The organism is Cobetia sp. UIB-001, assembly GCF_044789135.1.
Classification (GTDB): Bacteria; Pseudomonadota; Gammaproteobacteria; order Pseudomonadales; family Halomonadaceae; genus Cobetia; species Cobetia amphilecti.
Window position 1 is genome coordinate 400,592 of record NZ_CP058244.1, and the last position, 57,671, is coordinate 458,262.

The window sequence follows — 57,671 nt, forward strand, 5'->3', positions numbered from 1 at the left end:
AGTTCCTGGAGGAATTCGGCAACCCGTTCAGCGTCAATCTGTTCGACCCCGAGGGCACGCTGGGCTTTGATCTCGGCGTCTATGGGGCACCGGAAACCTTCCTGGTCGATGCCGAGGGCGTGATCCGCTATCACCACACCGGCTACATCCGGCCCGAAGATGTCCGCGACGTCATCCTGCCGACGCTGGAGCGCATCGCGGAGCCCGCGACTGATTCCGCCAGCATGCCCGATGAGGAGGCCAGCTCATGAAATCCGTGCTCAGGAGTTTCGCCATCCCGCTGGTGCAGGCGCTGGTGGTGCTGATGTTTCTTGCCTGGCTGTCTGCCGGCAAGGCGCATGCCGCCATCGAGATGCATCAGTTCGACAATCCGGTGCTGCAGAAGCGCTACGACAGCCTGACCGCCGCGCTGCGCTGCCCCAAGTGTCAGAACCAGGCGATCGGTGACTCGGACTCTCCCATCGCCGGTGACATGCGCCAGAACGTGGCGGACCTGCTCAAGGATGGCCGCAGCGACAGCGAGATCCAGAATTTCATGGTCGCGCGCTTCGGCGAGTATGTGCTCTACAACCCGCGCCTCGATGGGCGCACCTGGCTGCTGTGGGGCGGTCCCGCTGTCCTGATTCTGCTCGGCTTGCTGGTCGTGACCCTGATCGTGCGCGCTCGGCGGCGTGCGCGTGTGCGTGCGCTGGATGATGATGAGCAGGCGCGCCTGTCGGCATTGCTCGCCACGCACCGCCAGTCCAGCGATGAGCAGCCCGGCGCTGGGCAACACACTGCCAAGGAGCGCTCATGATCCTGTTATGGCTGGCGATTGCCGTGCTGTTGATTCCCGCCGGCTGGCTGCTGTTGCTGCCGTTGCGGCACGCGCGTCGCGTGCATGCCGATCAGCAGGCCTTCGAGGACAACGACAGCCTCGGCGCCGAGAACGTGCGTGTCTATCGGCGTCGACTGGCCTCGCTGGAGCGCGGCCATGCGCGCGGCGAGCTGGATGACACGGCGCTGGCGGAAGGGCGGGTCGAGCTGGAACGCAGCCTGCTGGAAGATGCCGAATCCCTCAAGCGCTCCCCGCTCAAGGCGGCCAGCAGCGGGCGCGTGCTGGTGCCCGTGTTGCTGGTGGCGATGGTGGCGGGCTCGCTCTATTGGTATCAGCGCGAAGGCGCGAGCGGGGACCTGGCGCTGGCGCAGGCGATTGCCGCCACGCCGATCCACGATGCTGCCAGCTTCGAGGCGCGTATCGCCCGGCTGCGCGCCGAGGCCGAGGCCCAGCCCGACAACGCCAAGGTGTGGATGGCGCTGTTCCCGCTCTACCGCGATGCCGGACGTCTCGATGAGGCCATGCAGTCGCTCGAGGCGTTGATCGCGCTCGAGGGCCGCGTGCCTGCGCTGATCGCGCAGCTGGCGCAGCTCAAGTTCTTCGCCGCCCAGCGCACCCTGACCGATGAGGTCCAGACGCTGGTCGATGAAGTGCTGGCGGCCGATCCGCGTCAGCCGACGGTACTCGGCCTGCTCGGGATCGAGGCCTTCGACCATGCCCGCTATCCCGAGGCCATCGATTACTGGCGCAAGGCGATTGCCGGCTTCGAGAATCCCGATGCCGCCAAGGCGCTGCGCGAAGGCATCAAGGCCGCACGCCAGCGCATGGCCAGTGCCGGTGATGTCGATGCCTCGGTCGCCCTGGCCAACTCGGTCGCGCCAGAGCAAGGCGCGGCGACTGATCAGGACAGCAAGGAGGGCGCCGCACGTCTGACGCTCAAGGTGTCACTGGACCCGGCGCTCGAGGCGCAGCTGGCGGCGCTGCCGGTGAGTGCCGAAGCGGCGACCCTGTTCATCGTGGCGCGCGATGGCGAAGGCAAGCTGCCGCCGCTGGCAGTGGTGCGCACCACCGCGGACAAGCTGCCGCTGACGCTCACTCTGTCGGATGACAATGCCATGGCCCCGATGGCGCGGCTCTCGATGGCCGAGCGCGTCACGCTCGTGGCGCGCATCTCCGCCTCCGGGCAGCCGACGGCCCAGCCGGGAGATCTCGAAGGCAAGCTCGAGAATGTCATCGTCACGCGCAGTGCTGACGCCGATGACGAGAAAGGCGCTGATGCGACACAGGCGCCGCTGGCACTGCGCATCGATCACCGCGTCACTCAGTAAGCCGCAATTGGCCCCTGGCCCGCGCGATGACGGCTTCGTTTGTCATTGCGCCGGTTGGGGCCATCGCCGCTTTTGGGTAGACTGCGCGCTGGTTTTTCGAAAATACCCTCGATGACCGGCTGTCTCGTCGTAAGGACATGTTTACCTTGCGGTGGTGCGGGCTCTTATCGAAAGGCCTGCGACGCCGCGGTATTTCAGGTTTTCCTGCGTCAGAGCTTCTTTCTCCAAAAGTTGTTTCTTCAGACCTTCTTTCTCCAGACTCAAGGACGCGCCAGGCGCAATGCGGCTCAAATCGATCAAGCTGGTCGGCTTCAAATCCTTCGTCGATCCGGTCACCGTGCCCTTCGACAGCAACATGACGGCGATTCTCGGCCCCAACGGCTGCGGGAAATCGAACGTCATCGATGCTGTGCGCTGGGTGATGGGCGAGTCCAGCGCCAAGAATCTGCGTGGCGAGTCGATGACGGATGTCATCTTCAATGGCTCCACCGGACGCAAGCCGGTGGGGCAGGCTTCCATCGAGCTGACCTTCGACAATGCCGACGGTAGCCTCGGTGGCGCCTGGTCCGAGTACGCCGAGATAGCGGTCAAGCGTCTGGTGACGCGCGATGGCCAGTCCGGCTACTTCCTCAATGGCCAGAAGTGCCGCCGGCGTGATATCGCCGACGTCTTCCTCGGCACCGGCCTCGGGCCGCGCTCCTACTCCATCATCGGTCAGGGCATGATCTCGCAGCTGATCGAGGCGCGCCCGGATGACCTGCGCAGCACCCTCGAGGAAGCCGCAGGCATCTCCAAGTACAAGGAGCGCCGCCGCGAGACCGAGAACCGCATGAAGCGCACCCAGGAAAACATGGAGCGCCTGGATGACCTGCGTGAGGAGCTCGACAAGCAGCTCGAGCGCCTCAAGCGTCAGTCCGAGGCCGCCAAGCGCTATCAGACCCTCAAGCAGGACGAATACCGCCTCAAGGGCGAACTGGCCGTGCTGCGCCGGCGGGGCCTGCGTGCGCAGCAGCGCGAGCAGCAGTCACGCGTCGCGGAGCTGGAAACCGGCGTCGAGCGCGAGATTCTCGGTCAGCGTCAGTGCGAGAGCCAGCTGGAAGAGCAGCGCTATCAGCACGACGAGCTGGCCGGTGAGCTGGAAACCCATCAGGCCGCCTTCTATGAGACCGGCGCCCAGATCGCGCGTCTCGAGCAGAGCCTCGAGCACGCCCGCACCCGTGAGCAGCAGCTGGCGGCGGATCTCGAGATGGCCAGGCGTGAGCTGAGCGACATCCAGCGCGTCGAGGGTGAGGACGGCGAGCGCCTCGAGATGATCGATGCGCGTCTGGAAGACATCGCCCCGGAACTCGAGCTGGCCCGCGAGACCCTCGAAGGGCTCGAGCTGTCATTGGAGGAGGCCGAGGAGCGCCGCCAGGACAGCCAGAGCGAGTGGGAGCGCTTCAGTCAGGCCGACAACGAAGCCCAGCGTGGCGCCGAGCGCGCCCAGAGCGAGATCCAGCAGCTCGAGAATGCCATCGCCGACGCCGAGCGCCAGCGCGAGCGCCGCCGCCAGCAGCTGGCGGAGCTGCCGGATGTCGCCGAGCTGCGTGAAGCCCGCGAGGAGCTGCGCGAGCAGCTCGATGAATTGTCGCTCAGCGGCGAATCGCTGGAGTCGCGCCGCGAGCAGGCCAGTGAAGCCCGTGAGCAGGCCCAGGCCGATCGTCTGGCGCTGGATGGAGAGCGCGATCAGCTGCGCCAGCGTCGCAACGTCTTGCAGGGCGAGAAGGCCTCGCTTGAGGCACTGATCGACGCGGCGCTGCGTGACGACGATGATAGCCTGGCGAGCCACCTGGAGCAGCATGGGCTCGCCGAGACCCCGGCGCTGGCCGAGGGGCTCGAGGTCGCCGAGGGCTGGGAATCGGCCAGCGCCTGGGTGCTGGGCCCCTTCCTCAAGGCGCGTCTGGCGGCGAGCGAGCCGTCGCGTCTGGCCACGCTGATGGATGAGCTGCCCGGCGGCGAACTGTTGCTGGTCGATGGCACGCCGGCGTCCAGCGCGGCAACCCGCCCCGCCGGCACTCTGGCGGCGCAGGTGAGCGGCGCGGATGCCTTGGCCGGTTGGCTGGCCAGCATCCACTGTGTCGAGTCGCAGGCAGCCGCCTGGGCCAGGCGTGATTCGCTGGCCGCGCACGAGAGCGTGCTGACGCCGGATGGTCTGTGGTTGGGGCAGGGCTGGAGCCGCCGTCAGGTGGCAGGTGAACGTGCCGATAGCGTCATCGCCCAGCGGGCGCGCCTCGAGCAGGTGGTGCTGGAGCTCGAGTCACTGGATGAGCGTCTCGAGGAGATCGAGACGCGTCTGGCCGCAGCCGCCGAACAGATTGCCGGCGCCGAGCAGCAGCTCGAGCATCTGCGCGTCGAAGAGCGTGAGCTGGGCGAGCGCCAGCGTGAACTCAGTCTCAAGGAGGCCGGCATCGCCAGCCGCCTGGAGCATGTCGATGGTCGCGCCCGAGAGCTGGATGAGGAGCTCGAGCAGCTGGCGGAAACGCGCGAGACTCAGGCCCTGACGCTGGAGGAGGCGCGCGAGCGCTGGCAGCAGGCATTGGAGGCGGTCGAGAACAACGCCCAGTCGCGTGAGTCGCTGGAGCGTTCACGGCGCGAACATCAGGAGGCGCTGGCCGGGCTGCGTGCCCAGCTGGCGCCCGCGCGTGAGCAGGTCAACCGCCTCGACATGGAGCGTCAGCGCCTGACCACCGAGCGTGACGGCATGCAGGGCCAGCGCATGCGAGCCGTCGAGCAGCGCGAGAAGCTCGCCGAGCGCATCGAGATGCTCGAGGCCAGCCGCGAAGAAGCCTCACTGCCGCAGGAAGAAGAGCGCGAAAAGCTCGAGATGCTGCTCGAGACACGTCTGTATCAGGAAACCAAGCTCAACGCCTGTCGTGACAAGACTCATGAATTGGTCGAACAGATGCGTCAGGCGGAACAGGCGCGTCAGACTCATGAGCGCAATCTCGAGGGGATTCGTCAGCGCCTCGAGGAAGGCCGCATGCAGGTGCAGGCGCTGACCCTCAAGGGCGATGCGCAGGACGAGCAACTGGTGGAACTGGGCTATGACGAGGCGGCGATCACGCAGCTCGAGGACGAGCTGGACCCCAATGCCACCGAATCGGCCTGGAGCCACAACCTCGAGCAGATCGGCGAGCGCATCAAGCGGCTGGGGGCCATCAACCTGGCGGCCATCGAGGAATACGACCAGCAGGCCGAGCGTCGCAACTACCTGGAAGCCCAGCATGCCGAGCTGAGCGAAGCGCTGGAGACCCTCGAGCGCGCCATCCGCAAGATTGACCAGGAAACACGGGTGCGCTTCAAGGACACCTTCGACAAGGTCAATGCCGGAATCCAGGCGCTTTTCCCCAAGATCTTCGGGGGCGGAACCGCATGGTTGACGCTGACTGGTGATGATTTGCTGGAGACGGGAGTCGCGATCATGGCGCGGCCACCGGGCAAGAAAAACTCCACCATTCACCTGCTGTCAGGCGGCGAGAAGGCACTGACGGCACTGGCGCTGGTCTTCGCCATCTTCCAGCTCAATCCGGCCCCGTTCTGCATGCTCGATGAGGTGGATGCACCGCTGGATGATGCCAACGTCGGACGCTATGCGAGGCTGGTGAAGGAGATGTCGGAAAGCGTACAGTTCATCTATATCACCCATAACAAGATCGCCATGGAAGCGGCAGATCGGCTGATGGGTGTCACCATGCAGGAACCCGGCGTCTCGCGCCTTGTCTCTGTAGGGATAGAAGAAGCTGCCGTGCTTGCCGAAGCGTGAGGGAAAAGCCGTTCAGGAGGGCAAGGTCATCCTCCGGCGCGGTAGCCAGTGGCCGCCTTGGCGGCCTAGTTGGCAAGATCGTGTTGCATCTAGACATCGAAAGCACTACGAGTTTGCGTCATAGTGTCAGTCAGGGATAATTGAAGGGCGATTGCGCAGGTCACCACCACAGGATTGACATTCGAAAAAATGTCCCCTTTTTCTGCAATCGCGCTATGCTGTTCACGTGCATGGTGCCCAAGCAAACAGGCTAATGACCCATGGAATTGAGAGAGTGGCTCATCTTGTTGGGGTTGGTGCTGGTCGCAATCATCGTCGTTGACGGTGTGCGCAGGCTCCAACGTCAACGTCGAGTACCCCGACTGGATCGAGCGGGTACAGAGGATTCCACCGACGATGCGGGCAATCCCGCGGTGGAAGAAGAGGAAGAACGTGACAACTGGGAGCTGCCGAACGGCGGCTACCGGGTGGTTGGCGATTCCGAGACGCATGCCGAAGCCGAGGAAGATGTCGTGCTCGACAATGCGCACGGCATCAAGGCCTCGCGGGTGACTCAACCGAGTCGTCCGGCGCAGCCCATGGAGCGTCGTGAAGCGCCGGAGCGCAAGGGCTTCGGCGAGCGTGCGGCTGCCTTCGGTGCACGTGCCAGCCAGTCGATGCGCGACGTGACGGCCAGTCTGGGCGCACGGCGTGATGACGAGCATGAGCACGACGATGCGCATCGTGAGCCCGTGCTCGGCAGCGCCTCCAGCGAGCAGGCCGAGACGGCGCGCGAAGACGACTTCCATGAGAAGCCGGTGATCACCGCCGAGGACGACAGCATCAGCGTCTCCTCCACCCAGGCCGATGATCTCGAGCCGATGGCCGAGATCGAGGAAGGTCAGGATGCGAGGACTGAGGCGTCGTACGCTGGCAAGCCGGCCGATGTCGCCGACAGTGCTTCCCAGCGCCAGGAGCCTTCGCTGGAAGCGGCCACAGCGCCTGCTGCCGATGCCACAGCGCCCGAGGATGATCGTCATCCGCTGGTGCTGCGTGCCGAACGCAATCAGGTCGATGACCAGCTCGCACGTGACACCCTGGCCGATGCCAGTGAAGTCATCATCATCTCGGTGATGGCGCGCGGCGATGAAGGCTTCAGCGGTGAAGACGTGCTGGGCATCTCGCTGGCCTGTGGTCTGCGTCATTCCGAGATGGGGCTGTTCCTGCGCCACGAGGAAGATGACGATGACAGCCCGCTGCAGTTCGCGATGGCCAACGTGGTCAAGCCGGGCATCTTCAAGCCGGCCGAGATGGTGGACAGTCAGCTGGATGGCGTCACCTTCCTGATGCCGCTGCCGGGCGCGGACGACACCTCCGCCGCCTTCGAGACCATGGTCGAGATCGCCATGCTGCTGGTGCGTCGTCTGGGCGGTGAGCTGAAAGACGAGAACCACAGCGTGATGACGGCCCAGACCATCGAGTTCAAGCGCCAGCAGGTGCATGAGTTCGAGCGTCGCAATCGTCTGCATCGCTACCAGGCCAACTGATCGACTCCCCAGCCATTCTCTGAGTCGACCAGTCATGCCAGAACGCCAACGGCGACCTTCGGGTCGCCGTTGGCGTTTGCGTGTCCTGCCGACCTCTTGCAGCCTCTGACAGCCTTTTGCAGCCTCTAACGTTCCGGGCCAGCCCCTGACTGTCGCCCTGAGTGCTTGAATGTGTGGCCTGTCGATCACATTGAGTACAATGGCAGCATCAAGGCGACCCCTCTGCCTGCAAGTCTTTGCAAGCTCTTGCAAGTGCGTCAGGTCGGAGGGGTCGCCACCCGTTTTCAGGTCGCTCAGCGCTGCCTTCTGGCAGTGCTGGCGAGCCACTGTTTCGAGTGAGTGTCATGTCAGCCCAGGATGATCTGTTTTCGGCGCCCGCCGATGATTCCAACGCCGCGAGCGCTTCCCGCTCCGCTGCACCGGCCGCGGTGGAAGGCGTGCCTGCCAAGGTGATGGAGGAGGTCGCGCAGCTGCATCGCGAGCTGCTTGAGGCCAGCCACCGCTATTACGTGCTGGATGATCCGACGCTGACCGATGCCGACTACGACACGCGCCTGCGTCGCCTCGAGGCGCTGGAAGCCGAATATCCCCAGCTGATCAGCTCGGAATCACCCACCCAGCGTGTCGGAGCCGCGCCGGCCAGCGGCTTTGAAGAAGTGCAGCATGCGGTACCGATGCTGTCGCTCAACAACGCCTTCGATGACGATGAGCTGCGCGCCTTCGTGCAACGTGCGGCGAAAATGCTGGAGCTGGGAGACGCTCAGGACGCGGGTGACGAGCTGAGCTTCTGCTGCGAGCCCAAGCTCGATGGCCTGGCCGTGTCGCTCATCTACGAGAATGGCGTGCTGGTGCAGGGCGTGACGCGCGGCGATGGCCGCACCGGCGAAGGCATTACCACCAATCTGCGCACCATCCGCTCGATCCCCCTCAAGCTGCGGGGTGATGATCTGCCGGAGCTGCTGGAAGTGCGCGGCGAGGTCTACATGAGCCACGCTGGCTTCGAGGCGCTGAACGCGCGCGGCCGCGACGAGGATGGCAAGGTGTTCGCCAACCCGCGCAATGCCGCCGCCGGTAGCCTACGCCAGCTGGATTCCAATATCGCCGCCTCGCGTCCGCTGGAATTCTGCGCCTATCAGGTCGCGCGGGTGGATGATGCGCTGCTCGCCAGCGAGGCTGGCCAGAATCATTCCGGTCTGATGGCGCTGCTCAACGACTATGGCTTCCGCACCAGCCCGCAGCTTGAGGTGGTGCGCGGTGCCCAGGGCATCATCGACTACACCCGCCGCCTCGGCGAGCAGCGGGATGGCCTCGATCACGACATCGATGGCGCGGTCATCAAGCTCGATGCACTGCGTCTGCAGCGTGAACTGGGCTTCGTGGCGCGCGCACCGCGCTGGGCCATCGCCTACAAGTACCCGGCGCAGGAGCAGGAAACCACCCTGGAAGGCGTCGATTTTCAGGTCGGACGCACTGGCGCGCTGACACCGGTCGCCCGGCTGGCACCGGTGCAGGTTGCCGGCGTGGTGGTGTCCAATGCCACACTGCACAACATGGACGAGGTGGAACGTCTCGGCGTGCAGATCGGTGACAGCGTCATCATTCGGCGCGCCGGCGACGTCATCCCGCAGGTGGTGCGGGTCGCCAGTGAAGGTGCCAGCCGTGAAGCCATCGTGCTGCCGGACGGCTGCCCGGTGTGCGGCTCCGAGATCGAGCGCCTCGAAGGCGAGGTGGTGGCACGCTGCGCGGGTGGTTTGATCTGCGCCGCGCAGCGCAAGGAAGCCCTCAAGCACTTCTCCAGCCGCAAGGCGCTGGATGTCGATGGCCTCGGTGAGAAGCTGATCGAGCAGCTGATCGAGCGTGAGCTGGTCAAGACGCCGGCGGACCTGTTCCACCTGGAAGTTGCCACGCTCGCCGAGCTGCCGCGCATGGGCGAGAAGTCCGCCGCCAATCTGGTCGCTTCGCTGGACAAGAGCCGCAACACCACCCTGGCGCGCTTCATCTATGCCCTCGGCATCCGGGAAGTCGGTGAAGCCACCGCCGCGAATCTGGCCACGCACTTCGGCACCCTGGAAGCGCTGCGCGCAGCGGATCAGGCCGCGCTGGAGGCAGTGGAGGACGTCGGCCCCATCGTCGCCGCGCATATCCATACCTTCTTCCAGCAGCCGACCAACAACGAGACGCTGGAAGCGTTGCTCGCCTGTGGACTGAGCTGGGAAGAGGTCGAGATCGGTGAGCGCCCCCAGCCGCTGGCAGGCCAGACCTGGGTGCTGACCGGCAGCCTCGACAGCATGACGCGTGATGAAGGCAAGGCACGTCTGCAGGCGCTGGGCGCCAAGGTGGCGGGCAGTGTCTCGAAGAAGACCGCCGGTGTGGTCGCCGGCGAGGCGGCGGGCAGCAAGCTCGAGAAAGCCATGCAGCTGGGCCTCACGGTGCTGGACGAAGAGACCTTCGTGCAGCGCCTGGCCGAATGGGAATCCGGTGCTGATGCACAGCAGGACAATCCGCAAGACAGTGCGCAAGCCAATGTGCAGGACAGCGCGCAAGACAGCGCGGGAGAGGATGCATGAGTACGGATACGCTGAACGATGCACCGCAGGCGGCGCCACGCCACCCTGATGATGGACAGGAGTTACCCATGAGCCAGATGCCACTTGATCAGATGGACCCGCGGGACCGCTTCATCGAGGTGCCGCAGACCATGCTGCCCGCCGATACACGGCGCGCCCTGCTGGAAGCCTTCGTCACCCGTCAGGGCTACGACACCACCGATGTCGGTGAAGGCATGGCCGGCTGGGTCGCGGAGCTGGAAGGCCAGCTGTCACGCGGCAAGCTGTTGATCGTCCATGACATCGGCACCGAATCCACCGAGGTGATGACGCTGGAGCAATGGCAGTCCTTCGGTCGCCAGCTGGCGGACGATGAGGAAGAGGGCGACTGAGCCCGGCCAGCGGTCATGCTGTGTTGAGCATGCCCTGACCCTGCCCCTGACCCCGGGGCTGGAAGCGACAACGCCCCTGGCACAGGCCAGGGGCGTTGTCGTTCATGATGCACCAGTTGTTGCACCAGTTGGTGCGGTTAGTGGCGTCTGGCGATGCGCCGGATCATGCGAACCACATCGGCATGACCAGGCTCGAGATCAGCAGGATCAAGGCCCCGCCCAGGCGCGAGGAAATCTGCGCGAAGGGCATCAGCTGCATGCGATTGGCCGCCGAGAGTACGGCGACGTCACCCGTGCCGCCCATGTTGGCCATGCACAGACCAGCGGTGATGGCGGACTCGATGGGATAGAAGCCAACCAGCTTGCCCACCAGCCCCGCACCGAAGGCGGCGCCCGCGACGACACCGAACACGATCACCACGTAGGTGATGGTGATGGCATCGATCACCTGGCCCAGATCGGTATAGGCCACGCCGATGCCGAACAGCAGCGCGAAGGTCCAGTTGCCTGCCACGAACCGGAACCATTGGGCGGCGGCCTGATTGATGTTCTCCGGTACCAGGTTGGCGCACTTGAGCACGGCGACCGCGATGATCATCAGCGCGTAGGGGTGCAGCGGAATGACCTTGCCGAGAATCTGGCTGGCGACGAAGAAGCTCAGGGCAATCACCATGCCGATGCCCAGCTGGGACAGGTCAGGCGTGCTCTTCTCTTCGCGGACATTGACGCCCGGCATCATCTGGCCGCCACCGGTCAGTGACGGGAAGCGCTTGCCAAGCCCGTTGAGCAGCCCGGCAATGATGATGGCGAAGACATTGCCCAGGGCCAGTGCCGGCACCAGGATCGAGATATAGTAGCTGGCCGGTTGCCCCAGCAGTTGCTCGTAGATCTGGCTCATCGGCACGGCACCTGCGCCCATGCCGCCGCCCATGATGGGCAGGGCGATGACCATGACGGCATCCTTGGGCGAGAAGCCCATGACCCAGCCGACCAGCATCGCGAAGAGCGCCGCGAACAGCACCGAGCACAGCAGTGGCAGCGCGAAGCGGGCCCCGACCTTGACCAGCACGCGGGAGTCCATGCCGAGAATGCTGCCGGTGATCAGCGCCGCGATGTAGAAGTTCAGAAAGCCACCGGCCTTCATGAACTCACTGACATTCGCCGTGACCTCCTGCGGCAGCCAGCCGCTGTAGACCAGCGCTGCGGCACCGAAGATGGCGAGAATGGCGCCGCCACCCAGATAGCTGTTGATGATCGGCAGGCGGTCGCCCAGAAAGCCCAGCAGCTCCCCGAGAATCATCATGACCAGCAGCGCGCCGATCATGCCGGCAGGCAGGGTGTCGGTGGCGATGGCGGCGACAAGGACCAGAAAGGACAGGGTGAAGATCGGCAGCGACATGCCGAAGATGCGCGTCTTGTGCCAGGGGGACTCTGCGGCAGGCGTGGCCGTGGCGGTCTGCGAGGAATGTGTCATGCATGCTCCTTGTCCTGCACTCTGTCGTTGCAGGACCTGTTGTCATGCCCGGACGCGTTGGCGTGGCATCGCGGGATCGTTTGGGACGGGGAAGGGACATCATGTTCGCGCACTGGATGCGCGTCACAGGGAGCTTACGGTGTGGCTCCCGAGGGCCAAGTTTTGCGAATTAAAGAAAGCCTTTTGAAACTTATGAAAGCGCCGGCTGCCGCTCGCCCATGCGCGGGGCCGAATGGCCATGCCACCAAGGGGGCACATGGCTTGTCCGGCGTGTTGCGGCATTCTCAACCCGGGCTGAGCGCGCTGACCTCATTGCTCGCCGCCGGCATGGTGATCGTCAGCCTGCTGGTCGCGGCCTGGCTCTTCAGTGCCCAGCTGGAGCGGACCCAGCGCGAGATTCAGGGCCAGCGCATTGCCGCTCTTGCCCAGCGCATCGCGCGTCTGCCCGAGGTGCGTTCTGCCCTGAGCGAGGCCAGCTCACCGCAGGCTGCGCCTCCTGTCGCGGACAGCCGGCTGGCGGCACGCATCGAGCGACTGCGTCGGGAGAATGCCGTCGACTTCATCGTGGTGATGCGCCCGGATGGCCTGCGGCTCAGTCACCCGGACCCCGCACGCATCGGGCAGCCCTTCCAGGGTGGCGACGAACAGCGTGCGCTTGCCGGTGCCTCCTACCTCTCCGAATCCCGCGGCACGCTCGGCGAAAGCCTGCGCAGCTTCGTTCCGGTCATGGCGAATGCGTCCAGGGGCGGTGAGCGCGCCGTCGTCGGTGCGGTGGCCATCGGTATCACGCTGGATTCCCTGGGGCGGCGTCTGGCCGATGAGAAGCGCCAGCTGCTGCTCGGACTGGGTGTGTTGATGCTGTTCGGCACGCTGGGCGCACTGGGACTTGCGCGCTATCTGCGCAGACAGCTCAAGGGACTGGAGCCGGCGGCCATCGCGCGCCTGGTGGAGGAGCATCAGGCGGTGCTGGCCAGCCTGGAAGAGGGCATCATCGTGGTCGATCCCGAGGGGCGGATCACGCTGGTGAATGCCGCGGCGCGCGAGTTGTTGGGGGCCTTGCCGACGCTGGGAGAGCACCTTGATGGCTGGCTGCCCGACACCGGCATGCGTGAGTGCCTCGTCGCGCGCCAGCCGGTGAGCGAACAGGAAGAGACCCGCCTGCGCCAGGTGACTCACGGCGGGCGGCGATTGCTGGTGCGTTGCCAGCGGGTGCATGATGGCGAGCTGCTGATGGGCGGCGTGCTGGTACTGCGCGAGCACGACCGCATGCAGCGCCTCGCCGAGGAGCTGACCGGCGTCCGCCGTCAGGCAGAGTCACTGCGCGCCGCGCGCCATGAGTTTCGCAACCGGCTGCATGTGCTGTCGGGCCTGACGCAGATGCAGGACCTCGCCGGTCTGCGCGATTATCTGGCGTTGCTGGTGGAGCGGGAGTTGCCGGCGGATGCCGCGGCCGCCGAGCGCATCGCGGACCCTCTGCTGGCAGGTCTTCTGATCGGCAAGCACAGCGAGGCTCGCGAGCGTGGCATCACGCTGGCGGTCGAGCTGGAGATCGAATGCCATCATGGCCGCTGCGCTGAGTGGGGAATGTCACAGGACGAGGGCGCTCAGGCCGAGTTTCCGGTGCTGGAGCGTAGCCTGAGTCATGATCTGGTCAGCGTGATCGGCAATCTGCTCGACAATGCCTTCGAAGCGCTGGAGGAGGTGGGCGCTGACGCTCACTCCCCGTCTGTGACCTTGGGGTTGATGCTGGAATCACTGGACCCGTCGGCAGAGGCGCAGTTGTCGATCAGCGTGGCGGACAACGGCCCCGGCATGCCGACGGAGCTGAGACAGACGGCACGCATGGCGGGGGTGAGCAGTCATGGAGAAGGCCGCGGGCTGGGCCTGTCGCTGGTGCAGGAGATCGTGACCGCGCGCGAGGGAGAATGGCACCTCTATGCGCCCTCGGGCGGCGGTACCCTGGTCGAGCTGACCCTGCCTTGCCGACTGCTGACTGGCGCGGCGCCCTGATAGGGGGCCGCGCATCACGGGATGGCGTTGCGGCCGGAACTTGCACAACGAAGGAGCCAGAGCGCATGCGTGTGCTGATAGTCGAAGACGACCCCATGGTCATGCGTCTCAATGTCGAATACCTCAGTCGCATCGACGGCATGCGCCTGGTGGCCCAGTGCGAGGATGTCGCGACGGCACTCGACGTGCTGGCGCAGCAAGCGGTGGACCTGGTGCTTCTGGATGTCTATCTGCGCAGTCGCAGCGGGCTGGAAGTGTTGCGATGGCTGAGGCGCCACGCCGCCCCCGATATCCAGGTGATCCTGATCACCGCTGCCAGTGAGGCGGACACGGTGCGCAGCGCACATGCGCTCGGGGTGTGCGATTACCTGGTCAAACCCTTCAGCTTCGCCCGTTTTCAGCAGGCGTTGGCACTGGCGCGTCGCGGGCGCCAGCAGCTGGAGAGCCTAGAGGGTGAAGTCAGCCAGCAACAACTGGACCAGCTCTTCGGCGTGCAAGGGCTGGTCAGCGGCGCTGCGGGCGCGGTACCCGAGGGGCGCCTGCCCAAGGGCGTGACGGCGGCGTCACTTGCCTTGGTGGCCAGTGCCATCCAGGCGCTGCCGCGTGAGGAAGGCAGCTTCACCAGTGAGGCGTTGCTGCCTGCCACCGGCATGTCGCGAGTGACCATCCGCAAGTACCTGCGCCATCTCGCGGCCTGCGGCATGCTCAGCGAGGCCTTCCACTACGGTCAGATCGGCCGGCCATCCTTCACCTATCAGGTCATCGACCGTCAGGCCCTGTCCAGACAGTGCCGTCAGGCCTGAGTGATACCGACCTCTCAGCGCCGCTGGACAATATCGCGGATCAGGCGGCGTCCCGGGTGCAGGTGCTCGGCCAGTTCGCGTTCCAGCGGCAGCGGCTCGCCACACAGTTGCGAGGCGATCAGTTCGGCGCACAGCGGGGCGGTGGTGAAGCCGCGTGAGCCGTGTGCGGTGGAGAGCCACAGGCCGGGCAGGTGGGTGCCGCTCGACTGCGGCACGCGCTTTTTCGCATCGAAGGCCATGGCGGCGTAATCCTCACGCCATTGCGCGGCGTCCGGTGCCGGGCCGGCCAGCGGGCTCTTGTCCGGGCTGGCGGCGCGCCAGGCGACGCGTCCCTGCCAGTCATCGTCTTCCAGTCTGATACCACGCGCCTGCTCCCAGGCGGCGACGAAGGCGGGCAGGGCACTGCGCAGCTCCGCGACATTGGCGGCGTGGTCTGCCTCGCGGACCGCCTCATCCTCATCGCGCGGGGCGAAGGTCGCGCCGAAGCTGAGGGTCACGCTGCCATCGGCGTGGCGCTGATAGGGCGAGACATAGCCACCGGCGCAGACCACGCTGTCGAGCGCGGGCAGGTGCGCGGCGTGTTCCGGCGCTACCGTGATCTCGCTGACCTGGCCGCGAATCGGCAGCAGCGGCAGGTGCGCGAGTGGTTCGGGCAGGTGAGTCTGCTCCCCCAGCGCGACGATCAGCTGATCCACTTCCATGCTGGTGCCGTCGCTGGTCTGCAGCTGCCAGCGTGATGTTGGCGCGCCGTTGCCTGTCTCTGCGTCTTCCTCTCTGCCTTCCCCAGCCCCCAGCGACTGAATGGCCTCGATGCGCGCCTGCAGGAAGCGGATGCCCGGGGTGGTGGCGAGATGCTGGCAGAGCGCGTTGGGGCGCACCCAGCCGGCGACCGGATAGAAGAGGCCGTCGAAGATGATCTCGCTGCCGGCGATCCGGCTGGCCTCGCTGGCGCTGACGGGCTTGAGTAGCGCCTCGGGCAGCGGGTGATTGTCGAGGAAGCGCTGCTGGCGCTTGCGCTCACGTTCACTGGTGGCCAGCTGCAGCACGCCGCTGGCGGACCACAGGGTCTGCTCGGGATCGAGGCTTGCCAGCCAGCGCCGGCTGTACTGCAGCGCGGCCAGCTGGAAGCGACTGGCGGGATTGGTCTCGGCGGCCAGCTTGACGTAGAGCGCACCCTGGCGATTGCCGGAGGCACGCGCGCCGGGGGCTTCGGCATCGATCAGCGTGACCTTCACACCGCGCCGCGCCAGCGCCTCGGCGCAGCTGGTGCCGGCGATACCGGCGCCGAGTACCGCGACATGCGTCTCGCGAGCGATCGGCGCGGGCTGCGGGGGCTGGGTCCAGGGCTGCTCACGACGCAGCGGATGAAGGGCGCCACGCACCGCGTGCTCCTGCATGGGGGCATGACCGGATGCGGGAGAGACATCAAGTCCCATCAGTTCGGCGCGCGCGGCGGCGGTCGGCTCGTCCAGCTCGCCGCAGATCATCTCGCGCTTCATGCCGTGGCCGGGCACCTTGCGCCACACGAAGCCTGCCGCGCGCAGGCCACGCCGCACGAAGCCCGCGGCGGTGAAGGTGGCGAAGGTCGCCGTGGGGCGCGAGACACCCGCCATGGCCGCGAACAGCTCGGGTGACCACATCTGCGGATTCTTCGACGGCGAGAAGCCATCGAGGAACCAGGCATCCACGCCACCTTCCAGGCGCGACAGGCGCTCCACCGCATCGCCGAAGTGCAAGTCCAGGGTGATGCGCTCATCCAGCCACAGGCGGTGCACGCCGAGGACGGCAGCGGGCCATTGAGCGACCAGCGGCTTCGCCAGCGAGGCGAGATCCGGCCAGGCGGACAGCGCCCGCTCGAGATCCGCGGCGCGCATCGGGTGCTTTTCCACCGAGACGACATGCAGGCGCGCCTCGGCGGGCGCCGTTGCCAGAAAGCGCTGGGCGGCGCACAGGATGTTGAGGCCGGTGCCGAAGCCGGTCTCGCCGATCACGAAGGGGCGCGCTTCCCGCCAATCACGGAAGCGCTCGCTCAGACGATTGCTGTCGAGGAAGACGTGCACGGTCTCGGCGCGGCCATCGTGGATCGAGAAGTACACATCGCCGTAATCGGTGGCCTGTGGCGCGGTGTCATCCCACTCGAGCTGCGCCTCCTCCAGTGCCGCCAGTGGCGCCAGTGGCACGTTCGGCACTACGCCGGGCGCCGTGACCGGCTCGATCGCGCTCGGTGGCGTCGTGGCAGGCTTGCGTGCCGCGCTGCCCGGGGCTTGCTGCGGCGAAGTCTTTCGGGCTGACGAGGCGGTCTGATTCGAATTTGACTGATCAGGAGCTGACTGGCCGGGGGCGGGCTGGCGGGGAGAGGAGGGGTGGTCGTTCACGGGCATTCCTGGCAGGAGGTCGAGCGGGAGAGCAGCACAGCGAGACAGCGGCAGAGCAAGGCCTGCAACGCAGACGACGGACAGCCAGGCTGTCCGTCGTCTGTGAGAAACCGCCGGTCAGATGACCGGTCGGACGCCGGGCTAGGGCAGGGTCTGCTTGAAGGGCTTCACTTCGGCGCTTTCATAGACACCGGCGATGACGAAGGGATCGGCATCGGCCCACTTCTGGGCGTCTTCGAGGGAATCGAACTCGGCGATGATGACGCTGCCGCTGAAGCCGGCTTCACCCGGTGCTTCGCTGTCGATGGCCGGGTTGGGGCCGGCGATGACCAGACGACCGGCGGCGTGCAGCGCCTCCAGACGTGCCAGATGCGGCGGGCGCGCCGCCATGCGCGCTTCGAGGCTACCTTCGACGTCCTGACAGACAATGGAGTAGAGCATCACGAATCATCCTTTTGAGAATTGGTCGAGGAAGCGTTCTCTTCCTGAGGGGCCTGCACCATGTGACGGGACAGGTAGACGCCCTGAACGATGACGAACAGCAGTGTCAGACCGAGCATGCCGAACAGCTTGAAATCGACCCAGATGTCTTCCGAATAATGGCTGAAGACATAGATGTTGAGGCCGCCCATGGCGAGGAAGAATACCACCCAGGCCAGATTGAGGCGGTGCCAGATGGGGCGTGGCAGCTGAATCGCCTTTTCCATCATGCGCTCCACCAGCGGCTTGCCGCCGAACAGCGGAGACAGCAGGAAGGCGACGGCGAACAGCCAGTTGACCACGGTGGGCTTCCACTGGATGAAGGAGCTGTTGCCGAACAGCACGGTCGCGCCACCCAGCACGACGACCAGCGCCAGGGTGACCAGCTGCATCTTCTCGACGCGCTTGTGGCGCCAGTAGATGTACAGCACCTGCGCGAGGGTCGCGGGAATCAACACGGCGGTAGCCATGATCATGTCGCCAGTCATCTTGTAGACGGCGAAGAAGATCACGATCGGCAGAAAGTCGAGCAACATCTTCATGGGTAATGCGCACTCCTGAACACGACGACGCAGCCGTCGGGAAGGCAAGGGCCTGTGCGAGTGGTATCCTGTCTGACACCAGCGGCGCACCCCTGCCTGCATGTGCTCATTCTGCCGCCATTGCTGCCTGCTGACAAAGCCCCTGTGTGTCCGGGCGCGCATCGCAGCCAATACTGCCCGACGTCTGGCCCGCTGGATCGCCTGCATCTCAGGCATCGCGTGGCACAGACGTTCATCCCGAGAGGTTCCCCGTGTCCGACGTTCTGTCCGACTCTTCGCCGATTTCCACATCCCGCAAGCCGATCGAGTTTCGCCCGCTGCCGGAGCACTTCGATTCCGATATCGAGGTGCCGGACATCGACCTGCACATGCATTCCACCGCCTCCGATGGCGGCATGGCACCGACAGAGCTGGTGGCCCTGGCCGCGCGGCGCGGTCTGTCACGCATGTCACTGACCGATCACGACAGCATGGAAGGCATCTTCGAGGCACAGCAGGCCGCCCGCGCCGAGGGTATCTCGTTGCTGCCCGGCTGTGAGCTGTCGGTCCGCTGGCGCAACCAGACCATCCACATCGTGGCGTTGATGCCCGAGGGCGCCGGCGATGCGCTGAGCGCCGGTCTCAAGCAGCAGCACGAGGCGCGTGAGCGACGCAGCCACGAGATCGCCACGCGCATGGAAAAGCTCGGGCTCGAGAATGCCTTCGAGCGCGCCCGGGAACAGGCCACGCTGAGTGGCTCAGGCGACCGCCCGCTGTCACGCCCGGATTTCGCCCGCGCGCTGGTCGAGGCCGGGATTGCACGCAACCTGCAGGACGCCTTCAAGCGGCATCTGGGCGCGGGCCAGAAAGGTGACGTCAAGGCGCACTGGCCGGAGATCGAAGAGGCGGTGGGCTGGGTGCGTGCCGATGGCGGCATCGCCGTGATGGCGCACCCGATGCGCTACAAGCTGACCCGCACCAAGCGTGGCGAGCTGCTGCGTGACTTCATTGCCGCCGGTGGCGAAGGCGCGGAGCTGGTCAGCGGCTTCCAGAATATCGATCGCGCGCGTGACCTGGCGCGTCAGCTCGATGAGCTGGGTCTCTACGCCTCCGTCGGCAGTGATTTCCACTTCCCCGGCGGCCCGCTGGCGCCCGGCAGCATGAGTCCGCCGCCCCGTACCAAGGTGCCGCCCGTGTGGTGTCATCCGCGCATCGCGCCCTTTTTTGCGGCCGACGCTGCCTCCATGTGATATCAAGAGATCACCGTGACGCCAGTCCGCCTGCCGGGCTGGCGCCCAGACGCAAGGAGCACCGCATGGGACAGTTCTTCCAGATTCATCCCGAAAATCCCCAGAAACGCCTCATCGATCAGGCCGTCGCCATCATCCAGCAGGGTGGCGTGATTGCCTATCCGACCGACTCCGGCTACGCGCTGGGCTGTCATCTGGGCGAGAAGAAGGCCATCGAGCGCATCAAGCGCCTGCGTCAGCTGGACGACAAGCACAACTTCACCCTGGTGTGTTCTGACCTGTCGGAAATCGGCACCTACGCCAAGGTCGACAACGCCATCTTCCGCCTGCTCAAGAGTCACACGCCGGGTGCCTACACCTTCATCCTGCAGGCGACTTCCGAAGTGCCGCGCCTGCTGCTGCATCCCAAGCGTCGCTCCATCGGCGTGCGCGTGCCGGACCACGCCATCACCCACGCCCTGCTGGAAACCCATCGCGAACCGCTGATGAGCGTGACGCTGATTCCGCCGGGTGAGGAGCTGCCGATGACGGACGCCGAAGAGATTCGCGAGCGCTTCGGACATGCGCTGGATCTGGTCATCGACGGTGGCGCCTGCAGCTTCGAGACCACCAGTGTGGTGGACCTGCGCGAGCTGCCGCCGGTGATCGTGCGCGAAGGGCGCGGCGATATCTCGAGCTTCACGGAGTGATCGCGACAGCGTAGCGCTTCACGGCGCTGACATCGTCTTGCCATACGAAGACGCCCCCGGACCTTGCGGTCACGGGGGCGTTGTCATTTCCGAGGCGTTGTCGTGTGCTGAGTGACTCTCGGCTTCGTCAGCTGCGGTCTCGGTCGGGAGGCCCGCTTTCGGGAGGCCCGCTATCGGGAGGTTCTGGCTGATCCCCCGACGGCGTCTCTGCATCAGGCGCAGATTCGGACTCCGGCTCTGGATCAGGTTCTGGCTCAGATTCCGGCTCCGGTTCCGGTTCCGGCTCGCGCGGGTCGCGGGTGTCCTCGTCCAGCCAGGTGCCGCAGAACTTGCAGTACTTGGCGTTGCGATCATGGCCTTCACGACCACAGCCCGGGCAGGCTTCGTCGCTGGTCTGCTGCATGCGCAGGCCGTTGAGAACCTCGGCCGAGAACACCCCAGTGGGCACGGCGAGAATCGAGTAGCCGAGAATCATCATCAGCGCCGAGATGAACTGCCCCAGTGGCGTGATGGGCGCGATGTCGCCATAGCCCACCGTCGTCAGCGTCACCACGCCCCAGTAGAGCGCCTTGGGGATGGAGGTGAAGCCGGCCTCGGGCGGCTCGATCAGATAGATCAGGGCGCCGAACACCGTGACGATGCTGAGCACGGTGATGAAGAACAGCAGGATCTTGCGCCGGCTGCGCGTCATGGCCTCGACCAGCATGCGGCCCTCGCCGACGAAGGCCATCAGGCGCAGCACGCGGAACAGACGCAGCACACGCAGTACGCGCACCACCAGCAGGGCCTGGGCGCCCGGTATCAGCAGCGACAGCCAGGTTGGGGCGATCGACAGCAGGTCGAGCACGCCGTAGAAGCCCTTGGCCCAGGTGCCGGGATGCTTCAGGCAGTAGAGGCGGACGGCGTATTCCAGCGTGAAGATGATCGTGAAGCCCCACTCCATGATGCGGAACAGCTCGCCGTATTGCGCATTGAGCGAGGGGACGCTGTCGAGCATCACCACGGCGACACTGGCGAAGATCATCAGGATCAGGCCGATATCGAAGGCCTTGGCCGCCTTGGTGTCGGATTCGAAGATCCAGTGGAACAGCCGCGCGCGCAGGCGGCCTGTCGCGGGCTCGTAGTCGCTGGGGTGCGAGGGTGTCGCTGGGGGGCTTTGCGGCGTGCTGCCATATTCATTGGCAGGGCCCTGGCGTTCAGGCATGCAGGCTTCCTTGACGGGCGTGACGACGCCGGATGAATGTCAGGGCGTATCGGGGGCGTATCGGGGGTGTCTCAGTGTGTGACCTTCAGTGACTGCCCGGCTGTTGTCCATCAGCCAGTGGTCTAGCGCCTGGCGGCTGGGCAGTCAGTGTCGTGCTGAGATTCAGCCGCGCAGTGTCGCGAGCAGTGACAGGCTGTGCTGGCCGAAGTCGCGAGTCGCCCAGTCCTGTGAGGCGTCGCCGTCGCTGCTTTCCAGCGCCTCGACCAGCGCCACCGCATGGATATGGCCGGGATGCTGGCTGGCGGCCAGCCGTGATGCAAGGGCCGACAGGGCGGCCAGCGCATGCGCGTGCCACTTGAGGTCGTCTTTCGCCTGACGGTCGGCGTGGGCATCGAGCGCATCGATGGCGGCGGACAGCAGCGCGCCGGGGTCAGCGGTATCCAGCGTCTTCTCATGCCATTCGCCATCTCGCAGCGCCGCACCGCGCTTGGCCTTGCTGGCATCTGCCGGGCGCAGTGCCAGGCGGCTGGCCAGTGAATCCGCCAGCTGCCAGAGCACGCCTTCTCTCACCTCGGGGGCGAGTGCTTCACCGCCGGTCAGCTCGAGCTCGATTTCCTGGATGGCCACTTCGCGGCCACTGGCCTTCACCGCGCCCAGGTCCAGCGCCATCTCGACGCCGACGGTGACCTGCTCGTCGCCCACATTCTCGTCGCTGAGTGTCGCCTTGACGTCGATCTGCCAGGCATGACGCTCGAAATCGGTGCTGAAGCTGGGCGCGAGTGCACTCAGCAGCTGCTCGCGGGCGCCGTCTTCCAGCGCCTGCAAGGGCGGCAGGTTACGCAGGCCGTCGAGGTCGAGACCGAGACCGGTCTGGCCCTCGGGCAGCTCCCACTCCCATTCGCCGCGAGAATGCAGTCCGCCATGGCTCTCGCCGCTGGTCTTGAGCGTCTGGCGCAGGGCACCCGTGCTGTCGGCATCCTCACCGCTCTGGCGCAGACGCAGCGCCATGCGCGCGCGCTCCAGCGCATGCTCGGGGGTGTCGAAGTAGGTGTTGGCCAGCCAGCGCCGCCTGGGGGCGACCGTTGCCAGTTCTGCAATGCTCGCCAGTGTCTCCAGAATGGCATCGCGATCAATGACGGGTTGAGACAGTGCCAGTTTGAGTTCGATTTCCTGCGCCATGATGGGCACTCCCTGTACGGATGAAAGAAGACAGATGCTGACGGATGAGGATGACAGCGGCGCCAGGACCGCAGAGCCTCCGGCAAGCGTGGTGCATGGTGGTGAAGGCTCGTGTGTCTCATGCTCGCGCCTGGCCCGCGGCAAGGCAAGCTCGGGGAGGGCGGAAGGGCATGCGGGATATCGGTCTGTCGGCCGAATCACACTTATATGACAGCATGATGACATTGAAGTGACAGCAATTGCCTGTCGTCACGTCCTTGGTTATATTACGAACAGTGGATAAAGCCAGCGACCACGGGTCCTGCCGCTACATGACAATCTCTCTTCTGGAATCCTTCGTGTTCCCCCGAACTGCCGCTTTTGTTGCGTAAATGACAACAGCATGGCGGTATCATGACGTTACGATGAAAGTTATGTGATCGTCACAAAGGCTTTGCTACACTCCGCGCGTCAATCCTTAACGCCGACGGCCACTATGGTAACGACCAACCCTTTCTCTTCGATGTTCGGGCGCTCGCCTTTCAAGGCGCTGCACACCCACATCATCAAGACCGACGAGTGCGCCCAGCACTTGCTGACCTTCTTCGACGCCTGCGAGCAGGGTGATTGGGAGCAGGCAGCCAGCATTCGCAAGACCATCAGTGGTCTGGAGCGTGAAGCGGACGAGTTGAAGACGCAGCTGCGCCTCAACCTGCCCAACTCGCTGTTCCTGCCGGTCTCGCGCTCCGACCTTCTCGAGCTGATCCATGTCCAGGATTCCATCGCGAATGTCACCAAGGACATCGCCGGGATCATGCTGGGTCGTCATATGCAGATACCCACCGCACTGGTGCCCGCCATGCGTGAGTATCTCAAGACTGCGGTCGAATCGGTCTGCCAGGCGCGTCGTGCGTTGGGTGAACTGGAAGACCTCGTCGAGTCCGGTTTCGGGCGCAACATGAGCGAGCTGGTCGACAAGCTGATCAACGAGCTGCATGAGCTCGAGAAGCAGTCCGACGAACAGCAGATCGCCATCCGCCAGACCCTGTTCTCGCTGGAAGCCAGTCTCCCGCCCGTCGATGTGATCTTCCTCTACAAGATCATCGATTGGGTCGGCGATGTGGCTGACCAAGCGGAAAAGGTCGGTACCCGACTGCAGATCCTGATGGCGCGCTGAGCGCCATCAGGACGTCCTGCCATCTGTCCAAGAGTCTTCTATGTCCATCATTGCTCAATACGGCGATGTGCTCGTCATTCTTGCCTGTCTGTTCGGTTTCTTCATGGCATGGGGTGTGGGTGCGAATGACGTCGCCAATGCCATGGGAACCTCGGTAGGTTCCAAGGCGATCACCATCAAGCAGGCGATCATCATCGCCGTGATCTTCGAATTCCTCGGTGCCTGGCTTGCCGGTGGTGAGGTGACTGACACCATCCGCAAGGGCATCATCGACCCGTCACTGCTGATCGAGAATCCGCAGTTCCTGGTCTACGGCATGCTGGCCTCGCTGCTGGCCGCCGGTATCTGGCTGCTGATCGCTTCCATGAAGGGCTGGCCGGTCTCGACCACCCACTCCATCGTCGGCGCCATCGTCGGCTTCTCCGCTGCGGGTCTGGGCGTGGATGCCGTCGAATGGACCAAGGTTGGTCAGATCGCGGCCTCCTGGCTGGTCTCGCCGCTGCTGGCGGGCTCCATCGCCTTCGTGCTGTTCAAGTCCGTGCAGACGCTGATCTTCGACAACGAAGACCCGTTCGCGGCCGCCAAGCGCTACGTGCCGATGTACATGTTCCTGGTCGGCTTCATCATCTCGATGGTGACCATGGTCAAGGGCCTCAAGCATGTCGGCCTGCACCTGAGCTTCGAATCCAGCCTGCTGCTGGCCGTCGTCATCGGTGCCATCGTGATGGGTATCGGCGTGCTGATGGAGCGCAAGGTCGCGCGTTCACGCCTCAAGGAGAAGAATCGCGCCACCGGTGACGACTTCGACTTCAGCGGCGTCGAGAAGGTCTTCGGCCTGCTGATGATGTTCACCGCCTGTGCGATGGCCTTCGCCCACGGCTCCAACGACGTGGCCAATGCGGTCGGCCCGCTGGCGGCCATCATCAGCGTCGTCGACTCTGCCGGTCAGATCGGCGCCAAGGCGAGCATGCCGTGGTGGGTCCTCGTGCTGGGTGGCGGCGGTATCGTCTTCGGCCTGGTCACCTATGGTCGTCGCGTCATCGCCACCGTCGGCACCGGCATCACCGAGCTGACGCCGTCACGCGGCTTCGCGGCCACGCTGGCCGCCGCCTCGACCGTCGTGCTGGCCTCCGGCACCGGCCTGCCGATCTCCACCACCCACACCCTCGTCGGTGCGGTGCTGGGGGTGGGTCTGGCGCGCGGCATGGCAGCGCTCAACCTGCGTGTCATCGGCACCATCGTGATGTCCTGGCTGATCACTCTGCCGGCCGGCGCGATCCTGTCGATCCTGTTCTTCTTCATGTTCAAGGGCATGTTCGGCTAAGCCGACACATGATCCAGAGCTGAATGGGTAAAACGAGAAAGGCGACCTTCGGGTCGCCTTTCTCGTGTCTGACACATGGATGTCAGGGGGCACCGCTCGCCGTGCAGGCTGCGGCGCTGATATGATGATTCATGGGCATGCCTGACATGCCATTTTCCCTCTCTCCTGCCCGGAGCTGGCTCTTGAACACGCGTTTCCCCTTCGCGGACTGGTTTCGCAACTCCTCTCCCTATATCAATGCCCATCGCGGCCGCACCTTCGTCATTCTGATCGAGGGCGATGCCCTGTCCTCGTCACGACGAACGCAGTTGATACAGGATCTGGCGTTGCTGCATACCCTCGGCGTGAAGCTGGTGGTGGTGTTCGGGGTGCGCCCGCAGGTGGCCGAGGCGTTGCAGGCTGCCGGTATCGAGGCGGACCGTCATCAGGGCCGCTGGGTGGTGACGCGCGAGATTCTCGGCCATCTGGAGCAGCAGGTCGCCACGCTGCGTCTGCGCCTTGAGGCGAGTCTGTCCCAGGGGCTGCCCAATACGCCGCTGCATGGCGTGGAGCTCTCCGCCGTCTCCGGCAATCTGGTGATGGCCAAGCCGCTGGGTGTGCGTCATGGCGTCGACTTCCTGCATGGTGGCGAGGTGCGCCGCGTGCGCAGCGAGGCGATCCAGGGGCTGCTCTCGCAGCAGGCCATCGTCGTGCTGCCGCCGCTGGGCTATTCCAGTACCGGCGAGGTGTTCGATCTGGACGCCGCTGAGGTCGCCGAACACGCCGCCGTGGCGCTGGCCGCTGACAAGCTGATCCTGCTTGGTGAAGGGGAGGGCCTGTTCGGCGAAGACGGCGAGCTGCTGCGTCAGCTCAATCCTGAGGAAGCCGCGCTGATGGCGCCGCCCCGCGATGACGACAGTGAGCTGTCGCGCCACCTGGCTGCTGCCTGTGGCGCCGCACGGCGCGGCGTCGGGCGCACTCACCTGTTGAGCTGGCGCGACCGTGACGCCCTGCTGGGCGAGCTGTTCACCCGTGACGGCATCGGCACCATGATCACGCGTCAGGGCTATGAGCAGCTACGCAAGGCGCGCCTCGAGGATGTCGGTGGCCTGCTGGCGCTGCTGGGGCCGCTGGAGCAGCGTGGCATCCTGGTGGCCCGCTCGCGGGAGCGTCTCGAACATGAGATCGACGACTATGTGGTGCTGGAGCGCGATGGCATGGTCATCGGGTGTGCGGCGCTGCACCTCAGCCGTGACGCCGCCATGGGCGAGCTGGCCTGCGTGGCCGTGCATGATGACTATCGCCGCGGACAGCGCGGCGAGCAGCTGCTAGCCGAGATCGAGCTGCGCGCGCGTCGCGCCGGCGTCGAGCGTCTGTATGCGCTGACGACCCATACCGTCCACTGGTTCATCGAGCACGGTTTCGTGTCGGCCGGCCTGCAAGACCTGCCGCCCATGCGTCGCGAGGCCTACAACTCGGCGCGCAACTCCAAGGTATTGCTCAAGTCGCTCTAGTCACACCTCACTTGCCTGCCAGTGTGAATCGCCCAGAGAACACCCGCTGATGACCTTCCTCGATGAGGGCTGATCAGCGGGTGTTCTTGCGTAGGTGTCGCAGTTTTCCCCCACCCCTTGCGGGATTGTCTTGCAAAGGAGACGTTTCAAGATATTGATTCAGAAGGGAAAAATAGCATGTCCCGTATATGTGTTGGCAAATCGCGACGAATCGGCCAGTAAAACACGACTCTGCGTGCCGCCCTGGGCAACATTGGCATGGCTGTCGCCGTGACCTCTATTTCAAGTCATTGTTTTGTAATATGTTTTCGCGTTTATGGCACGCCTTTGGCAATAGGTACCGTGAGCAAGAGATATGAGGTGCATCACCGGCCCTTTCTCTGGCCTTCCAGCGATGACGGTACTCACTACCCTGTGCGCTCCGTGATCGCTGACAGGCCAAGCGTCTGCTCCACGCGATGTGTGACTTCAGGTTGCGATGAGACAGGTACGGCCCCTGGTGGGCATGGACAGTATCTTGAGGGCAAGGACGCCCGGGCAAGGATGCCCGAAACCGATGCGGTAGCCGGAGAGATTGGCTGCCGTCATCCCCGAATTGACGATCGAGGCGGGCAAGTCGGCAAGCTATCCGACTCGATCACCCACATTGCGATGTGTTGCCCCCTGCTTCACATCCGATAGGGAGCGCGGACGCTGTCCGGCGTGAACGTCAACTGACCTGGAACGACCACCAGGTGACGTTCTTTTCTCCCGGGCCTGACAGGCAGACCACCTGTCAGACCCGCCAATCACGTAGTGCCTCTGGTCTCCAGGTACCAGAGGCACCACGTGATGACTGACCCTTCAGTTCCCTGCGTACTTGGGGCCGGCTATGCCGGCCCTCTTTTTTTGTGCGTCTAGCGCTGAATGGCCAACAATTTCATGCGAAACGTTGTCAATGGGGCGGTTTGTCTCGTGGCAGCGTAATGATTTGAATAAGAGTCATATTTATTAACGAACTGGCAACCGCGATGGACGCTGGTGAACTCTGGTATTCTAGGAAGACGTGATTCGATGATGACCACCCCTTTCTTGCATAGAGTTCTTTCCATGGCCTCCACAGTGTCACGACGCTGGCGTCCCCGCTCGCTGCCGCAGCTGGTTCTGATGGCATTTCTGGTGGTGATGCTGCCGATTGCCGTGCTCATGTTTCAAGCAGGGCAGGCGCTGTCGGAGTTGTCGGAACTGGCGGATGTCAGTGCCCGCCAGGCCGTCGACCAGACCCGCCGCGCCCGCACGCTGACCAACCTCGCCGTCGAGATGGAGCGTAGCGCCCGCCAGTACGCCGTGCTGGAAAATCCCGATCTGATGAAGATCTACGCCGACAAGGCCAACAGCTTCCGCACCTTGCTGGATGAGCAGGCGCGCCTGTTGGGCGAGGGCGACCCTCGCGTCAGCGAGTTGAAGGCGACGCTGTCACAGCTCGAGCGCATGCCCGAGATGAGCGTCGACCAGGTCAGTCGCCATCTGGAAGACTTCGGGCCCTTCTCGATCCAGGCCAGCGGCCTGCTCAACTCCACGCGTGAACTCGTCGATGCGCGTATCGAAGGCATCCGCGCCCGCGCCTCCCAGGTCAAGAATCAGCTGTGGTGGCAGACCGCCGCGCTGGTCTCCATCAGTCTGCTGTTGATGCTGTTCTTCACCTGGCTGATCATCCGTCCCATCCGGCAGCTGGAGCGCCGCATCAATGGCCTGGGCAGCGGTACCGACAGCGAGCGACCCATCGTCATCAAGGGGCCGGCGGAGCTGGTGCAGCTGGGCGAGCGTCTCAACTGGCTGTCGACGCGCCTGGATGAGCTCGAGGAGCAGAAGCAGCAGTTCCTGCGTCACATGTCGCATGAGCTCAAGACCCCGCTAGCCAGCATCCGTGAAGGCACCGGCCTGCTGATCGACGAGGTCGCCGGGCCGCTGAGTCCGCACCAGACCGAGATTCTTGGCCTGCTGGATGACTCCAGCAAGGAATTGCAGAAGCTGATCGAGCAACTCCTCGACTACAATCTGCTGCAGCACAATCAGGGCCTCGAACAGAGTCGCTTCGATGTGCATGAAGTGTTCAAGGAAGTGCTGGCAAAACATCGCCTGGCACTGGAAAAGAAAGGCATGCGCGTGCATCTTCCGCCTGCCAGCCTCAGTTGGGAGGCGGACAGGCCGCGTACCGGGCGTATTCTCGACAACCTGATCTCCAATGCCATCGCCTACGGCGAAGACAGCGGTGACCTGTGGTTGAGAGCCCGCAAGGAGCGCCGCAAGCTGATCATCGAAGTCGCCAACAGCGGTGAACCCATCGCCGCCCAGGACCGTGACCACCTGTTCAAGCCCTTCTATCAGGGCGCGGTGAAGCGCAAGGGCCCGCTCAAGGGCTCCGGCATCGGTCTCTCGGTCGCCGCTGACAGCGCCCGCGCCCAATTTGGTCAATTGGCGCTGGTGGATGACCCCAAGGCGGATGTCTGCTTCCGGCTGACATTGCCGACACCGAGTCGCTCGCTGACGTCAGGGGAAGGCAGTGAGCATGAACCGCAGGCAGACAGGGATGCCGCCGGAGCGGATCAGCAGTCCACACCACATGAAATGGCGTCATTGAACGCCATCAAGCACGCAAGGAACTGAAGTGATGAAGGGTCAACGACTACTGATGCGCCTGGCTGCAGGCGTGTTGCTCAGTACGCTTAGCGCCTGTGGCGCCCTGACCAATATCACCATGCCGGGCAGCGAGCCGGAAGTGGTCAGCCCGAGTGTGCGAGAGAGCTGCTACGGCGCCGGCGATCTGCCGGACTTCACCGGCGAGGACTGCCTGCTGGATGAATGGGTCGCCTTCGCGCTGCAGGCCCAGCGTGGCAACAGCGGCTGGCGCGAAAGCATCCTGTTGCAGCTGGAAGGCAATCGCCACGACCGTCGCCTCGCGCGTGCCATCGTGCTCAGCTGGGGCGATGAATCGGACTGGGAGCTGGCCTCCGACCTCTACAAGGCGGACCTGCCCACCGCCCCGAGCCGCCTGCAGCCGCTGCTTCGTCAGTGGCTCAATGGCCTCGAGGAGCGTCGCGGTCTGATCGCCGAGCGTGACAAGAATGACGGTGCCCGTCGCAAGCTCAGCGCCGAGAACGCCCAGCTGACCAAGAAGCTGGAAGCCTTGACGGCCATCGAAGAATCGATCAATTCGCGCCGCCAGAGCACGCCCTGAACCCTCAGCGGCAGACTCTGGCCACGACCCTGTCACTCAATCCCCGCGATTGCATGACGCAAGACTGTGCGGCCCCGACGTCGATGTCCCAGGCCCTCGGGTGTCGCAAGGAGAGTTAGTGTGAAATACGCACAAGCGCATATTCTGCTCGTCGATGATGATGCGAGCCTGCTCAAGCTGCTCGGCATGCGTCTCGAAAGCCGTGGCTTCAAGGTCACGACGGCCAGCAGTGGCCGCGAGGCGCTCAGCCGTCTCGAAGCCGCACGTCCAGACCTGGTCCTGTCCGACCTGCGCATGGATGAAATGGATGGCATGGCCCTGTTCGGTGAGCTGCAGAAGCGTCAGCCGGGCATGCCCGTCATCCTGCTGACCGCACACGGCTCCATCCCTGATGCCGTCAGTGCCACCCGTCAGGGCGTGTTCAGCTTCCTGACCAAGCCGGTCGACAAGGACGAGCTGTTCGCCGCCATCGATGAGGCGCTGGCCCAGGCGCCGCCCGTAAAGGAGGGTGACGATGCCTGGCGCGCTGGCATCATCACTCGCTCCCCGCAGATGGAGCAGATTCTCGAGCAGGCGCGCATGGTAGCGGCATCCGATGTCAGCGTGCTGGTCACCGGCCCGTCCGGTTCGGGCAAGGAGCTGATGGCCAAGGCCATCCACAACGCCAGCCCGCGCGCCTCGCGTCCCTTCGTCGCCATCAACTGTGGTGCGCTGCCGGAGCAGCTGCTGGAAAGCGAGCTGTTCGGTCACGCCAAGGGCTCGTTCACTGGCGCGGTCAGTGCCCACCAGGGCCTGTTCCAGGCGGCGGACGGCGGCACCCTGTTCCTCGATGAGATCGGCGACATGCCGCTGGCGCTGCAGGTCAAGCTGCTGCGGGCACTGCAGGAACGTCAGATTCGCCCGCTGGGCTCTACCACCTCGGTGCCCATCGATGTGCGCATCATCTCCGCCACGCACCGCAATCTCGACAAGGCGATGCATGACGGCGACTTCCGCGAAGACCTCTACTACCGCCTCAACGTGGTCAATCTGAAGCTGCCCGCCCTGCGCGAGCGTGCCGAGGATGTGCCGCTGCTGGCCAAGTACCTGATCAGCCAGGCGGCCGCGCGCCACAAGCCGTTCGTGAAGGGTTTCTCGCCGGAAGCGCTCAACCTGCTGGCCTCCAGTGCCTGGCCGGGCAACGTGCGTCAGCTGGTCAACGTGGTCGAGCAGTGTGTCGCCCTGACCAGCTCCTCGATGATTCCGGAAGCGCTGGTCTCCCAGGCGCTGGCCGCGGAAGAGAACGCCTTGCCGTCCTTCTCCGAGGCGCGTGCCGGTTTCGAGCGCAGCTACCTGATCAAGGTGCTGAAGATCACCGAAGGCAACGTGACCCAGGCGGCGCGTATCGCCGGACGTAACCGCACCGATTTCTACAAGCTGCTGGGACGTCATGATCTGGAGCCGGGCGTGTTCAAGCCGGGCGCCGAGCAGGGTCCGCCTGACTTCTAGATTTATCGCGTCCGAAGCCACGCGAAAGGCGCAAGGTCAAAAGCGGCTTGGTGTATCGGACGTGAAGCGCTCATGAAAAAGCCCCGTTACCTGTTCAGGTAGCGGGGCTTTTTTCGTCTTGTTCTCGTCATGCCGAGGCAAGACAGGGATCAGGGGCGCGGCTTGTAGCGACGTTTGACCTCGACGGCCAGGCGGCCTTCGCCGAGGCGGATCGAGAGCATCTCGCCGGGCTGGGTCTGGTGGGCGGCGCGAATCACCTTGCTGTCGCCGGGTGACTGCGTCTGGCTGGTGCCGACGCGTTCGACGATGGCGTAGCCACGGTTGAGCACATTGAGCGGGCTGACTGCATTCAGCGCGCGCATCGCGCCTTCCAGACGTTCACGATCAGCGGCCAGACGGCGTGGCAGGGCGTTGTTGAGGCGCGGGGTCAGCATCGCCAGTTGCTGACGATGGCGCTGGATATCGCGCGCGGGGCTGGCCTGCTGCAGGCGGCGGGTCAGCTGGTCGGCCTTCTGCTGCTCGCTGGTCATGCGCATGCGCACTGCGGTGTGCAGGCGGCGTTCCAGCTCACTGGCACGCTGGCGCTGGGTTTCCAGCTCACGGGCCGGATGACGCAGGCGTGAGCGGGCATGATCCAGACGCTGCGCCGCCTGGTCGAGGCGGGCCCGCTGCGCGCGCCACAGGCGCTGCTTGAGGGCGGTCAGTTGCTGCACCTGGGCGCGTTGGTCCGGGTACAGCGCCTCGGCTGCGGCGGAGGGCGTCGGCGCGCGCAGGTCGGCGGCCAGCTCCGCCAGGGTGGTATCGGTCTCGTGGCCGATGGCGGCCACCACCGGCAGGCGCGAGTGGAAGATGGTACGCGCCAGATGCTGGTCATTGAAGGCCCACAGGTCTTCCAGACTGCCACCGCCACGCGTGATCAGCAGCGCATCACAGTCGCTGTCGCGATTGGCCATTGCCACCGCGCGAATCAGCTGCGGCACCGCCTGCGGCCCCTGCACGGCGACCGGCAACACGCTCAGATGCGCCTGCGGCCAACGCTTGCGCGTCACCGCGATCACGTCCTGCAGCGCCGCGCCGGTCGCGGAGGTGATCACGCCCAGATGGCGCGGCGGATGGGGCAGGGCGCGCTGGTTGGCGAACACGCCCTCGGCCGCCAGTTGCTCCCTCAGGCGTGCCAGTCGCGCCAGCCACTCCCCCAGTCCCGCCTGCTGCAACGCCTCGACGATCAGCTGATAGTCGCCACGCGCCTCGAACAGCGACACCTTGGCGCGCACTCGCACCCGATCACCGTCCCTGGGCTTCTCGCGCAGAAACTGGGCACGGCTCTTGAACAGCGCACAGCGCACCTGGGCGTTGTCATCCTTGAGCGTGAAGTAGCAGTGGCCGGAGCGCGGCTGCGAAAAGCCCGAGATCTCCCCCTCGATCCAGAGCTCCCCCAGGCCTCGCTCCAGCAGGCCCTTGGCCTCACGGTTGAGCTGGGTCACGCTGATGGCGTTGGCGGCAGACGAGGTTTCGAACACGCGACATTCCTTGTGCTGGAGCTGACGGGGAGCTCGTGTAAGGGCGACTATTGAAGTTGTGAAGCACTGAAGCTGGTGAAGCACAGACGCTTGTGAAGAGAACAAGACAATGATGCCACAGGCGATGGCGCTGCCACCAAAAAGCCCCCGCACTCCAGAGGGAGAACAGGGGCTTGGGGTTGCTACAGGGCGTACCTTGATCAGGCCGTCTGTGCCTTGCGCTTGCCGAGACGTGACAGCAGGAAGGGCCCGAGCAGCAGCAACAGCGAGGCCAGCCACAGGCCCTGCGAGATACCCGATTGCCACAGGATGCTGCTGTCGCCACCGCTGATGGCCAGGGCGCGGCGCAGATTCTCTTCCATCAGCCCGCCGAGCACGAAGCCCAGCACGATGGTCGCCAGCGAGAAGTTCAGCTTGCGCAGCAGATAGCCCAGCACGCCGATGCCCAGCATCAGATAGATGGCGCCCATGTCGGAATGCAGCTGATAGACCCCGACGAAGGACAGGATGACGATGCCCGGCACCAGCGCCCAGCGCGGAATGGTCAGTACGCGAGCGAAGAAGCCGGCCAGCGGCAGGTTGAGCAGCAACAGCACGATGTTGCCGATGTACAGCGAGGCGATCAGACCGCCCGCGACCTTGGGATGTTCACTGAACATCATCGGGCCGGGGGTGATGTTGTAGAGCATCAGCGCGCCCAGCAGCACGGCGGTGGTGCCGGAGCCCGGAATGCCCAGGGTCAGCATCGGCACGAAGGAGCCCGCTGCGGACGCGTTGTTGGCGGCTTCCGGTGCGGCAAGGCCGCGCATGTCGCCGGTACCGAAGGTGTTGTCCTTGTCGCTGACACGCTTCTCGGTGGTGTAGGAAACAGCCCCCGCCACCGAGGCGCCGGTGCCCGGCAGCACGCCGATCAGGAAGCCGAGCAGACCGGAGCGCAGCATGGCGCCTTTGCAGTAGAGAATTTCCTTCATCGTCACGAAGACGCGACCGATGACAGGCAGAGCGCCGGACTTGCCATGCTGCAGCCGGCTTTCCAGCATCAGCAGGATTTCGCTGATCGCGAACATGCCGATGATCAGCACCACGAAATCGATGCCGTCGTAGAGATCGGGGATATCAAAGGTGAAGCGCTGGATACCGGTGCCGGAATCGACGCCGACGGTGCCGATCAATACGCCGAGGATGGCGCCCAGTGCGGTCTTGACCGGGTCATTGCCCATCATCACCGACATGGAGGCGAAGGCGAACACCATCATGGTGAACAGTTCCGCCGGACCGAACTGCACGGCCACCGTGGCCAGCAGCGGGGCGAACAGGGTCAGGCCCAGGATCGCGATGCTGGCGCCGACGAAGGAGCTGATCGCCGAGATGCCCAGCGCCGGCCCGGCCAGTCCGCGCTTGGCCAGCGGATAGCCGTCGAGGGTGGTCATCACGGCGCCGGCATCGCCTGGCACATTGAGCAGGATGCTCGACATCCGGCCGCCATATTCGGCGCCGGTATAGATACCTGCCAGCAGAATCAGCGCCGATTCCGCTGGCAGGCCGAGGGTATAGGCCAGCGGCATCAGAATGGCGATGCCGTTGATGGGGCCGATGCCCGGCAGGGCGCCGAACAAGGTGCCCAGCAGTGCGCCACTGAAGGCCAGGCCAAGGTTGAGTGGCGTCAGTGCGACGCCAAAGCCCTGGATGATGAAATCAAACATGAGAAAGCCCTCTCGGAATCAGGAAAACCACAGCCCGGTCGGCAGCGAGATTTCCAGCACGGCGGTGAACAGCACATAGCTTGCTCCGGCCATCAGTACGCCGGTCACGCAGGCGGCGCGCCAGCTGGCACCGAACAGTCGTGCGATGGCGGTGATGGCGGCGACGGCCGTGATGGGGTAGCCAAGACGTACGAAGAAGAAGGCGAAGGCGATCAGGATCACCATCACCAGTCCCAGCTGCAGCATCACGCTGGCCGATGGCCAGTCACCTTCTGGGCCGGGGCGCAGGATCAGCACCAGCGAGAAGATGGCCATCAGGATCGAGAGGCCGATGGGAAAGGCCTTGGGGCCTACCGGGTCGTAGGCGAAGGGCACTTCGATACTCAGGGACTGGGCGACGATGAACGCCGCCAGTCCCATCAGGGCGAAGCCCAGGATGCGATCGGCGGCGAGTCTCATTTTGTCAGTCCCACTTCCTTGGCGAGGTCTTTGAAGTCGGCGACCTGGTCTTTCACATAGGTATCGAAATCAGCGCCGAACTTCTGGATCGGGAACAGGCCGCGGGCTTCACGAATCTCGGCGAATTCCGGCTTGTCGTTCAGCTGCTTGAGGCGCTCGACCCAGGTGTTGTAGTCGGCGTCACTGACGTCGTTGCCCATGTAGTAACCGCGCCAGATCGGCCAAGTCACGTCATAACCTTGTTCCGTGGCGGTGGGGATGTCGGCATAGGGGCCGCCCATACGCTCTTCGGACAGCGCGGCCAGCACGCGAATCTTGCCGCTGGAAAGCTGGGCCTTGAGCTCGGACAGGTCACCGGTGAAGACCTTGATGTGATTGCCCAGCAGAGCGGCCAGTGCTTCACCGCCGCCTTCGAAGGACACATAACGCAGCTTGCGCGGCGAGACGTCGACGGACTTGGCGATCAGCGCGGCCTTCATCCAGTCCTGGCTGCCCACGGTGCCACCGGCGCCGAAGGGAATCTCACCGGGGTGGTCCTTGAGGTCCTGCATCAGCTCATCGAGGTTCTGCCACGGGGCATCGGCGCTTACCACCACCGCGCCGTAATCGACGCCCAGCGCGCCGACCCAGCGCACGTCATCGGCGCTGTACTTGCCGAACTTGCCCAACGCCAGATTGACGGCGGCGCCGGTACTGGCGGCCACCACCAGATTCGGGTCATCGCTGCGCACGCCGATGATGTGGTTGTAGGCGACCGCGCCGATGCCGCCCGGCATGTAGGTGACCATCATCGGGGAATCGATGACGCCGGTTTCCAGCAGGCCGTTGGCGGCCAGGCGGCAGGTGAGGTCATAGCCACCGCCGGGCTTGGCCGGGGCGATGCATTCACTCTTGTCGGCGGCCGCCGCAGGCATGGCGACCAGGCTTGCCGCGGCCAGCGCGATGGGGGCAGTCATCGCGGCGACGAGGCGCAGCGGCGTGAATTGGCGCAGCGGCGTGAATTGGCGCAGTGATGAAGGCAGGCGTCGAGTCTGGGGCATGGTGTGCTCCTGATGGCTGTTGTTTTTGTCTTCGCAGCGCCTTTTGCTTTATGTTCTTGGCGGCAATGGCGCTGGCTGGGCAATGCATCGCAGGCGTGGATGCGATACCGGCATGGTATGAGCGCGACCTTTCATCAACCTGTCACTTTCCCTTCACCTTACTGAGACTTTGGACGCATGCGCCTGCTCGTCGTCGAGGATGACCCCCTCATTTCCAGTACCCTGCAGCGCAGTCTGACGGCGCTGGGCTATGCCATCGATGTCTTCGATAGCCTCGCCCCCGCTCGGGACGCGGCGCGCCAGGGCGGCTTCGATCTGATCCTGCTCGATCTCGGCCTGCCCGATGGACAGGGCATGGACCTGCTGGCGGAGCTGCGCCAGCGCAATGACCTGACCCCGGTGCTGATCATCACGGCGCGGGACGGCGTCGATGACCGCGTGCGCGGGCTGGATCTCGGTGCCGATGACTATCTGGCCAAGCCGTTCTCGCTGGTGGAGATGGAAGCGCGCGTACGTGCCTTGCTGCGGCGCAGTCAAGGGCGCAGCGACAACAGCGTGCGCTTCGGGCCGCTGTCGCTGTCGACCAGCAGCGGCATGTTCACGCTGTGCGAGACGACGCTGGACCTGCCGCCGCGCGAGCGCCGCCTGCTGGAAAGTCTGATGCTGCACGCCGGCAAGGTGGTGTCGCGCGAGGTGATCGAAGGCAAGGTGTTCGGCTATGGCGAGGTGGGCTCGAATGCGCTGGAGGTCTACATCAGTCGGCTGCGCAAGCGCCTGACGGGCAGTGAGATCCAGATCCGCACTCTGCGCGGGCTGGGCTATCGGCTCGAGCTGATCGACGCCGGATGATCATTCACGGCAAGCTGCGCAATCGCCTGCTGGGCTGGCTGCTGAGCATGATGCTCATCGTCGGCGGCCTGTTGATGATGGACGCCTGGGTGACCAGTCAGCGCTCGGCGCAGCGTGCCTTCGACAGCCAGCTTGAAGATGCGCTGTTGACCATGACCGAGGCCATCCAGTGGCAGGATGATCAGCCACGCATCATGATGCCGCCCGCCGCGCTCAAGATTCTCTCCACGCGCCATCAGGAGCGCGTCTTCTACCGTCTGATCGATGATGAGGGTCGGGTACTGGCAAACAACCTCGACATTGCGCTCTCCGCGAAACTGCAGCGCGAGGCAGCCGAAGGCGATGTGTGGCACAACATCCACTATCAGGGCGTCGAGTGGCGCCTGCATGCGCGTAGCGTGCGCTCGGCGGGCTGGGAGCGGCAGTTCCGCGTGCAGGTCTGGGTCGGACATACCATCGAAGGGCGTGAGCAGCTGGCGCGAGAGCTTCTTACGCGTGCCATGGGGCGCATTCTGGTGATGGGGCTGTTCGCCGCCATGATGATCTTCATCACCCTGCGCCTGGCGTTGACGCCGCTCAAGCGTCTGCGTCATCAGCTGCGTCGCCGCCAACCGCAGGATGCCAGCCCGCTGTCGGGCACCATGCCCGAGGAGATGCGCGAGCTGACCGATACCCTGGAGCAGCTTTTCCACCGCCAGGGGGAATCCCGCGATGCGTTGCTGCGCTTTACCGCTGATGCCAGCCATCAACTGCGCACACCGCTGGCCGGCGTGCAGAACGCTGCTGAATTCGCGCTGAGCAGTGACTCGCCGGCGCAGTGGCATCAAGCCTTGAGCGATATCCATGCCAGCGCCGCGCGCACCAGTCGTCTGGCCGGGCAGTTGCTGAACCTGACGCGGTTGCGCCATCTGGCATTGCCCACGCAGCAGGACGCGCTGGATCTCGCTGACTTGCTGCGCAGCGTGGTGCTGGAGTGGGTCGATCACGACCTCGCGCGCCAGCATGATCTTGGGCTGGCCGAGCTGCCGGCACAGCCAATCTGCGTGATTGGCGAGCCGTGGGCGCTGCGCGAGATGATCGGCAATCTGATCGAGAATGCGCTGCGCTACACCCCGGCAGGCAGCGAGATCACCCTGGGACTGAGCCTTGAGGCAGAGGGCGGGGGAGTGGTGCTGAGCATCGAGGACAACGGCCCCGGCGTCGACCCGCAGATGCTGGAACGACTCTGTCAGCCCTTCGAGCGTGCAGGGCGTCAGGACACCGATGGCTCGGGGCTGGGGCTGGCGATCGTCGAGACGATTGCCCTGCGTCATCAGGCCGAGTTGCAGGTCAGCAATCGCGATGCGGGAGGGCTGTGCGTGCACATTCGCTTTCCGGGGAGACAGTCATGAAGTTCACGCCTGACAGGCCGCTCGTCATGGCCTTCGCTATCGTTCCCTCCATCGTTCATATCATCGCTCCCACACGGGCACGCCGGGCCATGTATCGTCTGCTGCTCGCGCTGTGGGCCAGTGTGGCCATTCTCGCGGCGGCGATGCCAGTCAAGGCGGCTGCGGCGCCCACCCAGGCTCGTCTGGTGATCGAGGCGGCGATGGATCGCGAGGTCGCGGCGCCCCTGCTGGCGGCCTTCACGCGGCGCTATCCCGACGTTGAGCTCGATTACCGTGACCGAAGCTCGATGGCCGTCAATGCTCGAGCCCAGCAGCCAGACCCTCGGGTTGACGTCATTCTCAGCTCCGCGATGCCGTGGCAGGTGGCGCTGGTCAATCAGGGGCTGGCGCAGCGACTCGACAGCGACGAGGCGCGGCAATGGCCACAATGGGCCAAGTGGCGCGATGAGGTCTTCGCCTTCACCTTCGAGCCCATCGTGATGGCCTACCGGCTGGACCTCGCCGCCAGGATGCTGCCGCCTGTCTCGCATGCCGATGTCCTGAATCTGTTGACGCAACACGCCGAGACGCTGGCCGGGCGGGTAGTGGCCTATTCGCCCTCCAAGAGTGCGCTGGGCTATGCGCTCTACCTGCAGGATTCCCGTTATTCGGGGCGCTTCTGGAAGCTGGTCGCGGCGTTGGGACGGGTTGATGCCACCCTCGAGACCAGCACCCAGCGCATGCTGGAAGGCCTGAGTGACGGGCGCTACTGGCTGGGTTACAACCTGCTGGGCTCCTATGCGCTGCAATGGGCGCAGACGCATCCCGACATCATCGTGCAGATGCCCTCTGACTATGCGCTGATCTCGATGCGCACCGCCTTCATCCACCGCGATGCCCCGCACCCGGAACAGGCGCGCGCCTTCATCAACTTCCTCATCGGTCGCGAAGGTCAGCATGTCGTGGCTGGCGAGACGCCGCTCTACAGCATCCGGGACGATATCGTCGGCCCTTTCACCGCCCAGTCACTGCGTGATCAGGTCGGTCAGCGGCTGTATCCGCAGCCGCTGGATGCCTCTTCGCTGAGCATGCTGGACACCGCGCGTCGCAATGACTTTCTGGCCCGCTGGTTCGATGCCTATTCGGGTGGCGCCCCGACGCCCTGATGGCCGCCTTCGCAGTGGCAGGCAGTCGTTACGCTCTCACCGCCCGCCAGCCCGCAGGCCGCGCCATCCGTGGCTTTAGTTGACCAGATGGTTAGTGCCGCCGGGACGTGAAGTTGCGAGTTTGATAGCCTGCGACGTTTGTCTCGGGCGGGGCGAATGGGTTATCATGGGTGATTACCTCGCAGCAACCGCTAGAACCGTAGTCATGGCGCCTGTCCATCGGGCCCTGCACTGCGGCTTTCGCGCATCCCTCATAAACTGCTACTGGGCGTTCGACATGCTACGTATAGCGCAAGAAGCTCTGACGTTTGATGACGTTCTTCTCGTCCCCGGCTACTCCGAGGTCCTCCCCAAGGACGTCAGCCTGAGATCACGTCTCACACGCGACATCAGCGTCAATATCCCGCTTATCTCCTCTGCGATGGATACCGTCACCGAAGCTCGCCTGGCCATCGCCATGGCGCAGGAAGGTGGTGTCGGCATCATCCACAAGAGCATGAGCATCGCCCAGCAGGCCGCGGAAGTCCGCAAGGTCAAGAAGCACGAAAGCGTCATCGTGCGTGACCCGGTCACTGTCAGCCCGAAGGCCAAGATCCAGGATCTGCTGGCAATGTCCGAGGAGCATGGCTACTCCGGCTTCCCGGTGGTCGAGGGCGAATACCTGGTCGGCATCGTGACCGGTCGCGACATGCGCTTCCAGCCTGACTTCAGCGATACCGTCGCCGGCATCATGACCGGCCGCGAGAAGCTGGTCACCGTGCTGGAAGGCACGCCGCTGGACCAGATCAAGGCCAAGCTGCAGGAAAGCCGTATCGAGAAGATGCCGATCGTCGATGACGAATTCCGCCTGCGCGGCCTCGTCACCGTTCGCGACATCGAGAAGGTCAAGACCTACCCGAACGCGGCGAAGGACAGCAACGGCAGCCTGCTGGTCGGCGCCGCCGTCGGCACCGGCCCGGAAACCCCGGACCGCGTCGCTGCACTGGCCGAAGCCGGCGTTGACGTCATCGTCGTCGACACCGCTCACGGTCACTCCAAGGGCGTGATCGACCGCGTCGCCTGGGTCAAGGAGCACCACCCGAAGATTCAGGTCATCGGTGGCAACATCGCGACCGCTGAAGCCGCCATCGCCCTGGCAGAAGCCGGCGCAGACGGCGTCAAGGTCGGCATCGGCCCGGGTTCCATCTGCACCACGCGTATCGTCGCCGGTGTCGGTGTGCCGCAGATGAGCGCCGTCGCCAACGTCGCGGACGCCATGGCCAAGTACGGCGTGCCGGTCATCGCCGATGGCGGTATCCGCTTCTCCGGTGACATCGCCAAGGCCATCGCCGCAGGCGCCAGCATCGTCATGATCGGCGGCCTGCTCGCCGGGACGGAAGAAGCCCCGGGCGAAGTCGAGCTGTTCCAGGGTCGTACCTACAAGGCGTATCGCGGCATGGGTTCCATGGGCGCCATGTCCCAGACCCAGGGTTCCAGCGACCGTTACTTCCAGGACAAGAATGCCGGCGTCGAGAAGCTGGTACCGGAAGGCATCGAAGGCCGCGTGCCCTACAAGGGCATGATGAGCGCCATCGTGCACCAGCTGATGGGCGGCCTGCGTGCCTCCATGGGCTACACCGGTAGCCAGACCATCGAAGAGATGCGCACCGTGCCGCAATTCGTGCAGATCACCGGTGCCGGCTTCGCCGAATCCCACGTCCACGACGTGCAGATCACCAAGGAAGCGCCCAACTATCGGCGCGACTGATACATAGCGAAGCGCGACGCAAAGCGGGAGCCCAACACGGGTTCCCGCTTTGCTTGGGTCGAACGAACTTTCGGTATCGGCTACCCTCGACGCCAGATTGTTTCGGCCCTGCGCTCCCTCGCAGCTCCGAAGCGGGTCTCACGACTCCCCAATGAGAGACTGAAGATGCAAGACATCCATTCCCACAAGATCCTGATCCTCGATTTCGGTTCCCAGTACACACAGCTGATCGCGCGTCGCGTGCGTGAGCTGGGCGTGTTCTCCGAGGTGCGTGCCTTCGACATCACCGAAGAAGAGATCCGCGAGTACAACCCCAACGGCATCATCCTGGCCGGTGGCCCGGAATCCGTCACCGAGCTGGACTCGCCGCGTGCGCCTGAGTGCGTGTTCGAGATGGGTCTGCCGGTGTTCGGCATCTGTTACGGCATGCAGACCATGGCCGAGCAGCTCGGCGGCAAGGTCGAAGGCTCCAACGTGCGCGAATTCGGCTATGCCCAGATTCGTGTCGACGGTGAATCCGCGCTGTTCAAGGACATCAAGGACCACCTGGACGACGAAGGCCGCCCGCTGCTCGACGTCTGGATGAGCCACGGTGACAAGGTCGCGAAAGTCCCGGAGACCTTCACCGTCACCGCTTCCACCCCGAGCTGCCCGATCGCCGCCATGGCGTGGGAAGAGAAGCAGTTCTACGGCGTGCAGTTCCACCCGGAAGTCACCCACACCCTGCAGGGCCAGCGCATCCTCGAGCACTTCGTGATCGAGATCTGCCAGTCCGAGCGTCTGTGGACTCCGGCCAAGATCATCGAAGACCTCACGGATCGCGTTCGCGCTCAGGTCGGTGACCGCAAGGTGCTGCTCGGCCTGTCCGGCGGTGTCGACTCCTCCGTGGTCGCGGCGCTGTTGCACAAGGCCATCGGCGACCAGCTGACCTGCGTCTTCGTCGACAACGGCCTGCTGCGCAAGAAGGAAGGCGACCAGGTCATGGAAACCTTCTCTCGCCACATGGGCGTGAAGGTCATCCGTGTTGACGCTGAAGACCTCTTCCTCGGCAAGCTGGCTGGCGTCAGCGACCCGGAAGCCAAGCGCAAGGCCATCGGCAACACCTTCATCGAAGTGTTCGATGCCGAAGCCGCCAAGCTCAAGGATGTCGATTTCCTCGCCCAGGGCACCATCTACCCGGACGTGATCGAATCCGCTGCCAGCAAGACCGGCAAGTCCCACGTCATCAAGTCCCACCACAATGTCGGCGGCCTGCCGGACGACATGAAGATGGAACTGGTCGAGCCGCTGCGCGAACTGTTCAAGGACGAAGTCCGCAAGGTCGGCCTCGAACTCGGCCTGCCCTACGACATGGTCTACCGTCACCCCTTCCCGGGGCCGGGTCTGGGCGTGCGTATCCTCGGTGAAGTGAAGAAGGAATACGCAGACATCCTGCGTGAAGCCGACGCCATCTTCATCGAAGAGCTGCACAACTTCGACTGGTACCACAAGACCAGCCAGGCGTTCGCCGTCTTCCTGCCGGTCAAGTCCGTCGGCGTCGTCGGCGATGGCCGTCGTTACGAGTGGGTCATCGCCATTCGTGCCGTCGAGACCGTCGACTTCATGACTGCCCGCTGGGCGCACCTGCCGTATGAGCTGCTGGAGAAGGTCTCCAACCGCATCATCAACGAGCTGGAGCACGTCTCGCGCGTCACCTATGACGTCAGCAGCAAGCCGCCGGCCACCATCGAGTGGGAATGATCGCCTGACGATCACCCCTCGCTGAGCTGACGCAGCGTTCTGTCTTGACGGTCTCTTGAACTGATCGAGACGAGAACGCAGCAAGCAAAAAGCCCTTCTAGCCATCAGGCCGGAAGGGCTTTTTTGTGGACGCGATTCAGGAAACGCAAACCGCCTTGTTTACTCCAGCTCGGCTCATTCCTGCTTGGCTCACTCCTGCTTGACTGGCGGCTGCCTGGCCTTGCTCAGGTCGAGTCGGACACCGTGGGCGGAGTGGAAGAAGCCGAAGTCGGCCATCAGGCGGGTGTCGCCTGCGGGTGTTTGCCATTCGACTTCGGCGCGGTGATTGCGCACTTCGTGCATTACGGCGTCGTATTTCAGCAGCAGTGAGTCCGGTTCGGCTTCCTCGGTCTTCACATCCCATTGTGTGACGACCAGCACGTAGTCGCCGAGTTGTGGCTGATAGGTGGATTCGAGACGCGCTCCCACAAGTTGCAGCGTCAGTGGCGTGTGATTCGCTGACAAGGCGAGGTGGTGACGGAGGTAGTCGCCGAGCTGATCCGCCAGTGGCTGCGGCAGGGGCTGGCTTGGTGCCTGCTCGCCAAGGGCTGCCAGTTCCGGCGCGGCGATCAGCAGGTCTTCACGCGGGAATTGGAGCGTGAGGTGCAGCGTGTGTTGCGGTTGCTGCTCGAATGTCAGCACGCTGCCGGGCAGGGCGTGGGCGTGAGCCGTCTCGATGAGGCCGCCTCCCGCCCCGCTGGCCCCATTGCCGAGGGAGATCACGGCAAGGGCGAGCAGGGCGGTGCGCCAGGAAGCGCGCCGGCTCATTCGGTCTGGCCGCCGTAGTCGTCGGTGCGATCCCGCCATACCGAGTGGGGATGGTTGCCGACCTTGTTGGTCGACTTGTTCGACTGCAACGAGAATTCGATCCACAGCGACGGGCCGTGTATGCGCACATAATCGTTTTCGGCGCTGACCTGCGGCGTGCCGGAGAAGCCGAGATAGGTCTCGGGAAGCTCGGAGGTGTACTTCTCCATGTAGGCCGCGGCTTCGGGGGCGGAGATGTCGTCCACGTAGGTCTCGATGGCCGTCAGCAGCAGCGCTCGCTGGTCATCATCCAACTCGGAGACCGGCATGCCTTCATAGCTTTCGGGGATGGCATCGTCGGCCTGGGGGCCAGCGAGGATATCGCGGTAGGTGCCTTCCAGCGTGGCCTCAGCCTTCTGATCATCGGAGAGCGAGCTCAACAGGGTGGCGAAGGCATCGCGTTCCTGGGTCAGCGGCTCGTTTACGCGGCCGTTCATCTCGAAATAGGGGAAGGGTTCCACACCACGGAAGGAGGGCGTGGCACCAGCCAGCTTGCCGTCGGTGTAGGTGTTGGCGAAGGCCATGTGGTGGCCGCCGTAGTACAGCTCCCAGGTGCCGGACTCGCCGGGCGTGCCGAGGAAGGCGAACTTGGTGTTGTAGGAGGAGTAACCGGCCTTGTAGTCGGTGCTGACGGTGTTGATGTAGTCATCGGCGTTGAGCGTCTGGAGCATCTCGTCGAAGCCTTCATCGGGCGCGTGGCCGGTGGCTTCCAGCATGATGGCTTTGACGAGGCCGCGCTGCTTGATGTTCAGCTCGCCCAGCAGCACACCGGGGCGTTTCGGGAAGGCGCCAGCGGGCAGATTGCTCCAGTTCTCGGCCTCTGCGAGGGAGTAGTCATGCTGCAGATTCTGCAGGATGTCATCGTCGGAGATATCCGCCTTGAGCAGATCAATCAGGCACAGCATGCGCTCATAACCGGGTGTGTCGCCGCACTCGGCAGCGCTCTCGGGGATGGGCACGCTCTGCATCTGGGTGCTGGTGTCGCCCATGCGCGCGCGCAGTGCCTCGCTCAGGGCCTGGTCTTCCGCTGACATCGGCGGCGGGCCATCGTGATCGGGCGGCGGCCCGTCGTGCCCTTGTTGTGCGAGGACGGGGAAGGACAGGAGCGCGGCCAGCGCGGCTCCTCCGGTCACTGCGAGACGTCGGGACATCGTTGGGCCTATTTTCCGGGGACAGGAGGAAAACCTTAGCCCGCCTGACGTCGAGCAGGAAGCTCTGGGGCGATGATTTTTTTGTGCACATGCCGGGGCCTGTGCGTCGGCTGGCGACGACAGCTACGGGCCATGTCACGGCTCACGCCAGTGTCAGGTCACCGTCGTATTCGAAGCGTCTTTCCTCGCCGGTGACGGGGTCAATGAACTCGAATCCCTTGGAGAGCAGCTGCAAGGGGCGCACGTAGTCATCCGGCGAGAGCGGTTGCAGCACGGGGTAGTAGCGGTCATTCAGGATCGGCCAGCCCAGCGTCTGCATATGTACGCGTAGCTGGTGGGTTCTGCCGGTGACAGGGTGCAGCTCGAACAATGCCTGGCTGTCTGTCTGCTGCACGCAGCGAATCACCGAGTGGCTGTTGGCCGCGCCCTCGGTGACATGGATGCGGAAGCGTTGCTCGCTCTGCTCGAGACGATTCTTCACCTCCCACTGCTGGCCCACCAGGGATTCATCGCTGTGTATCTCGGCAATGGCCTGATAGGTCTTGTGGATATTCCGCGACTTGAACAGCTGATGGTAGAGGGGGCGCGTGTCGGGATTGACGGAGCACAGCACCAGCCCCGCCGTGACCCTATCCAGCCGATGCACCGCCTGTAGCGCCTCTATCCCGGTGCGCTTGCGCAGTCGCTGCTGCAGGCACTCGTTCACGTACAGGCCGCCGGGTGTCACCGGCAGGAAGTGCGGCTTGTAGGCCACCAGAATGTGCTCATCCTGATAGAGAATCCGCTCCGCGAAGGGGATGCTCGGCTCGCTTGCCACCTCGCGGTAATAGAACACGCGCAGGTGCGGCTGGTAGGGCGACTCTGGCGTAATCCGCGAGCCATCATCGCGATGCACCTTGCCCTCGGCCATGCGCTCGCGCCAGCGTGACTCGGCAATCGCCGGAAACTTGAGCAGCAGATACTCCAGCACCGTCGTCACACCGGGATTGACCTGAGGCAGGCTCAGCTTGGAAGGACGCGCGGAAATGGACATGGAAGGCCTGAGGTTGGGAGGAGCGGCTTGAGGGAGCCATTGTACAGGGTGAGGTGGGGAGCGAGTGGTATCAAGTTCAATTAAAATTGTAAATTATCAAAACATTTCACACCGTGTACTATTTTAAATAAGTTTCGCTAATTTCAACCAAATCTTTAAAATGCCTTTAGATGTTATAGGTTGTAAATGCTTGTAAGTGAGCCTCACGTGTGGTCTTATAAAGCAAACCATGTGTGCTAATTACCCATTGTCATTGTTATTTTTTGTTCTTGTAAATGGTTTTGAGGACATTGATTAAAATCACACTGTGTGAAATTTATTTCTTATCTTCTTTATGTTTGTTTCTTGCGTTATTTTTTGATTGCAATAGAAGTCCATAAGCTTTTCTTTAGTTGTATACATGAAGGTTAGATGGAGGATGATATATGATTAACTTTAGGAGTATTGTAGGTAAGGTTGTTACAAGCAAAGATATTAGTCGAGTAGAGCTAGATTTTGGGGCATTAACTATTGATAATGCAGTGTTAAAAGGTGAGGGTTATAGGTTTTATGATGGGCTTTTGTATCAGATGGTTCAATTTAGAACGAGTCCTATTCGTGTTGCCCAAACTGATATTGTTCACAATGAAGCAATTAAGCATATGGGGAGCGAGATTACTAGAGCGCGCTCATCAATAAATCAAGCATTAAGATCAGCTAAAAAGCAGTTGCATATAAGTGACGAGAATATAGAAGCAGCTAGAGCACTATTAGATTCGATGGATGATGAGAAGAGTATATGTGAAAATCGCTTGTTAAAATACTATGGTTTAATTGGTGCTGAAGTAATAGAGTCAGATAAATATCTTGATATTTCAAAGTTGTTGGCTAAGTACTTTTCAACTACAGCGCCTTTTGAAAAATCTAAGGATAAAAAGAATGAGTTTCCAGATGCTATAGCTTTATTGTCTCTTGAAGCTTGGGGCGAAGAGAATAAGATTAACGTTTTAGCTGTAAGTCAAGATATAGGTTGGAAAGATTTTGCTGAAAGCTCAAACAGAATAACTGTTGTAAGCACATTACCTGAAGCCTTAGAAATTCTTCAGCCTCATAGTCAAGTGGTAAGTATTATGGGGCAGATTATTGAAGATTCTATGCTTCAAGAAGATAATCATATACTAGATAGCATTGAAAGCAATCTGATAAGTAGCGTAGAGAACTATGAGGTCGCAGTAACAGCAAGCTCATATCTATATTTTGAATGGGATAATGTGTCTATTTCCTATATTTCTCATGAACTTGATTGTGATGAGCACGGCGAAGTAGTTGTGAATGTTGTTAGCATTAGCGGCGGTGTGGTTGTTTTAAAGCTATCCGCAACTGTCGATGTAGAAGTGGAAGCTGATTTCAGTTTTTATATGAAAGACTTTGTGGATGATAGCTATATGAATCTAGTTAATACCACTCACACTGCTAAAGAAAAATATAACACAGCAATTCTGCTAACGCTTACAGGTGATTTTTCTCAAGATTTTAAGAACTTAAATGTCGATAGAGTAGAGGTTTTAGAAACTTTACAAGAAGCGAACTTTGGTGATGTTGAACCAATGTGATAGATTTTAGTGCTAGTGGCTGATCAGAGGATTGATTTATATTTTTTTGGCAATTATTTATATAATTCAGATGTTTGGCCGCTTGAAGAAAAAGCCCTCCCGGCGTCGCCGGGAGGGCTTTTTCATGCGTCTTGCGGACTACGTTCACCGATGGGGTGATCTGCGGGGTTCTACTGAGATCAGACCGTTACATCGGGTGTTGCTCTTCTTCGTAGAGCTCGGCCTTGGCGTCGCGTAGGACATCTTCGCAGGCGCTGTGGTTGGCCAGTTGCAGCATCAGATTCTGGCTGAGGGCAAAGCCCTTGCCCAGGCAGGTGTCGACCTCTTCGCGGGTGAGCGCCGGGGTGACATTGCAGTCAATCTTCATCGTACGACTACCGCCATCAAAGCGGTCGGCGAGGGCGCGCAAGCGCCAGGCAAGCCGTGTTTTCCAGCGGGCGGTGGGGTCGGGGCCTTCCGTCACGTCGAGCGTGCAACGCCATTCAGGTTTGTAGACCTTCATGTGAACCTCCTCGGCTGGTCGTTTTCAATGATCGATCGTGATGTTCTGCTCCGCGTGCTGTGCTTGATGTCGTGCCTTGTTGCTCGTACCAGAAATGCGTTCCAGTCGTGCATATGACAGTCGTGCTCGAGACTCGCGCGCCATCTTGATCGACGACAGGCCGAGCCTCTCTCTCACCATACGAGTTTTGGCGCCGAGATACATCAGTCTGAGTGTAAACGTTGCTTATCCTGATGTATCTGCAACAGCTGCTCCAGCGCCAGATGCAGCCAGTCGAAAGTATCAAGGGGCCTCACGACCCGCGCTGGCTCGCCACTTTGTGCAGCGGTGGCGGGGCTGTCAGGCGGAGTGTGCTCACCCAGCAGCTCCGCCAGGCTCTCGATCTGGATGCCTTCGCGTAATGCGAATGTCTCAAGCTCGCCACTGGCCAGCCAGATCTCCTGAATCACCGTCGGCACCGCACTCATGGCACAGGCGTAGTCGAGAATCTCGCCGCGCTCGCGTTCTGCTGCAATGCGCGCGGCATGCGCCAGCAGTTGGGCGCTCAAGGCCGGAAAGCACGCCTTTGCAATGCGGGCCGGCAGGTGAGAGTCGCCAGGCCCGGGCGCTTGCCAGCAGCGCAGCGCAGGAGAGGGCTGGGTGGAAGAGCCCGGCATTGAAGCGTCTGACGACGGGCAAGCAGAGGGATGATCAGTCTTGGAGGCCATGTGGATAAACTCCAGCGCGAAGGGCGAACCGGCAGGCCGGCCGAGGGTCGAGGGGCGAGGGCCCAGGGTCAGGGCGAGGCAGCAAAGGCGCTAGCCGCTGATGAATCAGACAGCGAGAAAGGCAGAGTGTTGGATGGCGGGAGAGTCAGCGTCTCTTGTGCGGCAGTCACTGCTGCTGTTTTGCCCAACAATGGCAGCTCGCGGATGCTAAACCCGCAGATGAAGCAGGCGTTTGCGCCAAAGAGGCACGAGGTGGGTCTGGGCTGCCAAGTGATTAATTTTGCGAGAAAAATCATCGATCAATGCAACCAGGCAGCCACTTGGTGCGTACACAGCAACACGTGCCCGCTGCGTTGCAGCGCAGGCCCATTCCCCCTGGAGAGAATTGACATGACGAAGTACGCCGATCGAATCCGCATTTCCCTGTTGCTGCTGCGCCTCGGGGTCTTCCTCGTGATCACGATGTGGACACTGGACAAGTTCTTCAATCCTGGCCACGCCGCCGCCATCTTCGAGAAGTTCTATGCCATCGGTGGCATGGGCGAGGGCATCGTCATCGCGATTGCCGTCATCGAGATGGTGTTGTTGCTGCTGTTCGTCACCGGCGTGAAGAAGACCCTCACCTACGGTCTGGTGCTGTTGCTGCACGCCGGGTCTACCTTCTCTGCCTTCAAGCAGTATCTGGACCCGTTCGATCACCTGCTGTTCTTCGCCGCCTGGCCGATGCTGGCCGCCTGTGTCGCGCTGTTCATGCTGCGCGAGATCGACACCTGCTTCACCCTCGGTGGCAAGCAGGCGCGTCTTGAGGAAGAAGCGGCACGCTAAGTGCCCGTGGCCGAGCTGGCTGCAAGGTTCAGCCAAAGCTCTTGCTGAGATGACACACAAAAGCGCCGCTCGGGACATGCCCGGGCGGCGCTTTTGTGTGGGGAGGTATCGCCATCGTGCGTCTTCGTGTGGCCTTGCTTGCTTGCGCCGGGGAGAGTGGGGGCTCCAGCGTCGTTATGTGTGGTTTCTTGTTTTGTTTATCCAAAAGACAATCAGTTGGCTTATGTGCAGGTGGTAAAGCCCATGATTGTCTCTGCTGTGCTTCATAATCGGCATTACGTAATCATCTGATGGCAAGGCCCACAGTCAGTACTGTGCTTGCTCAGGTAACGTCATGCCTTGCTACGCCATGCGGGATTTCTGCTGCAGGCCCAGTGAGTCACTCAGCACCTTGAGGGCGCTGGAGAAGTCCTCGGCTTCGCTCGCCTGTGCGAGACTCTCCGCGCTGGCCTTCTCGCTGACGACACTGTTTGCGCTGCTCTTGTCGCGGGTCTTGTCGCTGACGCTGGTCATTCCACTGCCGCTGGCCATGCCGCGATCGCTGGCGATCACCTGACCGACGGAGTGAGCAGTGTCGCTGCCGAGTGCGTCGTCACTGGCATTGCGCGCAATGATGGCGTGGAGGGCCGGCAGGCTGGCGTGATTGTGGAACTGCCAGACGCCATAGATGCGGCCATCGAAGGAGGCTTCACTGCCGAGCGTCGGGTCGACGGCAAGGCCGGCGCCCAGCCCGAACATGTAGAGGCCCGCAAGACGCTGGCCGTGGATGTCGCAGGGGTTGCCGTTGGCATCGGAATCCAGTCCGCCGTTCACTTCACGTAGCGTGATGGGCTGATGATGGGCGTCGCTGATGGTGGGCAGAATCGGCTGATAGCCATTGCACTGCACCACGATGGGCGCGTCGGCGAGCACTTCGCTGGCCAGTTCCAGGCGCTGGGCACTGCCGGGACCGGTCTGTACCAGCTGGATGTCCATTGCGCACTCTTCGATGCGGCCGGTGGCCAGTATTTCCTGACCGATGGCCAGCGCCCGGTAGCGCAGCCCGCCGGAACGGTTGATGCGACCGCTGATCGGGCATACATCGCGCTCGGCATCGTAGTGATAGCCTGCGGCGCGCGCTTCTTCGGCATTCTCGAAGAACAGCCGAATCGGCGAGCGATGCAGCAGGGTGATCTCCTTGACGCGGGTATTGCGCAGCGCGTCGGCCAGCACGTCGAGCATCGAGAAGGCGCTGTGCGAGCCCCCCACCACACAGACGCGACCACCACGGCGCAGACGCGGCAGCAGCAGGCTGCGCAGCTGCCCCGGCGGCATGCGCAACAGCTCATCGCCGCTGTAGATGCGTACGCGCCGCGACGGTGTCAGTCCCTGACGGTGGAGGCTCTGGGTCAATCGCTCCGGGCACTGCTGGCCGCCCAGATTGAGCACCAGGTTCTCGGTGCGCAGCCGCGACGTGCGCTGGGCCACTTCCGGTTCATGCGAGAGGGTCAGAATGCTGGTGCCGTCGAGGTACTGCAGCGTGTCCAGGCTGGTGCCGCACCACATCTCGACGCCCGGCAGGGCGGTGATGTGCGCCAATACCAGGGCACTGGCGGCTTCCAGCAGCTCGCCGATCTCATCGAGTCGCGGGGAGGAGTAGGGGTCGGCGCGGATTCGCTCCAGGCAGGGTTCGCCTTCGAGCGGGGCCAGCACGTCGGCGAGTGCCGGGTCGCGCAGGCAGTCGAGGAATACATCGCCGACCGAGTTGGCGGTGATGCGATATTCGCCCAGCCGACCAGCGCCAAGCTTGCCGCTGGCGTGGGTGCCGCCGGCATCGAGAATCAACAGTCCGTGGCGGGCCAGTGTCGTGATCTGGCCTGTCTTGAGGGCATTGAACAGAAATCCCATGCCTGCCGGGCCGACACCGGCCACGATACATCCGTAGCCCGTGATTCTTGAGAGGTCCTTCATGTCGTCTTGCTCCCTGGGTCGTAGTGACATCTTGTGGCTGTTTGGGTAGAGAGGCGTGATCCCCTCTGACAGCTGGCGGCTTGAAGACTGCGCCGCTCTATTGCTGCTCCCCTGTCGTCGGGGCAGCGGTGACCGTGGTGTTGCGGGCGGCAAAGATCGCCTGTCCGTGCGATATCATTTGCTCTTTGACGTGCTATTACAGCAACTTGCATGCGCGTTATGCCGTGCATTTCGGCAATGAAACTGCCGGATTCACGTCAATGCTGTTTCCATGGTGTTGCCGGTTCTGAGTGCCGGTTCTGAGTGCCGGTTCTGAGTGCCGGTTCTGAGTGCCGGTTCTGAGTGCCGGTTCTGAGTGCCGGCGACCTGTGCCTTGCACCGGGCTTGATGACCGGTTTCATGACCAGCGTGATGAGCGGCTTCGCACGAGCTGTCAGTACGCTTGCAACGATCCAATTCGGGAGACCACCCCGAGATCGAAAACGTCTATGCGGCACAGACAGCATTTCGCTATCTGCAAGTCATTGATATTCATGACATCGATTCAGATTTAGTCTCTGGGCGCGCAGCGACACCACTGCAGTAGCCGAGCGGTATCCAGCAGCACATCACTGATGAGAGGTGGCATTCCTCATGCCCGGCATGGGGGTGGGCCCATCTCGGTATGCGCCAATCCTGGTGTGTCATTGGCACTGATGGTCTGAGGCAGATAACAAGAACGTCGCGATGACTATTCCGTCATGAGTAGCGACGTTATTTGTGTGAATACGCTGCATGAATCAAGGCTCGGGAAACATCGACAATCTGATATGCGTTTCCGTGTCATGTCATGCCAACTGACCGTTGGCCATTTTGTTTAATTAACGATAATTAATAAATGATATTTGGCGGGAATCGAATCCTGTTGTGATGAAAATCATGCTTTGAGTTGAGTCACGTTCGAGCTGGCTCATACGGTGTGCTGAGAGGTGAGTCTGGCGGGCAAGAGAGAGCGTTGCTCAAAAAGGCTATCTCGCCTGGGGAGCCGGTATCAGGCGCGGGCATCCGTGGCAGGCGTTAGTGGCCACGCTCTGCTATGCTCTGCGCCCGCGCGTAAGCCCGTTCGGCTCGTGCCTGTTCATCGATTGAAGGAATGTCCCCGTGACTGACGCCACCGCCACCCCTGCCTTTGCCTCTCTGGCGCTGGCGCCCGAGCTGCTCGACAACCTCGCCACGCTCGAATATCACACCATGACGCCGATTCAGGCGCAGAGCCTGCCGCCGATGCTGCAAGGCCGCGATGTCATCGCCCAGGGCCAGACCGGCTCCGGCAAGACCGCTGCCTTCGGCCTTGGGCTGCTGTCGCGTCTCAAGGTCTCGCGCTTCCGTGTGCAGTCACTGGTGCTGTGTCCGACACGTGAGCTGGCCGATCAGGTCGCCGGCGAGATCCGTCGTCTGGCGCGCGGCCTGCACAACGTCAAGGTGCTGGCTCTATGCGGCGGCGCGCCCTTCGGCCCGCAGCTGGGCTCGCTGGAACACGGTGCGCACATCATCGTCGGCACGCCGGGGCGCGTGGATGAGCACCTGCGCAAGGGCAGCCTGAGCCTGGTCGAGCTCAATACCCTGGTGCTGGATGAAGCCGACCGCATGCTCGACATGGGCTTCGCCGAGGTGCTGGATGCCATCGTCGCCGAGACCCCGGAAGAGCGTCAGACGCTGCTGTTCAGCGCGACCTTCGCCGATGGCGTGCGTCCGATCGCCGAGCGCATGCTGCGTGATCCGGTCAGCATCGAGGTGGCTTCCACCCACGATGACAGCAGCATCCGTCAGCTGTTTCACCGTGTCGCCGATGACGAGGCGCGCTTCGAGGCGCTGCGTATCCTGCTGCTCAAGTACCGCCCGGAATCCAGCGTGGTGTTCTGCAACACCAAGCGTCAGGCGCAGGAAGTCAGCGATGCGCTCAATGAGCACGGCTTCAGTGCCATGGCGCTGCACGGTGATCTCGAACAGCGCGAGCGTGACCAGACGCTGGTGATGTTCGCCAACAAGAGCACCTCGATTCTGGTGGCTACCGATGTCGCGGCGCGCGGGCTGGATATCGAAGCGCTGGATGCGGTGTTCAACTACGAGATCGCGCGTGATCTCGATGCTCACGTGCACCGTGTCGGGCGTACCGGCCGTGCCGGCAGCTCCGGCATCGCCTGCACGCTTTACACCGAGAAGGAAGACTATCGCCTGACCAAGCTGGGCGAATTCCTCGAGCAGACGCTGGAAGCCGAGCCGCTGCCCTCGAAAAGCATGCTGACGCGCGAGCCGTTCCATGCGCGCATGGCGACGCTGCAGATCGACGGTGGCAAGAAGGACAAGCTGCGCCCCGGCGACATCCTCGGCGCGCTGACCGGTGACGGCGGCCTGGAAGGCAGCAAGATCGGCAAGATCAAGGTGCTGGCGCGGACCACCTTCCTCGCCGTGGAGCGTGATGTCGCCAAGTCGGCACTCACCCAGCTGATGAACGGCAAGCTCAAGGGGCGCTCCTTCCGCGCGCGTCGTCTCAAGAGCTGAGGCGGGCAGCGTCGGCGCAATGCTCGAGCAGTGTCGGTGACGTGTCTGACCGGTAGCGGCGAGAACCCTGAGAGGGACTGAACCAGGCATTTCATCTGCCATGCGACCTTGATATCACCCCAAGCGATGCCCGCCACCACGGCGGGCATCGTGCTTTTTGAGCAGCAGATTGACGCTCGCAGCCGCTGCGGGCGGTGGCTACGCTTGAGGTAACGTCCCTGACCATCAGGGCGCTGATTCGGTACCTCGTGATGACTGCCAACGCCGTCGATAATCTTCGCATTCGTGAAGAACGTCTCATTGATCATGAGCGCATCTACCGCATTCATGAATCCGTCTTTGCCGGCCATCGTGAAGCGCGCCTGGGTGACAGATTGCGTCGAGGCAATCTGGCGCAGATCTCGCTGGTGGCCGAGCGTGTCACCGACCCGGAGACCGGTCGCCACCTCAGTGAAGGCGAGGGCGGCCTGCTGGGGCATGTGATGGTGTCGCGCGTGGAGCTTTCCGGCTACCCGGACCGCGTGCTGATGGCGTTGGCGCCGCTGGCGGTGCTGCCCCAGCATCAGCGTCACGGCATCGGCAAGCGGCTGGTGATCTCGGCGGTCAAGCGCTGCCGGCTGCTGGGGGCGGGGGCCGTGGTGGCGGCAGGCCATGCGGATTTCTATACCCATCTGGGCTTTCATCCGGCGTGTCATTACGGGCTCTACTGCCATCATGACGACGTGCCGGGTTCCTTCGTCGCCTTCGAGCTGCTGCCGGACTACCTGGAGGGGCTGGGCGGTGAAGTGCAGTTTCCCGATACCTTCTCTGAGCTTGGTATTTGATCAGCAACAGGCAACTCGGCGTTGCGTGACCCTTGAAACTACAAGGCTCCCGCTCCATGTCATGGGTAACACCACGTGGCAGCCTGAGTGTGATGGCAGCTGTCGCGTCATTCCGACCGATGATTCAAGGAGAGACATCATGAAGCTCAAGACTCTGGGTAGTTCGCTGATGATTGCCATGCTCGGTCTCGGTGGCCTGTCGCTCGCCGGTTGCGAGGACGAAGGCCCGATGGAGAAGGCCGGTGAGAAGATGGACAACGCCGTCGAGGAAGCCGGTGATAGCGTCGAGAACGCCACCGATAGCTGAGGCTCGGCTGTCAGCGCCGCGATGAGTCGCCGCTGACCTGAGCTGTCGCCAGACACAAGAAGGCCCCGCCTCCCATGAGACGGGGCCTTCTTGTGTCTGGCTCGGGGAGAGGGAAATCCGCTTATGCCGAGGCGGGCTGCTGCTCGCTCTGTTGCTTGCGGTCCGCGACGGCGGCGTCGTAGGCGCGGCTTTCCTCGGCTTCGGTGGCAGCGCTGAAGCGCACCAGCAGCGCGAACAGCGAGATCACGATCACGCCCATGCCCAGGTACATCAGGCCTTCCTGGTAGGTCAGCTCCTCACTGCGGAACAGGAAGCCCGCGGCGACCGCGCCCGCGTTGCCGCCCGCGCCGACGATACCGGCGACCGCGCCGAGCGCCTTGCGATTGACGAAGGGCACGATACCGAAGGTCGCGCCTTCCGCCATCTGCACGAAGAGGCTGAAGACCAGCATGATGCCGATGGCCACCGCGAGGGTTTCCATCTGGGCGAAGCCGACCAGCGCGACGCCTTCACACAGCAGCGCGATGAACAGCCAGCGCACGCGGCCCTTGAGGCCGGACTGGCGGGCGAACAGGTCGGAGAACACGCCGCCCAGGGTGCGGGCGAACAGGTTCATCAGGCCGAACAGGCCCGCGATGAGACCGGCGGTGGCAAGATCGAGATCGAAGTGGTCGAAGAAGTAGATGGCGGCGACGTTGTTGATGGTCAGCTCGACCCCGAAGCAGGCGCCATAGACGAGGAACAGGGCCCAGACGCGGATGTCGCGTGCCGCCGCGCCGAAGGTGGCGCGCATGCTGTATTCCTTCTCGGCCTTGGGCAGCTCACCACGCTCACGCAGCTCGCTGAAGTTGCCGTCCGGCGCATCCTGGGTGAAGAAGTAGTAGGCGATACCGGTCAGGAACAGCACGATGCCCGGCACGACCATCGCCAGACGCCAGCCCAGGGTCTGCTCGACGCCCAGCATCAGCAGGCCGGCCATCACCAGCGGCATCAGCATCTGGGTGGTGCCGCCGCCCAGGTTGCCCCAGCCCGCGGTGGTGGCGTTGGCGGTGCCGACCACGTTGGGGCCGAACATCACGGAGGTGTGGTACTGGGTGATGACGAAGGAGGCGCCGATGGCACCGATGGCCAGACGGGCCAGGAAGAAGGATTCGAAGCTGTCGGCGAAGCCGATGCACATCACCGGCAGCGAGCCGAGGCACAGCAGCCAGGTGTAGGCCTTGCGTGGCCCGATGCGATCACACAGCACGCCGATGGCGAGGCGCACGATCACCGTGATGGCGACGGAGGCGATGATGGTGTTGCCGATCTGGGTCTTGGTCAGGCCGAGGTCGTCACGCACCACGGCCATCAGCGGCGCGATGCCGAACCAGCCGAAGAAGCAGACGTGGAAGGCGAACCACGACATGTGGAAGGCGCGCATTTGCGGGGTGTTGAAGCTGAACAGCCGGATGCGGCTGGCCTTGTTGCGGATATCCATGAGTGGGCTCCTGATTCAGCGTCGGTGCCGGGCACGAAGTCAGGTGTGCTCGGCGAGTGGTCGAACGGCTGTGAATGAACGACAGCAAGGGCGCCTCGTCATTGAGGGGCCTGGTTCGACGCACTCGTACTCCGAAGAGCCTGGTCCACGTCATGGATAGCGATGGCAGCAGTCGGTGATGCCATGGTTGCCGGCAGCAGAGCGTCTGTGCGGCAAGTGACAGGAACAAAGCAAGTAGCGCGCCAGTTGCGGGGGTGTGGGCGGGACAAGTCCCAGAAGATCAATGGCTTGGCGAGGGCAATAGGTTGGCACGCGCAGGCGGTGTCCCGGGCTGGATGCGCGCTCGATGCGCGCTGGCGGTGCGTCAGCAAGGCGCGAGGTACCAGTCTGGCGCACGCAGATGGCGCTGGGAGGGTCGGGCAGGCGCGTGCCTCATTGCAGTGCAGCGACGCTTTCGGCTCGGCCGCTCTGAAGGCCTTTGGCCGCAGGGTTGCACCAGATTGCGGCACGAATCCTGCTTGGGTGTACGGCAAGTCTCATGCCCGACCCAAGGAAACCTGACATGCCCGTGACCGTGCTGATCGTCGATGTCCGCAGTGAGCGCTCCGCCGCGCTGGAGCAGGCGCTATTGAGCGCCGGCTTCGAGGTGGCGCTGCGCGTTGACGAGCACGAGGACCTGCACGCGCTGGTCGAGCAGCATCAGCCCGATGCGGTGATCATCGACGCCGACCTGCCCAGCCGCGACACCCTGGAGCATCTCGGCCAGCTGGGGCGACGCTATCCCAAGCCGATGATCATGCTGGCCAGTGAAGATGCCCCGGACCTCGTGCGTGAGGCGGCTGGCGCCGGTGTCTCGGCCTATGTGGTGGACCACGTCATGCCAGCGATGGTGCGCAGCATGGTCGAGGTCGCCATCACCAGCTTCGAGGCGCACCGTGCGCTCAAGGGGGAGCTCAACCGTACCCAGACCACATTGGTGCAGCGGCGCAGCGTCGATCGCGCCAAGGCCGTGGTGATGGAGACGCGTGGGCTCAGTGAAGATGCCGCCTACCAATACCTGCGCAAGACCGCCATGAACCGGCGCCTGGCCCTGCATGAGCTGGCCGATGAGCTGCTCAAGGCCGCGCGTCGGCGCTGAGCCGGTCGCCGTACTGTCCTTCTCTCTCGATCGTTCAAGAGGTGTGCGTGATGCCCACAGATGTACCCCTGAATGGCCATCAGCTGACGCTGGGCCTGATGCCACTC

General features: G+C 63.4%; 46 protein-coding genes (2 of these 46 running past the window's edge). 29 read left to right on the top strand and 17 right to left on the bottom strand.

Features of this window, described 5'->3' with window-relative positions:
• From HA399_RS01840 to HA399_RS01870, 7 genes are all read left to right on the top strand, one after another.
• Positions 1 to 251, top strand: partial view of a DsbE family thiol:disulfide interchange protein gene (locus HA399_RS01840; protein ID WP_404325842.1) — the end only. 328 nt of this gene lie to the left of the window's left edge; 251 of the gene's 579 nt are visible here — the last part of the coding sequence; its start codon lies off the left edge, out of view; the stop codon is at positions 249 to 251.
• A complete protein-coding gene (locus tag HA399_RS01845) occupies positions 248 to 796 on the top strand; it encodes a cytochrome c-type biogenesis protein CcmH (RefSeq protein ID WP_404325843.1) in 549 nt (182 codons plus the stop codon). Before HA399_RS01840 ends, HA399_RS01845 begins: the two co-directional genes overlap by 4 nt.
• On the top strand, positions 793 to 2,145 hold the full coding sequence (ccmI, locus tag HA399_RS01850) for a c-type cytochrome biogenesis protein CcmI (protein WP_404325846.1): 1,353 nt from the start codon (positions 793 to 795) through the stop codon (positions 2,143 to 2,145). Before HA399_RS01845 ends, ccmI begins: the two co-directional genes overlap by 4 nt.
• Positions 2,146 to 2,425: 280 nt before the next feature.
• Positions 2,426 to 5,947 carry a chromosome segregation protein SMC gene (gene smc, locus HA399_RS01855; RefSeq protein ID WP_404325849.1) on the top strand — a complete coding sequence of 1,174 codons (3,522 nt, stop codon included), beginning with the start codon at positions 2,426 to 2,428 and terminating at the stop codon, positions 5,945 to 5,947.
• A 413-nt stretch (positions 5,948 to 6,360) separates the two neighbouring features.
• The gene (locus HA399_RS01860; protein WP_404325851.1) at positions 6,361 to 7,473 is read left to right on the top strand and encodes a cell division protein ZipA C-terminal FtsZ-binding domain-containing protein; all 1,113 of its coding nucleotides are present in this window, start codon (positions 6,361 to 6,363) and stop codon (positions 7,471 to 7,473) included.
• Between the two features lie 452 nt (positions 7,474 to 7,925).
• Positions 7,926 to 10,040, top strand: a complete 2,115-nt coding sequence (gene ligA / locus HA399_RS01865) for an NAD-dependent DNA ligase LigA (RefSeq protein ID WP_404326881.1) — start codon at positions 7,926 to 7,928, stop codon at positions 10,038 to 10,040.
• Positions 10,041 to 10,108: 68 nt separating this feature from the next.
• Positions 10,109 to 10,411, top strand: a complete 303-nt coding sequence (locus HA399_RS01870; RefSeq protein ID WP_248379925.1) for a YheU family protein — start codon at positions 10,109 to 10,111, stop codon at positions 10,409 to 10,411.
• A gap of 163 nt (positions 10,412 to 10,574) precedes the next feature.
• Here the strand turns inward: HA399_RS01870 and HA399_RS01875 are convergent, their stop codons facing one another.
• Positions 10,575 to 11,885, bottom strand: a complete 1,311-nt coding sequence (locus HA399_RS01875; protein WP_404325854.1) for a 2-hydroxycarboxylate transporter family protein — start codon at positions 11,883 to 11,885, stop codon at positions 10,575 to 10,577.
• 192 nt (positions 11,886 to 12,077) lie between these two features.
• Here HA399_RS01875 and HA399_RS01880 point away from each other — a divergent pair, with 192 nt between their 5' ends.
• Entirely contained in the window at positions 12,078 to 13,895 is a 1,818-nt protein-coding gene (locus HA399_RS01880) for an ATP-binding protein (RefSeq protein ID WP_404326883.1), read from the top strand.
• Positions 13,896 to 13,960: 65 nt separating this feature from the next.
• Positions 13,961 to 14,698, top strand: coding sequence for a response regulator (locus HA399_RS01885; protein ID WP_404325857.1), 738 nt, complete (start codon positions 13,961 to 13,963; stop codon positions 14,696 to 14,698).
• Positions 14,699 to 14,712: 14 nt separating this feature from the next.
• Here the strand turns inward: HA399_RS01885 and mnmC are convergent, their stop codons facing one another.
• The 3 genes from mnmC to HA399_RS01900 form a co-directional block, all read right to left on the bottom strand.
• Positions 14,713 to 17,073 carry a bifunctional tRNA (5-methylaminomethyl-2-thiouridine)(34)-methyltransferase MnmD/FAD-dependent 5-carboxymethylaminomethyl-2-thiouridine(34) oxidoreductase MnmC gene (mnmC, locus tag HA399_RS01890; RefSeq protein WP_404325859.1) on the bottom strand — a complete coding sequence of 787 codons (2,361 nt, stop codon included), beginning with the start codon at positions 17,071 to 17,073 and terminating at the stop codon, positions 14,713 to 14,715.
• Between the two features lie 141 nt (positions 17,074 to 17,214).
• Complete coding sequence (locus tag HA399_RS01895; RefSeq protein ID WP_043333710.1) at positions 17,215 to 17,514, bottom strand: YciI family protein; 300 nt, start codon at positions 17,512 to 17,514, stop codon at positions 17,215 to 17,217.
• Positions 17,514 to 18,095: a septation protein A gene (locus tag HA399_RS01900; RefSeq protein WP_043333711.1), complete on the bottom strand. Its 582-nt coding sequence runs from the start codon at positions 18,093 to 18,095 to the stop codon at positions 17,514 to 17,516. The genes HA399_RS01895 and HA399_RS01900 overlap by 1 nt, the downstream gene beginning before the upstream one ends.
• A gap of 368 nt (positions 18,096 to 18,463) precedes the next feature.
• Here HA399_RS01900 and HA399_RS01905 point away from each other — a divergent pair, with 368 nt between their 5' ends.
• Together HA399_RS01905 and HA399_RS01910 are read left to right on the top strand one after the other, a co-directional pair.
• The gene (locus HA399_RS01905) at positions 18,464 to 19,324 is read left to right on the top strand and encodes a PHP domain-containing protein (RefSeq protein WP_404326885.1); all 861 of its coding nucleotides are present in this window, start codon (positions 18,464 to 18,466) and stop codon (positions 19,322 to 19,324) included.
• Between the two features lie 65 nt (positions 19,325 to 19,389).
• Positions 19,390 to 20,013: an L-threonylcarbamoyladenylate synthase gene (locus HA399_RS01910; protein ID WP_054555307.1), complete on the top strand. Its 624-nt coding sequence runs from the start codon at positions 19,390 to 19,392 to the stop codon at positions 20,011 to 20,013.
• Positions 20,014 to 20,140: 127 nt separating this feature from the next.
• Here HA399_RS01910 and HA399_RS01915 read toward each other — a convergent pair whose 3' ends face one another.
• Positions 20,141 to 21,217: an ion transporter gene (locus HA399_RS01915; RefSeq protein WP_404325862.1), complete on the bottom strand. Its 1,077-nt coding sequence runs from the start codon at positions 21,215 to 21,217 to the stop codon at positions 20,141 to 20,143.
• 162 nt (positions 21,218 to 21,379) lie between these two features.
• Positions 21,380 to 22,396, bottom strand: a complete 1,017-nt coding sequence (locus tag HA399_RS01920; RefSeq protein WP_404325864.1) for a CYTH domain-containing protein — start codon at positions 22,394 to 22,396, stop codon at positions 21,380 to 21,382.
• A gap of 475 nt (positions 22,397 to 22,871) precedes the next feature.
• On the opposite strand from HA399_RS01920, the gene HA399_RS01925 reads away from it, so the two are divergent.
• From HA399_RS01925 to glrR, 6 genes are all read left to right on the top strand, one after another.
• Complete coding sequence (locus HA399_RS01925; protein ID WP_043333713.1) at positions 22,872 to 23,552, top strand: TIGR00153 family protein; 681 nt, start codon at positions 22,872 to 22,874, stop codon at positions 23,550 to 23,552.
• A gap of 40 nt (positions 23,553 to 23,592) precedes the next feature.
• Entirely contained in the window at positions 23,593 to 24,876 is a 1,284-nt protein-coding gene (locus HA399_RS01930) for an inorganic phosphate transporter (protein WP_404325865.1), read from the top strand.
• A gap of 182 nt (positions 24,877 to 25,058) precedes the next feature.
• Positions 25,059 to 26,369 carry an amino-acid N-acetyltransferase gene (gene argA / locus HA399_RS01935; protein ID WP_043333715.1) on the top strand — a complete coding sequence of 437 codons (1,311 nt, stop codon included), beginning with the start codon at positions 25,059 to 25,061 and terminating at the stop codon, positions 26,367 to 26,369.
• A 1,089-nt stretch (positions 26,370 to 27,458) separates the two neighbouring features.
• The gene (locus HA399_RS01940; protein WP_054555310.1) at positions 27,459 to 29,015 is read left to right on the top strand and encodes a HAMP domain-containing sensor histidine kinase; all 1,557 of its coding nucleotides are present in this window, start codon (positions 27,459 to 27,461) and stop codon (positions 29,013 to 29,015) included.
• A 4-nt stretch (positions 29,016 to 29,019) separates the two neighbouring features.
• Entirely contained in the window at positions 29,020 to 29,586 is a 567-nt protein-coding gene (locus tag HA399_RS01945; protein ID WP_404325866.1) for a hypothetical protein, read from the top strand.
• Between the two features lie 120 nt (positions 29,587 to 29,706).
• Positions 29,707 to 31,074 (top strand): two-component system response regulator GlrR, encoded by a 1,368-nt coding sequence (gene glrR, locus HA399_RS01950; protein WP_054555312.1) that lies wholly within the window; start codon positions 29,707 to 29,709, stop codon positions 31,072 to 31,074.
• A gap of 149 nt (positions 31,075 to 31,223) precedes the next feature.
• Here glrR and xseA read toward each other — a convergent pair whose 3' ends face one another.
• The 4 genes from xseA to HA399_RS01970 form a co-directional block, all read right to left on the bottom strand.
• Positions 31,224 to 32,594, bottom strand: coding sequence for an exodeoxyribonuclease VII large subunit (gene xseA, locus HA399_RS01955; protein WP_404325868.1), 1,371 nt, complete (start codon positions 32,592 to 32,594; stop codon positions 31,224 to 31,226).
• Between the two features lie 200 nt (positions 32,595 to 32,794).
• Positions 32,795 to 34,297, bottom strand: a complete 1,503-nt coding sequence (locus tag HA399_RS01960; protein WP_107335583.1) for a tripartite tricarboxylate transporter permease — start codon at positions 34,295 to 34,297, stop codon at positions 32,795 to 32,797.
• An 18-nt stretch (positions 34,298 to 34,315) separates the two neighbouring features.
• Positions 34,316 to 34,756, bottom strand: a complete 441-nt coding sequence (locus HA399_RS01965) for a tripartite tricarboxylate transporter TctB family protein (protein ID WP_107335582.1) — start codon at positions 34,754 to 34,756, stop codon at positions 34,316 to 34,318.
• Positions 34,753 to 35,796, bottom strand: a complete 1,044-nt coding sequence (locus HA399_RS01970; protein ID WP_404325870.1) for a Bug family tripartite tricarboxylate transporter substrate binding protein — start codon at positions 35,794 to 35,796, stop codon at positions 34,753 to 34,755. Before HA399_RS01970 ends, HA399_RS01965 begins: the two co-directional genes overlap by 4 nt.
• Before the next feature lie 177 nt (positions 35,797 to 35,973).
• On the opposite strand from HA399_RS01970, the gene HA399_RS01975 reads away from it, so the two are divergent.
• The 5 genes from HA399_RS01975 to guaA all read left to right on the top strand — a co-directional run bounded on the left by HA399_RS01975 (position 35,974) and on the right by guaA (position 42,668).
• The gene (locus tag HA399_RS01975) at positions 35,974 to 36,645 is read left to right on the top strand and encodes a response regulator (protein WP_107335580.1); all 672 of its coding nucleotides are present in this window, start codon (positions 35,974 to 35,976) and stop codon (positions 36,643 to 36,645) included.
• Positions 36,642 to 38,036: an ATP-binding protein gene (locus HA399_RS01980; RefSeq protein ID WP_404325873.1), complete on the top strand. Its 1,395-nt coding sequence runs from the start codon at positions 36,642 to 36,644 to the stop codon at positions 38,034 to 38,036. Before HA399_RS01975 ends, HA399_RS01980 begins: the two co-directional genes overlap by 4 nt.
• A 26-nt stretch (positions 38,037 to 38,062) precedes the next feature.
• Complete coding sequence (locus tag HA399_RS01985; RefSeq protein WP_404325874.1) at positions 38,063 to 39,181, top strand: ABC transporter substrate-binding protein; 1,119 nt, start codon at positions 38,063 to 38,065, stop codon at positions 39,179 to 39,181.
• 277 nt (positions 39,182 to 39,458) lie between these two features.
• Positions 39,459 to 40,928, top strand: coding sequence for an IMP dehydrogenase (gene guaB / locus HA399_RS01990; RefSeq protein WP_404325875.1), 1,470 nt, complete (start codon positions 39,459 to 39,461; stop codon positions 40,926 to 40,928).
• Between the two features lie 165 nt (positions 40,929 to 41,093).
• On the top strand, positions 41,094 to 42,668 hold the full coding sequence (guaA, locus tag HA399_RS01995) for a glutamine-hydrolyzing GMP synthase (RefSeq protein WP_054555315.1): 1,575 nt from the start codon (positions 41,094 to 41,096) through the stop codon (positions 42,666 to 42,668).
• A 189-nt stretch (positions 42,669 to 42,857) separates the two neighbouring features.
• On the opposite strand, the gene HA399_RS02000 is transcribed toward guaA, so the two are convergent.
• The 3 genes from HA399_RS02000 to HA399_RS02010 all read right to left on the bottom strand — a co-directional run bounded on the left by HA399_RS02000 (position 42,858) and on the right by HA399_RS02010 (position 45,698).
• Positions 42,858 to 43,475 (bottom strand): hypothetical protein, encoded by a 618-nt coding sequence (locus HA399_RS02000; protein WP_404325876.1) that lies wholly within the window; start codon positions 43,473 to 43,475, stop codon positions 42,858 to 42,860.
• Entirely contained in the window at positions 43,472 to 44,665 is a 1,194-nt protein-coding gene (locus HA399_RS02005) for a DUF3500 domain-containing protein (RefSeq protein ID WP_404325877.1), read from the bottom strand. Before HA399_RS02005 ends, HA399_RS02000 begins: the two co-directional genes overlap by 4 nt.
• A 142-nt stretch (positions 44,666 to 44,807) precedes the next feature.
• Positions 44,808 to 45,698: a pseudouridine synthase gene (locus HA399_RS02010; RefSeq protein WP_404325878.1), complete on the bottom strand. Its 891-nt coding sequence runs from the start codon at positions 45,696 to 45,698 to the stop codon at positions 44,808 to 44,810.
• A 425-nt stretch (positions 45,699 to 46,123) separates the two neighbouring features.
• Between HA399_RS02010 and HA399_RS02015 the strand changes: the two genes are divergently transcribed.
• Positions 46,124 to 47,290 (top strand): PIN domain-containing protein, encoded by a 1,167-nt coding sequence (locus tag HA399_RS02015; protein WP_404325880.1) that lies wholly within the window; start codon positions 46,124 to 46,126, stop codon positions 47,288 to 47,290.
• Positions 47,291 to 47,477: 187 nt separating this feature from the next.
• Here the strand turns inward: HA399_RS02015 and HA399_RS02020 are convergent, their stop codons facing one another.
• Both HA399_RS02020 and HA399_RS02025 read right to left on the bottom strand, forming a co-directional pair.
• Complete coding sequence (locus tag HA399_RS02020; RefSeq protein ID WP_043333722.1) at positions 47,478 to 47,792, bottom strand: hypothetical protein; 315 nt, start codon at positions 47,790 to 47,792, stop codon at positions 47,478 to 47,480.
• Positions 47,793 to 47,995: 203 nt separating this feature from the next.
• Entirely contained in the window at positions 47,996 to 48,340 is a 345-nt protein-coding gene (locus tag HA399_RS02025) for a hypothetical protein (protein WP_043333723.1), read from the bottom strand.
• A gap of 549 nt (positions 48,341 to 48,889) precedes the next feature.
• Between HA399_RS02025 and HA399_RS02030 the strand changes: the two genes are divergently transcribed.
• Positions 48,890 to 49,324: a hypothetical protein gene (locus tag HA399_RS02030; protein ID WP_043333725.1), complete on the top strand. Its 435-nt coding sequence runs from the start codon at positions 48,890 to 48,892 to the stop codon at positions 49,322 to 49,324.
• Between the two features lie 342 nt (positions 49,325 to 49,666).
• Here the strand turns inward: HA399_RS02030 and HA399_RS02035 are convergent, their stop codons facing one another.
• Positions 49,667 to 51,274: a hypothetical protein gene (locus tag HA399_RS02035; protein WP_404325882.1), complete on the bottom strand. Its 1,608-nt coding sequence runs from the start codon at positions 51,272 to 51,274 to the stop codon at positions 49,667 to 49,669.
• Between the two features lie 1,140 nt (positions 51,275 to 52,414).
• On the opposite strand from HA399_RS02035, the gene dbpA reads away from it, so the two are divergent.
• From dbpA to HA399_RS02050, 3 genes are all read left to right on the top strand, one after another.
• Positions 52,415 to 53,815, top strand: a complete 1,401-nt coding sequence (gene dbpA, locus HA399_RS02040; protein ID WP_404325884.1) for an ATP-dependent RNA helicase DbpA — start codon at positions 52,415 to 52,417, stop codon at positions 53,813 to 53,815.
• A 251-nt stretch (positions 53,816 to 54,066) separates the two neighbouring features.
• Positions 54,067 to 54,639: a GNAT family N-acetyltransferase gene (locus HA399_RS02045; protein ID WP_054555319.1), complete on the top strand. Its 573-nt coding sequence runs from the start codon at positions 54,067 to 54,069 to the stop codon at positions 54,637 to 54,639.
• A gap of 139 nt (positions 54,640 to 54,778) precedes the next feature.
• Positions 54,779 to 54,946 (top strand): hypothetical protein, encoded by a 168-nt coding sequence (locus tag HA399_RS02050; protein WP_166019763.1) that lies wholly within the window; start codon positions 54,779 to 54,781, stop codon positions 54,944 to 54,946.
• A gap of 121 nt (positions 54,947 to 55,067) precedes the next feature.
• On the opposite strand, the gene HA399_RS02055 is transcribed toward HA399_RS02050, so the two are convergent.
• The gene (locus HA399_RS02055) at positions 55,068 to 56,426 is read right to left on the bottom strand and encodes a NarK family nitrate/nitrite MFS transporter (protein WP_043333727.1); all 1,359 of its coding nucleotides are present in this window, start codon (positions 56,424 to 56,426) and stop codon (positions 55,068 to 55,070) included.
• 562 nt (positions 56,427 to 56,988) lie between these two features.
• Between HA399_RS02055 and HA399_RS02060 the strand changes: the two genes are divergently transcribed.
• The gene (locus tag HA399_RS02060; RefSeq protein ID WP_054555320.1) at positions 56,989 to 57,564 is read left to right on the top strand and encodes an ANTAR domain-containing response regulator; all 576 of its coding nucleotides are present in this window, start codon (positions 56,989 to 56,991) and stop codon (positions 57,562 to 57,564) included.
• Between the two features lie 50 nt (positions 57,565 to 57,614).
• A protein-coding gene (locus HA399_RS02065; protein WP_404325885.1) for a CmpA/NrtA family ABC transporter substrate-binding protein crosses the window boundary here: on the top strand, positions 57,615 to 57,671 show its beginning. Its footprint extends 1,152 nt past the window's final position; only the first 57 of its 1,209 coding nucleotides appear in the window; it begins with the start codon at positions 57,615 to 57,617; the stop codon falls past the right edge of the window.

Bases quoted from the DNA above. Each gene is read 5' to 3' on its own strand.
- HA399_RS02005 (WP_404325877.1), bottom strand. From the start codon at position 44,665: ATGTCCCGACGTCTCGCAGTGACCGGAGGAGCCGCGCTGGCCGCGCTC.
- HA399_RS02030 (WP_043333725.1), top strand. From the start codon at position 48,890: ATGACGAAGTACGCCGATCGAATCCGCATTTCCCTGTTGCTGCTGCGC.
- HA399_RS01845 (WP_404325843.1), top strand. From the start codon at position 248: ATGAAATCCGTGCTCAGGAGTTTCGCCATCCCGCTGGTGCAGGCGCTG.
- HA399_RS01965 (WP_107335582.1), bottom strand. From the start codon at position 34,756: ATGAGACTCGCCGCCGATCGCATCCTGGGCTTCGCCCTGATGGGACTG.
- HA399_RS02055 (WP_043333727.1), bottom strand. From the start codon at position 56,426: ATGGATATCCGCAACAAGGCCAGCCGCATCCGGCTGTTCAGCTTCAAC.
- HA399_RS01970 (WP_404325870.1), bottom strand. From the start codon at position 35,796: ATGCCCCAGACTCGACGCCTGCCTTCATCACTGCGCCAATTCACGCCG.
- guaB (WP_404325875.1), top strand. From the start codon at position 39,459: ATGCTACGTATAGCGCAAGAAGCTCTGACGTTTGATGACGTTCTTCTC.
- HA399_RS01905 (WP_404326885.1), top strand. From the start codon at position 18,464: ATGCATTCCACCGCCTCCGATGGCGGCATGGCACCGACAGAGCTGGTG.
- HA399_RS01985 (WP_404325874.1), top strand. From the start codon at position 38,063: ATGGCCTTCGCTATCGTTCCCTCCATCGTTCATATCATCGCTCCCACA.
- HA399_RS01870 (WP_248379925.1), top strand. From the start codon at position 10,109: ATGAGCCAGATGCCACTTGATCAGATGGACCCGCGGGACCGCTTCATC.
- ligA (WP_404326881.1), top strand. From the start codon at position 7,926: ATGGAGGAGGTCGCGCAGCTGCATCGCGAGCTGCTTGAGGCCAGCCAC.
- ccmI (WP_404325846.1), top strand. From the start codon at position 793: ATGATCCTGTTATGGCTGGCGATTGCCGTGCTGTTGATTCCCGCCGGC.
- HA399_RS02010 (WP_404325878.1), bottom strand. From the start codon at position 45,698: ATGTCCATTTCCGCGCGTCCTTCCAAGCTGAGCCTGCCTCAGGTCAAT.
- HA399_RS01880 (WP_404326883.1), top strand. From the start codon at position 12,078: ATGAAAGCGCCGGCTGCCGCTCGCCCATGCGCGGGGCCGAATGGCCAT.
- HA399_RS02050 (WP_166019763.1), top strand. From the start codon at position 54,779: ATGAAGCTCAAGACTCTGGGTAGTTCGCTGATGATTGCCATGCTCGGT.
- HA399_RS01875 (WP_404325854.1), bottom strand. From the start codon at position 11,885: ATGACACATTCCTCGCAGACCGCCACGGCCACGCCTGCCGCAGAGTCC.
- HA399_RS01975 (WP_107335580.1), top strand. From the start codon at position 35,974: ATGCGCCTGCTCGTCGTCGAGGATGACCCCCTCATTTCCAGTACCCTG.
- HA399_RS01925 (WP_043333713.1), top strand. From the start codon at position 22,872: ATGGTAACGACCAACCCTTTCTCTTCGATGTTCGGGCGCTCGCCTTTC.
- smc (WP_404325849.1), top strand. From the start codon at position 2,426: ATGCGGCTCAAATCGATCAAGCTGGTCGGCTTCAAATCCTTCGTCGAT.
- HA399_RS02060 (WP_054555320.1), top strand. From the start codon at position 56,989: ATGCCCGTGACCGTGCTGATCGTCGATGTCCGCAGTGAGCGCTCCGCC.
- HA399_RS01915 (WP_404325862.1), bottom strand. From the start codon at position 21,217: ATGCCTGAACGCCAGGGCCCTGCCAATGAATATGGCAGCACGCCGCAA.
- HA399_RS02045 (WP_054555319.1), top strand. From the start codon at position 54,067: ATGACTGCCAACGCCGTCGATAATCTTCGCATTCGTGAAGAACGTCTC.
- HA399_RS01945 (WP_404325866.1), top strand. From the start codon at position 29,020: ATGAAGGGTCAACGACTACTGATGCGCCTGGCTGCAGGCGTGTTGCTC.
- HA399_RS02020 (WP_043333722.1), bottom strand. From the start codon at position 47,792: ATGAAGGTCTACAAACCTGAATGGCGTTGCACGCTCGACGTGACGGAA.
- HA399_RS01960 (WP_107335583.1), bottom strand. From the start codon at position 34,297: ATGTTTGATTTCATCATCCAGGGCTTTGGCGTCGCACTGACGCCACTC.
- HA399_RS02035 (WP_404325882.1), bottom strand. From the start codon at position 51,274: ATGAAGGACCTCTCAAGAATCACGGGCTACGGATGTATCGTGGCCGGT.
- HA399_RS01980 (WP_404325873.1), top strand. From the start codon at position 36,642: ATGATCATTCACGGCAAGCTGCGCAATCGCCTGCTGGGCTGGCTGCTG.
- HA399_RS02015 (WP_404325880.1), top strand. From the start codon at position 46,124: ATGATTAACTTTAGGAGTATTGTAGGTAAGGTTGTTACAAGCAAAGAT.
- HA399_RS01920 (WP_404325864.1), bottom strand. From the start codon at position 22,396: ATGGCGCAGGAAATCGAACTCAAACTGGCACTGTCTCAACCCGTCATT.
- HA399_RS01895 (WP_043333710.1), bottom strand. From the start codon at position 17,514: ATGCTCTACTCCATTGTCTGTCAGGACGTCGAAGGTAGCCTCGAAGCG.
- HA399_RS02000 (WP_404325876.1), bottom strand. From the start codon at position 43,475: ATGAGCCGGCGCGCTTCCTGGCGCACCGCCCTGCTCGCCCTTGCCGTG.
- HA399_RS01930 (WP_404325865.1), top strand. From the start codon at position 23,593: ATGTCCATCATTGCTCAATACGGCGATGTGCTCGTCATTCTTGCCTGT.
- HA399_RS01910 (WP_054555307.1), top strand. From the start codon at position 19,390: ATGGGACAGTTCTTCCAGATTCATCCCGAAAATCCCCAGAAACGCCTC.
- HA399_RS01900 (WP_043333711.1), bottom strand. From the start codon at position 18,095: ATGAAGATGTTGCTCGACTTTCTGCCGATCGTGATCTTCTTCGCCGTC.
- guaA (WP_054555315.1), top strand. From the start codon at position 41,094: ATGCAAGACATCCATTCCCACAAGATCCTGATCCTCGATTTCGGTTCC.
- HA399_RS01885 (WP_404325857.1), top strand. From the start codon at position 13,961: ATGCGTGTGCTGATAGTCGAAGACGACCCCATGGTCATGCGTCTCAAT.
- HA399_RS01940 (WP_054555310.1), top strand. From the start codon at position 27,459: ATGGCCTCCACAGTGTCACGACGCTGGCGTCCCCGCTCGCTGCCGCAG.